The organism is Jannaschia marina (assembly GCF_013404595.1).
GTDB classification, from domain to species: Bacteria; Pseudomonadota; Alphaproteobacteria; order Rhodobacterales; family Rhodobacteraceae; genus Jannaschia; species Jannaschia marina.
The window spans coordinates 60001-105000 of record NZ_JABVAX010000009.1 but is presented as its reverse complement, the minus strand read 5'-3'; the positions used below and the strand labels follow the sequence as shown (position 1 = coordinate 105000).

Below are 45000 nucleotides of genomic sequence, written 5' to 3'. Positions count from 1 at the left end.
CACGTGCCGCCGTCGCATCTGGCGCGGTTCGCTGACGCCCACGGAATGGGCGATCACCTCGACTTCCTTGACGATCCCCTCCGCATAGCGCGCGACACGGCGCCATTTGTCCTCGACGACAAGGCCCTTCTGGAACCGCTTCTGATGCGTGGTGATGCCGGTCGGACAGGTGTTCTTGTTGCACTTGAGTGCCTGGATGCAGCCGAGGCTGAACATGAACCCCCGCGCCGAGGTCACGAAGTCTGCCCCCGCGGCCAGCGCCCAGGCGATGTCGCCCGGGTTCACGAGTTTGCCGCTTGCGACGAGCCGGATGCGGTCCTTCAGCCCCGCGGCATCGCGGAGACCGGAGACCATCGGCAGCGCCTCGCGGATCGACATGCCGACGAGGTCGATGAGCGGCATGGGCGCGGCCCCGGTCCCGCCCTCGCCGCCGTCGATAGTGATGAAGTCGGGCGCGCTCGCCACGCCCCGGCGGGCGATGGCCTCGAAGAGGTCGAGGAAGGGCTCTTCCGCACCGCCAACCGTCTTTATGCCGACAGGTTTGCCCGACACGTCGCGGATACGTGCGATCAGGTCGAGAAGCTCATCGGGCGTCGCCGCCTCGGCATGGCGGTTCGGCGAGATGCCGGCCTGACCCACCTTCAGCCCACGGATCGCGGCGATCTCCTCGTTGACCTTGGCCGCGGGCAGGATGCCGCCCTTGCCCGGCTTTGCCCCCTGCGCGAGCTTCAGCTCGAACATCCTGACCTGCGGATGGGCCGCCACCTCCCGCAGCTTCTCGTCCGACAGGTTCCCGTCCTCGTCGCGCACGCCGAACTTCGCCGTGCCGATCTGGAAGACGATGTCGCATCCGCCCTCGAGGTGATAGGGACTGAGCCCCCCTTCCCCGGTGTTCATCCAGATGCCGGCCTCCTTGCAGCCCCGGCTGAGTGCCTGGACGGCGGGCTTGGAGATCGCCCCGTAGGACATGCCCGAGAGGTTGAAGATCGAAGGGGCCACGTAGGGCTCGCGCGCGCCGGGGCCGATGACGAGCGGGTCGGTCTTGGCCGCCTGCTGATCGAGCGGTGGAAAGGCGGCGTTCACGAAGAGCGGCGTGCCAGGCACGTTGATATTGCGGGTGGACCCGAAGGCCACCGTGTTGCCCTTGCCGTCGCAGGCGCGCTTGACCCAATCGCGCTGCGCCCGGTTGAACGGAAGCTCCTCCCGGTCCATGGCGAAGAAATACTGGCGGAAGAACTCCCCCAACTCTGTGAAAAGATGCCGGAACCGGCCGATCACCGGATAGTTGCGCCGGATCGCGTCCTCGGTCTGCGTCCGGTCGACGACGAAGAAGACGAGCGCCAGCGCCACCCCCACCCCGATCGCGAAAACGAACCCAAGGGCCAGGAACTCGATCACCCAGGCCGTCCACTCCACCATGATCATCGCGCTCTCCTGCTGCTGCGCGGATCATCGGGCGGTAGGGCCTATCGCGCAAGTCGGAGCGAAGCCGATGACGGGCACGTGTTTCACCGGTGACGGGGGACGGGCGACCGTGGCGGCGGAGATGTCGACCATCGAGACGTCGCATTCGGCATTATGCGACCGAAGGACAACCACATCTTCGTTCGATCGGGCCGGACCAAAAAGAAGAAGGCCCGCCAGTTCGGCGGGCCCTCTTGCGTCAATGAACGACCGCATCCTCGGGCGGCTGCTTGTCGGAGGTCGAAACACGATCCCCGATCACGAGCCCGTCCGTCCCCGCGCTCACCGGGATCACGCTGTCGTCGCCGATCTCACCACCGAGCAGCATCTCGGCCAGCGGGTTCTGCAGCGCGCGCTGGATCACCCGCTTGAGGGGCCGCGCCCCGAAGACCGGATCATAGCCCTCGTCGGCAAGCCAGGACCGCGCCGCGTCATCGAGCTGCAGCGTGATCTTGCGACCTGCAAGACGCCGGGCAAGACGCGCGATCTGGATATCGACGATTCCGTCCATGTCCTCGCGGCCAAGGCGGTCGAAGATGATCGTCTCGTCCAGCCGGTTCAGGAACTCGGGCCGGAAATGCGCACGCACCGCGTCCATCACGTCCCGCTTGGCCTGGCTGGCGTCTGCCCCGTCGGGCAGTCGGCTCAGCGCCTGCGCCCCGAGGTTCGACGTCAGGATGATCAGCGTCTGCTTGAAGTCGACGGTCCGGCCCTGGCCATCGGTCAGAACGCCGTCGTCGAGCACCTGCAGAAGCACGTTGAACACGTCCGGATGCGCCTTTTCCACCTCGTCGAAGAGCACAACCTGGTAGGGCCTGCGCCGCACCGCCTCGGTCAGGACACCGCCCTCGTCGTAGCCGACATAGCCCGGCGGTGCGCCGATCAGGCGGGAGACGGCGTGCTTCTCCATGAACTCCGACATGTCGATGCGCACCATCGCGCCATCGTCATCGAAGAGGAACTCGGCCAGCGCCTTCGTCAGCTCCGTCTTGCCCACGCCGGTCGGCCCGAGCATCAGGAAGCTGCCCAGGGGCCGCGCCTCGTCGTTGAGGCCCGCGCGTGCACGGCGCACGGCGTTCGCCACGGCCGTCACCGCCTGCCGCTGTCCGACGACACGACGGCCGAGCTCGTCCTCCATCCGGAGGAGCTTCTCGCGCTCGCCTTCCAGCATCTTGGACACCGGCACGCCGGTCCAACGCTCGACCACGCTCGCGATCTGCTCGGGACGAACGGCCTCCTCGACCATCATCTCGTCCTCGCGGCTCTCGGCCTCGGCAAGCGCCTTCTCGAGCTCCGGGATCCGCCCGTATTGCAGCTCACCCGCACGGCCGAAGTTGCCCTCGCGCTTCGCGGTATCAAGCTCAACGCGCGCCTGATCCAGCTGCTCCTTGAGCGCGCGCGCCGTGTCGAGCTTGTCGCGCTCGGCCTGCCAGATCGCCGTCATCTCGGCCGACTGCTGCTGCAGGTCCGCAAGCTCCTTCTCGAGCTTCTCGAGCCGGTCCTTCGAGGCCGCGTCATCCTCGAGCCGGAGGGCCTCGACCTCGATCTGCTTCTGCAGGATGTCGCGGTCGAGCGCGTCGAGTTCCTCCGGCTTCGAGTCGACCTCCATGCGCAGCCGCGAAGCCGCCTCATCCACGAGGTCGATCGCCTTGTCGGGCAGGAAGCGGTCGGTGATGTAGCGGTTCGAGAGCGTCGCCGCGGCCACCAGCGCGCTGTCGCTGATGCGGACGCCATGGTGCAGCTCGTACTTCTCCTTGATGCCGCGCAGGATGCTGATGGTATCGGGCACCGTCGGCTCCTCGACGACGAGCGGCTGGAACCGCCGCGCGAGCGCCGCGTCCTTCTCGACGTACTTGCGATACTCGTCGAGCGTCGTCGCGCCGACGCAATGCAGCTCACCGCGCGCCAACGCCGGCTTGATGAGGTTCGCGGCGTCCATCGCACCGTCGGATTTGCCCGCGCCCACGAGTGTATGCATCTCGTCGATGAAGAGCACGATCTCGCCCGCCGCGGCGGTCACCTCCGAGAGCACGGCCTTCAGCCGCTCCTCGAATTCGCCGCGATATTTCGCACCGGCAATGAGCGCGCCCATGTCGAGCGCCATCAGCCGCTTGTCGCGCAGGCTCTCGGGCACGTCGCCATCGACGATTCGAAGGGCAAGCCCCTCGGCGATGGCCGTCTTGCCGACACCCGGCTCCCCGATCAGGACGGGGTTGTTCTTGGTGCGCCGCGACAGAACCTGCATCGCACGGCGGATTTCCTCGTCGCGGCCGATGATCGGGTCGATCTTGCCTTCGCGGGCCGCGGCCGTCAGATCCCGCGCGTATTTCGTCAGGGCCTCGTAGGTGTCCTCGGCGGAGGCGCTGTCGGCGGTACGCCCCTTGCGCACATCGTCGATCGCCGCATTGAGCGCCTGCGCGTTGACCGCACCGGCGTCGAGCGCGTCCTTCGCCTTCGACTTCACCATGGCAAGCGCCATCAGCACGCGCTCCACCGGGACGAAGCTGTCGCCCGCCTTCTTGGCGACCTTCTCGGCCTCGTCGAGCACGCGGGTCAATTCACGGCTCAGGTAAATCTGCCCCGCATCCCCGGACACCTGCGGCAGCTTCGCCACCGCGATATCGACTGCCTGCCGCACCCTCTCCGGCGCACCGCCGGCGGCGGTGATGAGGTTGGCGGCCATGCCCTGTTCATCATCCATGATCGCCTTGAGCAGATGCTCCGGCATCAGCTGCTGATGCCCCTCGCGCGCCGCGATCGTCTGGGCGGCCTGCAGGAAGCCGCGCGCGCGTTCCGTGAACTTCTCCACGTTCATGTCGTCTCTCCTTCGATAAGCACCCGGCGTGGCACCGCCCGACATCGGCACGGTCCCGTCTGGGCCTCTGTCTTCAGATGGGGAGCGACGGCGCGCGTCTCAAGGCTCGCCCCTTTGCGACCGGGACAAAAGCGAACCCCCGCGCCGGGGCACGGGGGTCGAAGTCTCGGCGGTTCGGGCGGCGTCAGGCGTAGACGCTTTCCTTCCCGAAATGCTTCGTCAGCATATAGTAGATCACGGCGCGATACTTGTTGCGCTCGGACTTGCCGTATTTTTCGATCACGGCATGGATCGCCTCGTCGAGCTTGGGCCCGTCCGACAGGCCCAGCTTCTTGATGAGGAAATTGTTCTTCACCGTCTCGAGCTCGCCCGGCTGGCTGGCGGCGACGGTCTCGCTGTCGGCGTTGTAGATCGACGGCCCGCAGCCGATGGTCACCTTGCGGAGCAGATCCATGTCCGGCTCCTCTCCCACCTTCGTGCGGATGGCGTCGGCGTACTTGCCGATCAACTCGTCACGTTTGCTCATCGAATCTCCCCCATTGGTCGCAGTTCGGACGCTCCTTGCGCCTCGGCCGGATGATTGCCGCACGGGCTGCGAAAATAAAGGAAAAGTTACCCGGCTGTCAGCGGCAGAGACCCCAGCCGCGGCTTTGCATGTGAAAATGGTCGGCGTGCAGCGCATTGTAATCCGGTCCAAGGACCGTGACGAACCAGGTGCAAGCCCCGTCCCGCGCCGCCTGCCAGAAGTCCGATACCGCGCCCGCGCCGCTCCAGCTCTCGCGCAGCTCCAGTCGGCGGCCGTCCGCAAGCGTCACGCCGCGCACGTCGATCGCCTCGCCCGTCGCATGGGTGCTGAGCCGTGTGGTACTGCCCCGGATGGGCCGGCAGTTGTAGCTACTCTGGTGATGGATACGGGCGATGCCACTGCCGAGATGCGTCTCGGCGGCAGGCGCGAGCACGTGGCGCTCCCACATGGCAAGGCGAAGGGCGACGGCGCAGGTCGTCTCGACAGGCACGAGATCCGCGTCGCCCACGCCGCGCAACGAAACGCGCGGGTCGATACCGCAAGCTCCCGCCCGGAGCGGCGGCATCGCCTCGAACCGCGCTCCGGTCCCGAGGGCAGACAGGCATGTCGCCTCGGAGGAGACGGCCCGCCGCAACTTCATGCCGGTGAGCCAGCTTTCAGGGGCCGCGACATCGAGCGGCTCCAGAGGATGCCACTCGGGCGGCAAGGGGCTGTCCGCGTCCATCAGAAGCCACCAGCCTGCCCAGCAGAGCGCGCCGACGAGGGCCAGCCGGACGAGAGAGCGGGCAAGGAAGCGCAGGGTGGATTTCATCCCTCTCCCCTGCCCCGCTACCCCGGAAAAGAAAAGGCCCCGCACGGGGCGGGGCCAATTCCTTCGATCGCTCGGACGGCGTGTCAGTAGCTGTCTTCGGTCTCCACCGGCATCGCCGTGTCGTCGCCGCCTTCGGTCATCGGATCCTCGACCGCGACCGGCTCACCCGAAACGGTGACATCCATCGGAAGCTCCTCGGCTTCGCCTTCGAAGGCAGCCATCGCCTCCAGCTCTTCCTGCGTCATGTTCGGCAGGACGAGACCGTCTTCCGAGTCGGTGAACTCGGTCAGCGGGATAGCGACGTCATGCTCGCCCAGACCAAGGAAGCCGCCCACGCCGACGACGGCATGCACTTCCTCGCCTTCGGAGACCAGGCTCTCGACTTCGCCCACGCTATCGCCCGTCTGGGCCATGACGTTCTTGCCCACGAGATCGCGGACGGCAGTGTCGGCGAAAGCACCATAGAGCGTGGTGTCGTCATCCGCCGTGTTCATCGTGTCGCCCGAGCCTTCGGCCACGTCCGTGTCGGTGCCATCGACAGGGGTCGTCGCATCGTTGTCCTCGGCCATGTCCGTGTCGTTGCCGTCGTCGGCCGGCAGCGTGGTATCTTCGCCATCGGCCAGATCGGTCTCGGCCTCCTCCGTCGCGAGCGGCGCGGCGGCATCGCCACCGTCTTCCGCAGTCTCGACATCCGAACCGTCGTCACCCACCGGCGCTTCGGTCGCTTCGACCTCCGCGTCGACGTCCTGAAGCAGCTTCGGATCCTCTGCCTCCTGCGCGAACGCAAGACCCGCGGTGAGAGCGGCGGCAGCAGTCGTCAGAAACAGCTTTTTCATCGTTTCATCCTCCATTTGGATTGTGAGGACGAAACATGGATCCCCGGCAGATCGTTCCCCGACCCCTGTCGGTGACGGCGGAAAACGGCTTAGCGGGAACCGGGCCGGTGACGGGTGCGTTCTGTCGCACCCGTCTAAAAACAGGTGATTTTAGTCTCTTATATCAAGAACTAAACCACCTGTCCGCCCGTCGGTCAGTAGCGATAGTGCTCCGGCTTGAACGGCCCCTCGACGGTCACGCCGATGTAATCCGCCTGCTCTTTCTTGAGCTCGGTCAGCTTGACGCCGATCCGGCCGAGGTGCAGCCGCGCGACCTTCTCGTCGAGGTGCTTCGGCAGGATGTAGACACCGGGCTTGTACTCCTCACCCTTCGTCCAGAGCTCGATCTGCGCCAGCACCTGATTAGTGAAGCTCGCCGACATTACGAAAGAGGGATGCCCCGTCGCGTTGCCAAGGTTGAGGAGCCGCCCCTCGGACAGCAGGATGATCCGGTTGCCCGAGGGCATTTCGATCATGTCGACCTGCTCCTTGACGCTCGTCCACTTGTGGTTCTTCAGGCTCGCGACCTGGATCTCGTTGTCGAAGTGGCCGATGTTGCCGACGATCGCCATGTCCTTCATCGCGCGCATGTGCTCGATGCGGATGACGTCCTTGTTGCCGGTTGTGGTGATGAAGATGTCGGCGCTGTCGACGACATCCTCCAGTACGACCACCTCGAAGCCGTCCATGGCCGCCTGCAGCGCGCAGATCGGATCGACCTCGGTCACCTTCACGCGCGCGCCTGCCCCGGCGAGCGAGGCGGCGGAGCCTTTGCCGACGTCGCCGTAGCCGCAGACGACGGCGACCTTGCCCGCCATCATCACATCGGTCGCGCGGCGGATGCCGTCGACGAGGCTCTCCTTGCAGCCGTACTTGTTGTCGAACTTCGACTTCGTGACCGAGTCGTTCACGTTGATCGCCGGGAACGGCAGCATGTCCTTGCGGAAGAGGTCATAGAGGCGATGCACGCCGGTCGTCGTCTCCTCCGAGACGCCCTTGATCGCGTCGCGGGTCCTGGTGAACCAACCGGGCGAGGCCTCCATGCGCTTCTTGATCTGCGCGTGGATCACCTCTTCCTCCTCGGAGGTTGGCACGCCCAGGTCGTCGCCCGCCTCGGCCCGCGCCCCGAGCAGCACGTAGAGCGTCGCATCGCCCCCGTCGTCGAGGATCATGTTCGCGCCCTCCGGGAACTGGAAGGACTTGTCGAGATAGTCCCAATGTTCCTCCAGCGTCTGACCCTTGACCGCAAAGACCGGCGTTCCGCCCTCGGCAATTGCCGCGGCGGCATGATCCTGCGTCGAGAAGATGTTGCAGGACGCCCAGCGCACGTCGGCCCCCAGCGCGTTCAGCGTCTCGATCAGGACGGCGGTCTGGATCGTCATGTGCAGCGAGCCGACGATGCGCGCGCCCTTCAGGGGTTTCGTGTCTCCGTATTCCTCCCGCAGGGCCATCAGGCCCGGCATCTCGGTTTCGGCGATGTCGAGCTCGCGGCGGCCATAGGCGGCCAGGCTGATATCCTTGACGGCGTAGTCGGTCATCTCTCGCGCTCCTGCGAATTGGGGTGAAGCGGACCTAGCAGCCGCACTCCGCGCGCACAACAACGGGAGAGAACACGCAGCCGCGACAGATTATTCGGTAAATAAACTCAAATAAATATCACCGCTCCAACGCACCCGGACTGGTATCGTACTGGAACAGTTTCGCATTTCGGGAGGACTATGATGCGCACCCTTATCCTGACCACTAGCCTCGCTCTGATGACCTCGCCCGCCTTCGCCGGATGGGCGCTCGACGGCGACAAATCCACCATGGGTTTCGTGACGATCAAGAACGGCGAGACCAGCGAGGCGCACAGCTTTTCCGGGCTCTCCGGCAGCGTGGCCGACGACGGCACCGCGGAGGTCTCCATTCCGCTCGCCTCCGTCGAGACCTTCATCGACATCCGCAACGAGCGGATGCGCGAATTTCTCTTCAAGGTCGCCGACTTTCCCGCCGCGACCGTGAGCGCGGCGATCGACATGGCCGCCTACGAGGATCTGGCAATCGGCGACCGGACGACGACGGAGATCGACGTCACCGTGGCGACGAACGGGACGGAGGCCGACTACTTCGGAGACATCTCCGTCACCCGGATCTCCGACACGATGGTCGAGGTCGCGACCACCCGCCCCTTCATCGCGGATGCGCGGGATTTCGACTACGAGGACGGCGTCGCGAAGCTTCGGGAACTCGCGAGCCTCGACTCGATTGCGCCCTCGGTGCCCGTCACCTTCAATCTGATCTTCACGAAATAGGCGGCACGGATACGAAGCCCACCGGGCGTGTCAGGAGCGCACGCCCGACATCTGCGGCAGGAGGTCTCCGGGTGTCCAGTCCGTCCCCGCCGCCATGATGCAGGACACGCCCTGCGCGTCGGTCATCAGGATCGTCCAGTTCCCGTCGGCCTCCGACACCCAGACCTCGAAGACCGTCTCCGCACTCTGCAGTCCACCGCCCGAGAAGGCCTCGCCGTAGTGCCCACTCAACCGTTCGACCACCATGTCGCGCGGCGCGCAATTGGCCTGGGTCTGGGCCAGGGCCGGCGCAGCAAGAAGCGTGGTCAGGAGGGCGAGAGGGAGCATCGGGCGCATATGGGGCAATCTCCGTTCGGCGACGGGACGGTCCCGCCGATGGGGATTGAACGCGCCCGCACAGGAATTGGTTGCATTGCCCGTCCCACCCGGTAGGACCGGAAGTCATGCCGCGCACCACCCCGCCTCCCCGCGCCTGGCAACGGATGCTCTCCGGTCGCCGCCTCGATCTGCTCGATCCGACGCCGATGGACATCGAGATCGAGGACATCGCCCACGGCCTTGCCTTCGTGGCCCGCTGGAACGGCCAGACCCGGGGCGACTGGCCCTACTCGGTGGCGGAGCACTCGCTTCTCGTGGTCGACATTCTCGCCCGGCTCGACCCGAGGGCCGGGCCCTCCTCTCTTCTGGCCGCGCTCCTGCACGATGCGCCCGAATACGTGATCGGTGACATGATCTCGCCCGTGAAAGCGGCCGTCGGCGCGGCCTATGGCGCGCTCGACGACAGGCTGCAGGCCGCGATCAATCTGCGCTTTGGCCTCGCCGCCGAGACACCCGCCGCGCTCAAGAAGCAGATCAAGCGGGCCGACCGCCTCTCCGCTTGGCTCGAAGCCACGCAGATCGCCGGCTTCGCACCCGCGGAGGCAGACCGCTTCTTCGGCAAGCCGCGCCCGGGCCTGCTCGATGGTTTCACGGTCACCCTGCGGCCGCCCGCCGACGTGCGCGCCGATTTTCTCGCCCGCCACGCCGCGCTCCTGCGGGCCTGTGACGGCGGGTGACCGCGCGTCGCCGCCCCTCCGGATGACCCCGGTCCATATCCGCCGCGCCGGCCCGCTCGATGCCGCTCCGCTGACCCGCCTGCTCGACGGCTTCGCTCAACCTGAGTTCCGCCCCGGCCCCGCGCTCGGGCCCGACGAGATCCGCGCGTGGATGGCCGCGCCGGCGATTTGGACGCTGGCCGACCGCGCGGGTGAGGTCGTCGGCCTGCAATGGGTGGAGCCGCACGCCGAGCATCCGCCGCAGGTCTGCGAAATCGCGACTTTCCTCGCACCAACTCCGGACGACATGGCGATCGGCACGCGCCTCTTCGAAGCGACGCGCATGGCGGCGCGCAAACTGGGCTTCACCCACATCCGCACGCGCATCCGCGCCACCAACGCGGGCGCGCTCATCTACTACCAGTCGCGGGGGTTCGAGCGGCTGACCCCGCGTGACGATCCGGCCTCGGGCCGCCCCCCTGTCCGCAACGTGGAAATGACCTACCGTCTGTGACGACAATCGACGGGGTGCCCATGCAGATCCTCTTGCTCTATGCCGCGACGCTGATCGTCTTCGCCGTACTCGACGCGATCATGCTGTCGAACGTGATGAAGCCGCTCTTCGAGAAACATCTCGGAGACCTCCTGCGCAGCCCGATCAACTTCGGGCCGGCGGCAGTCTTCTATCTCTTCTACATCGGCGGGATCCTCTACCTCGTCTCGCTCCCCGCGCTCCGCGACGGCAGCCTGCTCTCGGCGGCCATCGGGGGCGCTGTGCTCGGCGCGGTCGCCTACGGCACCTACGAGTTCACGAGCATGTCGATCATGCGCGGCTGGAGCTGGCAGATGGTGGCGCTCGACACGACATGGGGCGCGATCCTGACCAGCGTGTCGGCGACCGCCGGCGTCTGGGCGGTACGGACCTTCGGCTAGGTGCAGCCGCGACCCGCGCGGCCCTGTGCCCCTTCCCAGCCGACGAAGGTGCCGCGTTCGAAGACGAGGGTAAGCCCCGTGCGCGTCTCCATCCCCTGACGCCCGCTCGGGCAGGCGACGGCGCGCGGTGACGTGCCCTCCACCCGGGCCACGCTCTCCAGCGCGCCGGTCTGATCGCGACCGAAGCCGATCTCGCGCCCGCCCGACCCCTCGACCAGAAGGCCACCGGGGGCCGGCACGAGCGACAGGCCGGACAGGCCCGACGGAGCCGAGGCCGACACCGTCTGGCAGCCCGCAAGAACGAGCCCCGCGAAGACGGCGAGCGTCGCTCTCACCGCGGCGACCGTTTCGCGAGGATCCGCTGCAGCGTGCGACGATGCATGTTGAGCCGCCGGGCCGTCTCCGAGACGTTGCGGTCGCAGAGCTCGTAGACGCGCTGGATATGCTCCCAGCGGACACGGTCGGCGGACATCGGATTCTCCGGCGGCGGCGGCAGGTCGTCGCCCTTCGTCAGGAGCGCATTGGTGATGTCGTTCGCGTCCGCCGGCTTCGAAAGGTAGTCCGTCGCGCCGATCTTCACCGCTGCCACCGCCGTGGCGATCGCGCCATAGCCGGTCAGCACGACGATCCGCGCGTCCGGTCGCTTCTCCCGCAAGCGCTCGACGACGTCGAGACCATTGCCGTCCTCCAGCCGTAGATCCACCACCGCATAGGCCGAGGGGCGCGCGGTGGCCTTGGCGATCCCCTCGGCGACGGATTGCGCCGCTTCCACCTCGAAGCCACGCTTCGCCATCGCCCGTTCCAGCCGGCGCAGGAACGGTTCGTCGTCATCCACGAGCAGCAGCGTTGGATCGGGGCCGAGATCCGGTGCGTCGTCACTCATAATGCGTCTCCAAGAACCCTTGTCTCAGGGGAGATATGGGGCATTCTCGGACCGGTCAAACGCCGAGAGAGCCGCCAAGCCCATGACAACCGGCACAACCGATACGCTGCTTCCGCCCGAAAGCGGTGTCCCGCAGGTGCGTCTCAGCACACTCGTCAACCTGCGCTGGCTGGCGATTCTGGGGCAGTCCACGACCGTCCTCTTCGCAAGCCTCTTCCTCGATCTGCAATTCGAGCTGGGCCTCTGCGCAATGGTCATCGGCACCGGCGCGGTCGCCAACCTGATGATCGAGGCGTTCCGACCCGGCAACGCCCGCCTGTCGGAACGCTCGTCGATGACCTTCCTGCTCTTCGACCTGGTCCAGCTGACCGCGCTCCTGTTTCTGACGGGGGGTCTGAACAACCCCTTCGCGCTCCTTTACCTCGCGCCGGTCACGATCTCGGCGACGGCGCTGTCGCTGCGGGCGACCATGACGCTCGGGGCCATCGCCATCGCGCTCATCACCATGCTCGCCGGCTATCACCTGCCGCTGCGGCTGTCCGACGGGCAGATCCTGGCGCTGCCGCAGTTGCAACTCGTGGGGTTCTGGATCGCGCTCCTGATCGGGATGATCTTCCTCGCCGGCTTCGCCTTCCGCCTGACGCTCGAGACCGAGCGGATGTCGAACGCGCTCCTGGCCACCCAGACGGCGCTCGCGCGGGAGCAGAAGCTGCACGATCTGGGCGGCGTCGTCGCCGCGACCGCCCACGAGCTCGGCACGCCGCTGGCGACGATCAAGCTGGTCTCGGGCGAACTCGCCGACGAACTCGCCGGGAGTCCGGACCTGCGCGCCGACGCGGAGCTGATCCGCTCGCAGGCCGACCGTTGCCGCGACATCCTGCGCTCCATGGGACGCGCGGGCAAATCCGACCGGCAGACGCACAGCGCCCCGATGGAGGAGCTTCTGCGCGAGGCGGCGGACCCCCACGCCGATCGCGGCATCGAGATCCACTTCAGCTGGGACGCGCTCGACGGGGCCTCGGCGCGGATGCCCGCGATGGAACGCCGGCCCGAGACCATCCACGGTCTGCGCAACCTGATCCAGAACGCGGTGGACTTCGCAGAGGCCGAGGTCTGGATCGACGGACGGTGGTCGCAGGAGAGCCTGGTGCTGCGCATCATCGACGACGGCCCGGGCTACCCGCCCGAGGTACTCAACCGTCTGGGCGATCCCTTCCTGCGCAGCCGCCGGCGAAAGGGGTACATGGGCATGGGGCTCGGTCTCTTCATCGCGAAGACGCTCCTGGAGCGGACGGGGGCGACCCTCTCCTTCGCCAACGGAGCCCTGCCGGGTCGCACGCGGCCGCGGCACCGCAGCGGCGCCATCGCCGAGGCGGCCTGGCCGCGGCACACGATCGAGAGCGATCCGAAAGGCGGGCTCGGCGAGAACACGCAGATCCTGAGCTGACACGGGATCGCCCGGGAACCACCGTTTTCCGTTAACCCGCCGTTAACATTAGGCGACGCATGGTCAGGGCTTCCGAAGGAGAGGTCGCCCGATGCTCGACATCGCAGAGATTGTCGTTCCCGTGCTCGCGGGGTTCTTCATCGCGCTGTCCGCCCTCCTTGGCCTTCTGTGGTTCAACCAGCGCACGGGCCGGCTACGGCCCGTGGCCGACGCGGACATCCTCGGCGTCCCGCGCCGCTTCCGGTTCCGCAACGGGTATCTCATCGACCATTCGGACAACGTGGGTTTCTTCGTCCCCGAACCGGTCGACCGCCTCTCGGCCTGGGACGAACTGCTCGAGGCGCTGACCGACATCATTCCCGTGGCCGCCAACGCGATGCGCGCCCTCGACGAGACGGGTCAGCCGTTCCAGATCGACGGCACCTTCGCCGACGACACCCTTCACGTGATCGGACACCGCGACGGCCGCGACGTACAGATCAGCATCGCCACCTCGCGCCGGGCACAGGATGTGCTGCGTATCGACCGCGTCAGCCTCGACGCGATCAAGGCAGAGCAGGCCGCGCTCACCCACGCGACCGACACCAGTCCCGCGCTCAGCTGGGCGGTCGACGACCTCGGCCGCGTGGTCTGGGCCAATGCCGCCTATCGCGCGCTCGTGGCCCGATGCCGCGGCGAGGATGCGGCTCAGGGCTGGCCCCAACCGTCGCTCTTTCCCGACGGCGAGGGCGCGCGCGTGGGCCGGCATCGTCGCAAGTGCCGGGATCTGGCGGGCACGGAGCTGTGGTTCGACGTGACACTGGCCCCCCGCGACGACGACGGCCTCGGCCGCCGCCACGCGCTTGCGCTCGACGGGGTGATCGAGGCCGAGGAGTCCCTGCGCAGCTTCATCCAGACGCTGACGCGCAGCTTCGCCTATGTGCCGGTCGGCCTCGCCGTTTTCGACCGGGACGGCCAACTCGTCCTCTTCAACCCCGCGCTCATGGACATGACGGGCCTCGATGGCGCATGGCTCTCGCGCAAGCCCCGGCTGCCGGACGTGCTCGACGCGCTCCGCGACCGGCAGAAGATCCCCGAACCGCGCGACTACAAGACCTGGCGCGACAGCCTGTCGGCCGGTCCGGACAGCACCGCCGTCGGACCGCACGTGGAAACGTGGACACTGGCGAGCGGCGCAAGCTACCGCATGACCGCCCGACCGCAGGACAACGGGGCCACGACGCTTCTGCTGGAGGACATCAGCGCGGGCATCCTCGCCAGCCGCCAACAAAGACAGGACCGCGACCTCTTCCTGTCGCTCCTCGACGAGGCCGGGGAGGGCGTGGTCGCCTTCGACGCGGCGGGCACCAGGGTCGTCGACAACCTTGCCGGACGTCAGGCCTGGTCCGATGCCGGAGCGCCGGTGGCTTTACCCGATACGCTCGACGGGTGCCTCGCCTTCTGGCGGACGCTCTGCCGCCCCTCGCCGCTCTGGGGGGAAATACGCGATCTGCGACACGGCCCGCTCGACGGGCGCACCGCCTGGGCGGAAGAGCTGCGCCTGCTCGACGGGCGGCGCACCCACGTCCGCGTCCTGCCGCAGCCCGACGGGCGCATCGCGCTCACCTTCCGCGTCGCGAGCGGGGAGGCCGCCACCGAGGACGCGCCCGCGACGGTGCTCTCGGCCTGAGCGAAGGCCCTTGCCCGCCTCGGGCGGCCCGGTCTAACTGACGGCCCATGGCCGCCGATACCCTGACCCTCGTCCTGCCCGATCCCGCTGCGACGGATGCCTTCGCCCGGGCCCTGGCCCCCGCACTCGGCGCGGGCGACACGCTCCTGCTGCACGGCCCGGTCGGGGCCGGCAAGACGGCCTTCGCTCGCGCGCTCGTCACGGCGCTGCGCACGCGCGCCGGCCTGCCGCCCGAGGACGTGCCCTCGCCCACCTTCACGCTGGTGCAGACCTACGACGCCGGGGCCTTCGAGGTCTGGCACGCGGACCTCTACCGGCTCTCCGGTCCCGACGGCGTGCTCGAACTCGGCCTCGACGCGGCCATGGGCGACGCGCTCTGCCTGATCGAATGGCCCGACCGTCTCGGTGCCGACCGGCCTGCGAGCGCGATCGACCTGACCTTCGCCTATCCGCCCGACGGAGCCGATGGCCGCATCCTGACGCTCGCCGGCCCCGCGGCCGCACTCGACCGACTGCGCCCGGCGTTCATGGAAATCGCGACATGAACGGGGCACGGGCAACGGCGCTCGACGCCTTCCTGGCAACAGCGGGCTGGGGCGATGCGATGCGACTGCCGCTCAAGCAGGACGCCTCGCTCCGCCGCTACGAGCGCCTGACGCGCGGTACCGAGACCGCCATCGTCATGGACGCACCCCCCGAGATGGGCGAGGACACGCGCCCCTTCATCGCCATCGCCGACTGGCTCACCGCCCGGGGCTTCTCCGCGCCCCGCATCCTCGCCCGCGACCCCGAGGCCGGCTTTCTGCTTCTGGAAGATCTCGGCGACGACCTCCTCGCCACCCATGCCACGGCGATCCCGGCGGACGAGCCGGCGCTCTATGCCGCTTCCGCCGAACTTCTCGCGGCGCTGCACCGCGAGGCCCCGCCCGACGTGCCGAGCTATCCGGCGCAGATGGCCGCGCTGACCACGACGGTCTTCGACTGGTACGCGCCCGCGCACCGCGACCGGAAGCCCGACCTGCAGGCCGCGATGCAGGCCGCGATCGACGCCACGCTCACCGGGCCGCCCGTGATCGTGCATCGGGACTACCACGCGGAGAACCTGCTCTGGCTGCCCGAGCGCGCCGGCGTCGCACGGATCGGTCTGCTCGACTTCCAGGATGCGATGACAGGGCCGGCGGAGTACGATCTCGCCTCGCTGATCCACGATCCGCGCCGCCCGGTCACGCCCGCTGCCGTCACCGCAGCGACCGAGGCCTATCTCGCCGCCACGGCCACAGACCCGGAGACGCTGCACGCACGGCTCGCCGTCTGTTCCGTGCAACGCAGCCTGCGCATCATCGGGCGCGTCTTCACGCGGCTCTGTCTGCATTCGGGGCGGACCTCCTACCTGCGATTCATCCCGCCCACGTGGGTGGCCCTCGAACGGGAGCTGCAACATCCCGCCCTGGCCGACGTCCGCGCCGTCCTCAACGGCCTGTTGCCGGTGCCCGACGCGGGCTGGCTCGCCGCGACCGAGGCGCGGGCCGGACGCTTCGCCGGGCGCGAGCACGCGGGGCGGGAATGATCGCCTGCATGGTCTTCGCCGCGGGTCGCGGCACCCGGATGCGCCCTCTCACCGATGACCGGCCGAAGGCGATGGTGGAGGTCGCGGGTCGCCCGCTCATCGACCACGCGCTCGAACAAGTGGCCGGGCCCGGCCCGACGGTCGTCAACACGCATCATTTCGCCGAGCAGCTCGAACGCCACCTCGCGGGAACCGATGTGACGGTCCTGCGCGAGACGCCGACGCTTCTCGAAACCGGCGGTGGCCTGCGCAACGCGCTACCGCATCTGGGCGACGGGCCGGTCCTGACGATGAACGGCGATGCCTGCTGGACGGGGCCTCGCGCGCGCGACACGCTCGAAGCGGCGTGGCAGCCGGAGCGCATGGACGGTCTCCTCCTTCTGGTGCCGCAACCGCAGGGGGCGATCCAGGCCGGCGTGCGCTTCGCGCTCGATGCCGAAGGGCGGCTGCGGGTGGCACCGGACGGCTATGTGAACACCGGCGCGGGCATCGTGAAACCCGACGGCCTGCGCGACGATCCGCGTGAGGTCTTCTCCCTCCGCGACCTCTGGTTCGACATGATGGACCGTGGCCGTCTCTTCGGCGTCGTCCACACGGGCGGCTGGGCCGATGTCGGCACGCCGGGAGGGATCGCAGAGGCCGAAGCCATGCTGCAGGCCGAGGGGTGATCCGGGGTCTTCACGCCGAGCCGCTGGGCGTCGACTTCTCGTCGAGCTTCGCCGCCGGGCTGCGCGCGCGTCTCGCCGGTATGCCGCCCGAATCCATGGCGCGCGTGACGCTCCTCGTCAACACCACGCGCATGGCCCGGCGGATCGAGGCCGCGCTCGCCGCCGACGGCGCGACGCTCCTGCCGCGCATCGGCCTCGTCACCGACATCGCGCCGCTCCTGCCGCCCGGTGACATGCCCACGGCCGAGGTCTCGCCCCTCGCCCTGCGCCTGAAGCTGACGCGCCTCGTGGCGGAGCTCCTGACCCACAGCCCCGACCTCGCCCCGGCAAGCGCCGCCTTCGACCTCGCCTCGAGCCTCGCAACGCTCCTCGCCGAGATCGAAGAGGAGGCGATGGACCCGGAGCGATTGGAAACCATCGACACCGGGCACCTGTCGGAGCACTGGCAGCGCACGCTGACCTTCCTGCGCATCGCCACCGGCTGGGCCGCGGCCGATGGGCGGATGACACCCGCCGGCGCGCAGGCGCTCGGTCTCGCCCGGCTCATCGCGCACTGGCAGGCGAGCCCCCCGCAAGACCCGGTCATCATCGCGGGCTCCACCGCGTCCCGCGCGCCGACGCGCGCCCTGATCGCCGCGACGCTCGCCCTGCCGCAGGGGGCCGTCGTCCTGCCGGGCGTCGACCGCGATATGCCGGATGCGGCCTGGGACGCGCTGACCGAGGGTGACGGCCATCAGGATCATCCGCAGTACCGCCACGCCGCCCTGATGCGGGACCTGGGGCAATCGCGGCCCAACGTGCCCCGCTGGGGCGATCACGCGCCCGCCGTGCCCGCCCGCAACGCGCTTCTGTCGCTCGCGCTGCGCCCCGCTCCGGTGACCGATGCCTGGCGAACCGAAGGGCCGACGCTCACCGACGTCGACACGGCCTGCTCCGGCGTCACGCTCCTCGCCGCGCCGTCCCCGGGGGCCGAGGCCGCCGCCATCGCCACCGGCCTCCGTGCCGCCCTGTCCGAGGGCCGGACCGCCGCGCTCATCACGCCCGACCGAACGCTCTCCCGTCAGGTCGCCGCGCAGCTCGATCGCTGGGCCGTCATCCCTGACGATTCCGCGGGCAAACCCCTCAACCAGAGTGCGGTCGGTCGCCTTCTGCTGCTGACAGCCGAGATGCGGGGCCGGCCGGTCGAAGCGGAGGCCCTGGCGATCCTGCTCAAGCACCCGCTCACCCATTCCGGCGACGCGCGGATGGAGCACCTGAAGCGCGCCCGCGCCCTCGAGACCGGGCTCTTGCGCGACGGGCCCTGCCCCTTCCCCGACCGCGCCGCCGTCGCCCGGTGGCACGCCGACGGCGATGCGCCGCCCGATGCCTGGACCGGCTGGCTCTCCGATCTTCTCGACGCGCTGCCCACGGCCCCCGCGGACGCGCCGCTTGCCGCGCATCTCGACGACCACATTGCCCTGGTCGAGCAGGTCGCAAGGGGCGGCGGCACCGATACCGGCAAGCTCTGGTCGGACGAGGCCGGACGCCGGGCGCGCGCGGTCCTCGACGGGCTGGCGGCGGCCGCGGAGGAGCGCGGCGAGACGACGATCGGCGCGGGCGACTACGCCCGGATGCTCGGCACGCTCCTGCAGGGAGAGGAAGTGCGCGACCCCTACTCGCCGCATCCCAGCGTGATGATCTGGGGTGCGTTGGAGGCGCGGGTGCGCACCGCCGACCTCGTGATCCTCGGGGGGCTGACCGATGACGTCTGGCCGGGCCAGCCCACCCCCGACCCCTGGCTCAACCGTCAGATGCGCCGCGCGCTCGGGCTGCGGCTGCCCGACCGCTCGATCGGGCTCTCGGCGCACGATTTCCAGCAGGCCGCCGCCGGACGCGAGATCTGGCTGTCGCACGCGACGCGTACCGCGGAGGCCGAGACGGTGCCCTCTCGCTGGCTCAACCGGCTGACGAACCTTCTCGGCGGGATCGGTCCGGCGGGCGAGAGGGCCCTTCACGATATGAAGGCGCGGGGCCAGCACTGGCTCGACCTCGCCAAGACGCTCGATGCGCCCCCCGCAGCCATCGAGCGCGCCCCGCGTCCCGCGCCGCGCCTTCCGCCGACCGTGCGCCTCGACCGGCTGTCGGTCACCGGCGTCGAGATGCTGATCCGTGACCCCTATGCCGTCTACGCCCGCCAGATCCTGGGGCTGGAGCCCCTGAACCCGCTGCGGCAGGGCCCGGATGCGCGGGTGCGCGGCTCCGCTCTCCACGACGCGATGGAGCAGTTCGCGCGCGCCATACCCGGCGACCTGCCCGAGGATGCCGACGCCCGCCTGCGCGCCGCTCTCGAGGAGACGCTGGCGGCCGAGGCCCCCTGGCCCGGGGCGCGGCGGCTCTGGCTCGGCAAGTTCGAGCGCGTCCTGCCCGCGTTCCTCGAGGCCGAGGCGGCGCGCCGCGACGCCGGCCGGCCGGGTACCGTGGAGACGAAAGGCCGCCTCGATTTCGAACAGCCGCCCTTCACCCTGACCGCCCGCGCCGACCGGATCGACGACCGGGGCACAGGCGTCGCGATCTTCGATTACAAGACCGGCACGCCGCCCACCGAGAAGGCCCAGCTCTACTTCGCCAAGCAACTGCTGCTGACGGCGGTCATGGTCGAGGCCGGGGCCTTCCCGGATGTGGCCCAGCGACAGGTCGACCACGTCGCCTACATCCAGGTCGGCGCGCAGACGAAGGAGGTCGCGCCCAAGGGCTTCGGTCTCGACCTCGTCGCGCGGACGCGGTCGGACCTGCTCGCCCTGATCGAACGCTATCAGGCCGGCGCGCCCTTCATCGCCCGCCTCGCACCCGATTTCCTGACCTTCGCCAGCCCCTACGATCAGCTCTCGCGCTTCGGAGAATGGGACGACACGACCCCCGCGACCCCGATCCGCCTGGGGGACGCATGAGCGAGTTCCGACCCGACGCCGCCACCCGCGCACAGATCGACGCGGCCGACCCCCGCGGCTCGGTCTGGCTCGCTGCGAACGCCGGGTCGGGCAAGACGCGGGTGCTCACCGACCGTGTCGCCTGGCTCCTCCTCGAAGGGACGGAGCCGGAGCGTATCCTCTGCCTCACCTACACCAAGGCCGCGGCGGGCGAGATGCAGAACCGGCTGTTCCGCCGTCTGGGCGAATGGTCGATGCTCCCGGATGCGGACCTGCGGGATCAGATCACCCGCCTCGGGGCCGCGCGCGGCACGATCGACCCCGATAAGCTGCGCCGCGCACGCACGCTCTTCGCCCGCGCGATCGAGACGCCCGGCGGCCTCAAGATCCAGACGATCCACGCCTTCTGTGCGGCGCTCCTGCGGCGCTTCCCGCTCGAAGCGGGCGTGTCGCCCAACTTCTCCGAGATGGACGAGACCGCCGCCGCCCGTCTCCACGCCGAGGTCTTCGACGAGATGGCGGCCGACCCGATGCATCGCGCGGCCGTGGATGGCATCGCCCGTTACATGAGCGACGGGGAACCGTCGGGCTTCCTCGCCGCGGTCGCGAGCCATTCGGACGCCTTCGCCGCCGCACGCACGCGCGATGACCTGCGCGCCGCACTCGGGATCGCAGACCAGACGCCCGAAGCGGTGCGCGCCGAGATCCCGGGGCCGGCGGACATCGACCTGCTCGAAGCGGTGCGCGACGGGACGAAGGGCCTCGGCGGCACGACGATGACCAAGCTCCACGCCGATCTGTCACAGGTGATCCTCGCCGCGCAGGAGGATCGCTTCGACCTGCTGACGCCGGTGATGCTGACGCAGGCGATGGCTCCGCGTTCGATCCGCTGGACGAAGGACGCGAAGGAGACCTTCCCCGAGGATGTCTTCGAGGACTGGGCCGCGCTCGCCGCCCGTCTCTCGGACGCCCATGCCCGGATCAACGCCTTCGACGCGCTCGATCAGACCGCCGCGCTCCATGCCTTCGCGCCGGCTTTCGTCGCCGAGGTCGAGGCCCGCAAACGGGCGCGCGGCTGGCTCACCTTCGACGATCAGATCGACGGCGCGCGCCGGCTCCTCTCGACGTCGCCGATGGCGCAATGGGTGCTTTTCAAGCTCGACGGCGGCATCGACCACATCCTCGTCGACGAGGCGCAGGACACGTCGCCCGCGCAATGGGCCGTCATCACCCGCCTCGCCGCCGAGTTCGGTGCCGGTGCCGGCGCGCGACTCGACGTGCGGCGCACGCTCTTCGTGGTCGGCGACCGCAAGCAGTCGATCTACGCGTTCCAGGGCGCGGACCTCGATGCCTTCGAGCGGATGCGCACGACCTTCGCCGAGATGCTGGGCGCGGGCGGGCCGGAGCTGCGCGACCACGCCCTGCGCCACTCCTTCCGGTCCTCCCCGGTCATCCTCGACCTCGTGGACGCGGTTTTCGAGGCGGGCGGCGGCGTGGGCGAGGCTCCAGAGCACATCGCCTTCCACGCCGACATGCCCGGCCGCGTCGACCTCTGGCCGCCGATCGTGCAGGAGACGGCCGACCTGTCGGACCGGCAGTGGTACGACCCGATCGACCGACCGGCGGCGAACGACGCCAATGTCGAACTCGCCCGCCACGTCGCGCGGCAGATCCGCGAACTGATCGACAGCGGCACGCCCATCGGGCGGGGCGGCGCGCGGCGGCCGGTGCGGGCGGGCGACATCCTGATCCTGTTACAGCGGCGCAAGGCGCTGTTTCACCACATCGTCCGCGAGTGCAAGGCGCTCGACCTCGACCTTGCCGGCGCCGACCGTCTTGCGCTCCTCGACGACATGGCGGTGCGCGACCTGATCGCCTTGCTGACCTGGGCCGCGACGCCGGGCGACGATCTTTCGCTCGCCACCGTACTGCGTTCCCCGCTCGCGTCGGTGAGCGAGGACGACCTCTTCGCCTTGGCGCACGGGCGGGGCAAGCGGCCGCTCTGGGACGTGCTGCGCGACGACGGGCGCGACCCGGAAGCGACCGCGATTCTCGCCGACGTGCTGCGCATCGCCGACATCCTGCGGCCCTACGAAGTGCTGCAACGGATCCTCGTGCGCCACGGCGGGCGGCGGCGGCTCCGCGCGCGGCTCGGGGACGAGGTCGAGGAGGCGATCGACGCGCTACTGGCACAGGCCCTGACCTACGAGCAGCTGGAGACGCCGAGCCTCACCGGCTTCCTCGGCTGGCTCGCCTCGGCGGACGTCGACGTGAAGCGGCAGGCCGGGACGGGCACGATACGGGTGATGTCGGTGCATGGCTCGAAGGGGCTCGAGGCCCCGGTCGTCATCCTGCCCGAGACGATGAAACGCCGCCCGCGGGCCATCACCGGCGTCGAACGCCTGGACGACGGAACCGCGGTCTGGATGCCGAGGGCCGCTGCCCGACCGCCGGCGATCGCGGCACATATCGAAGCCGCGCAGGCGGCGGAAACGGCGGAGCGCGACCGGTTGCTCTACGTGGCGATGACGCGGGCCGAGTCGCTCCTGATCGTGGGGGCAGCCGGCGACGTGGGCGAGGCTCCGGAAGACAGCTGGTACACGCGGATCAGGGCCGCGATGGAGGCGCGTGGAGCCCTTCCACAAACGTTCGAAGCGGGCGAGGGCCTGCGGCTGGAGGCCGGTGACTGGACACCCGTCGCAGGTAAGGCGGACGACAGCACCACTGAGACGCGCGCCCGTCCCGAATGGGTCACCCGACCCGTTTCCGCGCCCGCAAAAGTCGCGAACCGGATCGCGCCGTCGGCGCTGCCGGGAGCGAAGGCGCTGGCAGGCGAGGTCGGGGGCGAGACCGGGGCGGCACTGGCGTGGGGGACCGCGGTGCATGCGTTGCTCGAATATCTGCCCCTGCTACCACGCGCGGATTGGGCGGCGCGCGCGGAGGCGATCGTCGCGGCTGAGACCGATCCGGGGGCGGTCGATACGGCCGCGTGCCTGGCCGAGGCGATGCGCGTCCTCGATGCGCCCGACCTCGCGACGGTCTTCGCCGAGGGCACGCTTGCGGAGGTACCCTTCGCCCTGCCCGGCACGACCGAGCGGCCCGCGATCTTCGGGACGATGGACCGGGTGATCGTGATGGGTGACACGGTGACGGTGATCGACTTCAAGACGAACACGGTGTTGCCCGCGACGCCGGCGGAGGTGCCCGACGGCCTTTTGCGGCAGATGGCGGCATATCGACTGGCCGCGCAGGCAATCTGGCCGGAACACACTGTAAAGATGAGGATTATCTGGACGAAAGGCCCGCTTCTCATGGAGCTTCCGCACGATTTCGTGACGGACCTCGGGCCGGCCATTGACCCGGTGGGGTTGCCTGCATAGCTTCGGGCGACCGCGCAGCGCGCATCCGAAATCCGGGAGACACCCATGGCCACCATCGCCGCAACCGACGCCACCTTCGACGAAGTCGTCAAGCAGTCCGACGTGCCCGTCGTCGTCGATTTCTGGGCCGAATGGTGCGGCCCCTGCAAGCAGATCGGACCCGCGCTCGAAGAGCTTTCGGCCGAGTACGAGGGCAAGGTGAAGATCGTGAAGGTCAATGTCGACGAAAACCCGGCGAGCCCGGCCGCGATGGGTGTGCGGGGCATTCCGGCGCTCTTCATGTTCAAGGGCGGCGAGGCTGTGGACCAGAAGATCGGGGCGGCACCGAAGGCCGCGCTGAAGGACTGGATCGAAGGCGCCGTCTGATCGAATTGGGCGTTTTGTACGAAACTCCCGACCCCGTTTGAACGTTTTGTACGAAAGACCCGGCCGTCCACGGCCGGGTCTTTTCGTGCGTGTCGACGGCTATGGTGCACGAAAAAACCCCCGGGCGCGTGGCCCGGGGGTCTGCTTTGCGCGACCTCGAGGGAGATCAGCCGCGCGAGAACTCGGGATAGGCCTCCATGCCGAGCTCCGATGTGTCGAGGCCGTTGATCTCGGCCTCTTCGGAGACCCGGATGCCACCCAGCATCTTCAGGATCAGCCAGAGCACGAGCGAGGCGATGAAGACGAAGGCACCGATGGCGATGAAGCCGAGGAGCTGCCTCCCGAAGGAAGCACCGTCGGTATAGACCGGCACCACCATCGTCCCCCAGAAGCCCGCGATCAGGTGGACCGGGATCGCGCCGACCACGTCGTCGATCTTCATGCGGTCGAGCGCCGGGACGGCGAAGACCACGATGACGCCGCCGATGGCCCCGATCCAGAGCGAGCCGAAGAGGCTCGGGTCGAGCGGGCCAGCAGTGATCGACACGAGACCGGCCAGCGCACCGTTGAGGACCATGGTGAGGTCGACCTTCTTGTAGAGGATCTGCGTCAGGATCAGCGCGGCGACCGCACCGGCCGCGGCGGCCATATTGGTGTTGGCGAAGATGATCGAGACGTTGTTCGCGCTCGCCTCGGCACCGAGAGCAAGCTCTGAGCCGCCGTTGAAGCCGAACCAGCCCATCCAGAGGATGAACGTGCCGAGCGTGGCCAGCGCCAGGTTGGAGCCGGGCATCGGGACAACGCGCCCGTCCTTGGCGTATTTGCCGATCCGCGGCCCGAGGATGATGGCACCGGCCAGGGCGGCGAAGCCACCGGCGGCGTGCACGAGGGTCGAACCCGCGAAGTCGGAGAAGCCCGCTTCCGAGAGCCAACCGCCACCCCACTGCCACGAGGCTTCGATCGGGTAGATGATGCCGGTGAGCACGATGACGAAGATCAGGAAGGGCCAGAGCTTGATGCGCTCGGCCAGCGTGCCCGAAACGATCGACGCGGTGGTGGCGCAGAACATCAGCTGGAAGAAGAAGTCCGAGGCGACCGAATAGCCGGTGGCGAGATCGGGCTCGACGTTCACCGGGTAGGGCGAGAAGAGCGGCCCGAGATAGCCCTCGATGAGCCAGCCACCGTCACCGGGATACATCAGCTTATAGCCGATCAGCCAGAACATGATCGAGGCGAGCGAGAAGAGCGCGATGTTCTTGGTCAGCTGCGTAGTCACGTTCTTCGACCGCACGAGGCCGGCTTCGAGCATGGCGAAACCCGCGGCCATCCAGAAGACGAGGAAGCCGCCGATCAGGAAGAGAAGCGTGTTGAAGATAAAGGCGTTGTCGACCGCGGCCGGGGCCTCGGCGTCCTGGGCGAAACCCAGGCTCGGCAACGCGACGGCAAGGGCCGTCATCGCGCCGGTCGCGGCAAGAGAAGTGCGGAGTTTCATGTGTTTCTATCCCCTGTGATTCGTTCAGATCGCGTCGTCGTTCAGCTCGCCGGTGCGGACGCGCACGGCCTGCTGGACGTCGAGGACGAAGATCTTGCCGTCGCCGATCTTGTCGGTCTTGGCGGTGGTGGCGATGGTCTCGACGACCTGGTCGGCCATGGCGGCGGGCACCACGATCTCCAGCTTGACCTTGGGCACGAAGTTCACCGCGTATTCGGCTCCGCGGTAGATCTCGGTGTGGCCCGACTGGGAGCCGAAGCCCTTGATCTCGGTCACCATCATGCCGCGCACGCCGAGGGTGGTCAGCGCCTCGCGCACCTCCTCGAGCTTGAATGGCTTGATTGCTGCAATGATGAGTTTCACGTCATTCCCCTTCCGAAGCGGCCCAGAGATGGCCGGACAGGGGCAGATCACGGAGCCGTGCCTTCGCGCGCAACGTGCGGCACGCCCGTCGGACGGCCGGTGACGCCGCTTTGCGCCTTTTTGCGCTTAATTTGGAGGCACTGCCTATAATTTGAGCAAACACGAAATGCTGCAAATGCATCTCAATGCCGGGTTCGGGGTGCACAAGCGACTCGCCGCACCGTATATCTGCCTCTCAAAGCCCACCAAGGGATGAGCAGACATGGCAAGGTCTCCCCGCAAGCCTTTGACCGCCGACAGGCGGCGGACGCCCCCGAAGCGCAAGCCCGCGCCCCGCAAGCGCCGGGCCACCCCCACGCGCAAGGCGAGGCGCGGTCCGCTCAGCTGGCTTCTGTGGCCCGTGAAGGTGCTCCTGCGAGTCTTCTGGGCGCTCAGCTGGCGCGGGGCGGTCGTCGTCGCGCTCATCCTCGCGGCGGCCACGGGCTACAACTACGTCAACCTGCCCGAGATGGCGTCGCTCGCCGACGGGCGCGCGCGCGGCTCGGTCACACTGCAAGACCGGGAGGGCCGCACCTTCGCCTGGCGCGGCGACAACTTCGGCGGGCTCGTCACGCTCGAAGGGGTCTCGCCGCATCTGGCCAACGCCGTCGTCGCCTCCGAGGACAAGCGCTACTACCGCCATCTCGGCGTCAGCCCGCGCGGCATCGTCGGCGCGATGCGCACCAACATCCGCGCCGGGCGCGGCCCCTTCTCGGGCTCCGGCGGCTCGACCATCACGCAGCAGGTCGCGAAGCTGCTTTGCCTCGGACAGGACTGGGATCCGTCGCTCGGCATGACCGAGGCCGAGTTCGAGGCCGACTGCCGCCGCGGCTCGGTCTGGCGGAAGATCAAGGAGATCCCCTATGCTTTCGCGCTGGAGGCGAAGTTCACGAAGGAAGAGATCCTGGCGATCTACCTCAACCGCGCCTACCTCGGCGCGGGCGCGCGGGGCTTCGCGGCGGCGAGCCAGCGCTACTTCGGCAAATCGGTGGCCCGGCTGAACGCGCAGGAGGCGGCGATGCTCTCGGGCCTCCTGCCCGCGCCGAGCTACTACGCGCCGACGAACAATCTGGAGCGCGCGCAGGATCGGGCCGCGACGGTGCTGCGCCTGATGCGCGACCAGGGCTTCCTGACCAGCGCGGAATTCACCCAGGCGGTCGAGAACCCGGCCACGCTCTCGCCGGCCGCGCGGCAGGACACGGGCGGATACTTCGCCGACTGGGTCATGTCGGACGGCCCCGACTTCCTGACCGGAGAGACGACCGAGGACGTGATCGCGCGCACGACGCTCGACCAGCGCATCCAGGGAGCCGCCGAACAAGCCCTCCAGGTCGTCTTCGACACGAAGGTGCGCGAGGGCTCGGAAGCACAGGCGGCCATCGTCGTGATGAGCGCCGACGGTGCCGTGCGCGCCATGGTCGGCGGCCGCAACACCCGCGGCGGCGGGCAATTCAACCGCGCGGTCCAGGCCGTGCGCCAGACCGGGTCGAGCTTCAAGCCCTTCGTCTACGCCGCCGCGCTGGACCTCGGCATCCGCTTCGACGACCGGGTGGTCGACGCGCCCCTGACGATGAACATCCCCGGCTCCGGCACCTGGTCGCCCGAAAACTACACCCGGCAATACTATGGCGAGGTGACGCTGACCGAGTCGCTGGCGCGGTCGCTCAACACCTCGACGGTGCGCCTCTCGGAGCACGTGGGTCGCGACGTCGTGCGCAAGGTGGCGACCGAATTCGGCATCGACAGCGACCTGGCCGACGGCCCGGCGCTCGCCCTTGGCGTCAGCGAATCGACCCTTCTGGAGATGACGGGTGCCTATGCCGGGATCCTGAACGGCGGAACGAGCGTCACGCCCTACGGCCTGACCTCGCTGTCGCTGCGCGGCGACGAGGCCCCGCTCCTCGACCACGAGAGCGGGCTCGGCGAGCGGGTGATCCAGACCGAGGCCGCGCGGCAACTCGTCTACATGATGCACCGCGGAGTCGAGGCCGGCACCGGCACGCGCGCCAAGCTGCCCGACGGCCGCCCGGCCGCGGGCAAGACGGGCACCACGCAGGAGGCGCGCGACGCCTGGTTCATCGGCTTCACCGGAGATTACGTCGCCGGGGTCTGGATGGGCTACGACGACAATTCGCCGCTCACCGGCGTCACCGGCGGCGGATTGCCGGCGGAGATCTGGCGCGAGACGATGGTGCGCGTCCATGACGGGCTGCCGGTCAAGGCGCTGCCGATGATCGACGCCGCGCGCGAAGCCCGACCGGCTCCGCAGCCCGCGCCCCAGCCGCAGACCGTCCAGCGCCAGCCGCAGCGCGAGCCCGATATCGCGGAGCGGATCCTGATGGACGTGCTGGGCGGAATCTTCCGCCGCAACTGAGACGAAACTTCGTGGCCGATGCGAAACTCCGCCGACAGGCGGTTTGTTTGGGGTTTCCCAAGGGTTGCAAGACGCCGGTTCGAGTGGTGTTCTGACGCGATCGCCTTTCAGACGACTGTATTGGACCTTCGATGAGTTCTCCCAAATCGCCATTCGGCCATAGCGGCGCGCGGGAAGTGCGCGACATCCGCACGAAATCGAACCACCTGATCCTCATGGTCTTCGTGTTTTCGGCCGTCGTGAACGCGCTGATGCTGACCGGCCCGATCTACATGTTGCAGGTCTACGACCGTGTCCTCGGCTCCCGGTCGGAGGAGACGCTGATCGCGCTGTCGGTCCTCGTGACCTTCCTCTTCCTGATGATGGGCGTGCTCGACTACGTGCGCGGCCGGGTGATGGCGCGGGTGGGCGCGCGCTTCCAGTCGGACCTCGACGGGAGAGTGTTTTCGGCGCATCTGCGGCAGGCGGCCGCGACACCGGGCGGCGCGGGCGGGCGCAACCCCCTGCGCGACCTGGAAGCCGTGCAGCGGCTTCTGTCGTCTCCCGTCTTCCTCGCGTTGATGGACGTGCCGTGGACGCCGCTATTCGTGGCGGCGATCTTCATCCTGCATCCCTTCCTCGGCTACCTCGCGATCGGCGGTGGCTCGGTGCTCGTCCTCCTCGCCATCATCAACCAGGTCTCGGTGCGGGTGCCGATGGCCGAGAACAGCCGGGCCGCCGCGCGGGCGGAAGTGACCGCGCAGCAACTCGCCTCCGAGGCGGAGCTCGTGCAGTCGCTCGGGATGCGCGGCGCGGCCTTCGCGCGCTGGATGAAGGCCCGGGGCGTCTCTCTGGCGCAGGCGGTGACGTTCTCGGACAAGTCGGGCTTCTTCACCGTGACGACGAAGACCCTGCGTCTCTTCCTTCAATCGGCGATGCTGGGCCTCGGGGCCTATCTCGTGCTTCAGAACGAGCTGACCGCGGGGGCCATGATCGCGGGGTCGATCCTGCTTGGCCGGGCGCTCGCGCCGATCGAGATGATGATCGGACAGTGGCAGCTGGTCGACGCCGCGCGCAAGGGACGCGAGACCGTGATCGACCTTCTGGACAAGATCCCGCCCGAGGGGCAGCGCACGCCCCTGCCCCGTCCGCGCGCCCTTCTGGTGGGCGAGAACGTGACCATCATACCGCCGGGCGCCACTCAGGCATCGCTGCGCGCCGTGTCCTTCGTTCTGCAGCCGGGTCAGGCAATGGGGGTGATCGGGCCGTCGGGCGCGGGCAAGACCTCGCTCGCCAAGGCGATCACCGGGGCCTGGGTGCCGGCGGGCGGCAAGATGCGGCTCGATAACGCGACGCTCGACCAATACGACCCCGACGTTCTCGGCAGCTACATCGGCTATCTGCCGCAGTCGGTGACGCTCTTCGACGGAACGATCGCCGAGAACATCGCCCGCCTGCAGCCCGACGCCGACCCCGCGCAGATCGTCGAGGCCGCGCGCAAGGCGGCGGCGCATGAGATGATCCTCGAACAGCCCGCAGGCTACGACACGCCGGTCTCGACGGTGGGCGGCCGGCTCTCGGGCGGGCAGATCCAGCGGATCGGCCTCGCGCGTGCGATGTTCGGCGATCCGCTCGTACTCGTTCTGGACGAACCGAACTCGAACCTCGACAACGAGGGATCGATCGCGCTCAATCAGGCGATCAAGGGGATGAAGGCGGAAGGCAAGTCGGTGATCATCATCGCGCACCGGCCCTCGGCCATCCAGGAATGCGAGATGCTGCTGATGCTCAAGGACGGGGTCCGGCAGGCCTTCGGACCGCGCGAGGAGGTGCTGCAGGCCATGGTGCGCAACCACGCGGAAATCAGCGGGTCGGGCCCGGCCCGGCCGGGAGGCGTGACATGAGCAAACTTCCCGCCGCCCCCGCGTCGACCACGCCCGGCCCCGTCGTGTCGAACCCGGCACCGCCCAAGACGTCGGCCTGGTCGGTGCGCCGACCGATGGGCCTCGGCCTCCTCGGGCTTCTGATCCTGTTCGGGGGCTTCGGCACCTGGGCGGTCACGGCCAATATCTCGGGCGCGATCATCTCGACGGGACGCGTCGCGGTCGAGAGCAACCGGCAGGTCGTGCAGCACCCCGACGGCGGAGTGGTCACCGAGATCCTCGTGCGCGAGGGCGACCGTGTGGACGCGGGCGACGTGCTGATCCGGCTCGACCCGATCTCGCTGCGCTCGCAGTCCGACATCCTGCGCGATCAGCTCTACGAGATCGGTGCCCGCGCCGCCCGCCTCGCCGCCGAACGCGACGACGAGGACACGCTCGACTTTCCCCCCGAGCTTCTGGCCGAGGCGGCGCGCGCGCCCTCGGTCGCCGAGATGGTGCAGGGCCAGCAGAACCTCTTCGAGGCGCGCCGCGCGTCGAGTGCGCGCGAGGTCGAGCAGCTGGAGCGCCGCAAGGACCAGATCGCATCGCAGGTCACCGGGATCGGCGCGCAATCCGAGGCGCTGGAGCTGCAGCTGGGGTTCATCCGCGAGGAACTCGACGCGCAGCGGAGCCTGCTCGACCGCGGGCTGGCGCAGGCCCCGCGCGTCCTGGCCCTGCAACGGGAGGAGGCCGCGCTGCTGGGGCGGGTCGGCGAGTTCGAGGCCTCGGTGGCCGAACTCGAGGGCCGCGCGACGGAGATCGAGTTGGAGATTCTGAAACTCGGCACGCAAATGCGCGAGACCGCGATCACCGAGCTGCGCGACCTGTCGTTCCGGCAGATCGAACTGGCCGAACAGTACCGCGCGATCCGCGAGCAGATGTCGCGCCTCGACGTGACGGCTCCGGTGGATGGCGTCGTCTACGACATGCAGGTCTTCGCCGAACGTTCCGTGATCCGGCCGGCCGATCCGGTGCTCTTCCTCGTGCCGCAGGACCGGCCGCTCGTGATCCAGACGCAGGTCGATCCGATCCACATCGACCAGGTCTATCCCGGGCAGCCCGTGACGCTGCGACTGCCGACCTTCGACGCGCGCACCACGCCCGAACTCTTCGGCGAGATCATCCGCGTCTCTCCCGACGCCTTCACCGACGAAGGAACGGGCACGACCTACTATCAGGCCGAGGTCTTGCCGAACGAGGGCGAGGTGGATCGTCTGGGCGATCAGCCGCTCCTGCCGGGGATGCCGGTGGAGGCCTACCTGCGCACCGAGGACCGGACGCCGCTCGGCTATCTGGTGAAGCCGCTGACGGATTACTTCAACCGCGCGCTGCGCGAAGGGTAGGATCGCAACTGCGCGGTTGCGCATCGGCGTATGGGCATCGGGGTTCTTTTCATCCTCGGCGGGGCGTGCCAGCTTCGCCGGGATCAGACCGGAGGAGCCCCATGTCCATCACCGATCGCCTGGCCGAGCTCGGCGTCACCCTGCCCGACGCCCCCGCCCCGGCCGCGAACTACGTGCCCGCGGTGCGCTCGGGCGACCTTCTGTTCGTGTCGGGGCAGATTTCCAGCGGGCCGGACGGCCTCATCACCGGGCGGCTCGGCGACGACATGGACGTCGAAGCGGGGGCCGCGGCGGCGCGGGCCTGCGCGATCAGCCTGCTGGCGCAGGTCAAGGCCGCGACCGGCGACATCGAGGCGCTGGAGCAGGTCGTCAAGCTGACCGGTTTCGTGAACTGCACGCCCGACTTCGGCGATCAGCCCAAGGTCATCAACGGAGCCTCGGACTTCCTCGTCGAAGCCCTGGGCGACCGGGGGCGGCATTCGCGCTCGGCCGTGGGCGCGATCCTGCCCTTCGGCGTGGCGGTCGAGATCGAGGGAATCTTCCGCGTCCGATGATGGGCCCGGCACTTCCCCCCGCCTTCCTGAAGGGACACATCGCGCATCGCGGCCTGCACGGACCGGGCGTGCCCGAGAACTCGCTCGCGGCCTATGCGGCGGCGGTCGAGATCGGTGTGGGCATCGAACTCGATATCCAGCCGTCCGCCGACGGCGCGGCGATGACGTTTCACGACGATGTCCTCGACCGGCTGACGGGCGAGGCGGGGCCGGTGGCCGAACGGGACGCGAAGGCATTGGCGGGCATCGCGCTCACAGGCGGGACGGGGGGCATCCCGCGCCTCGGGGAGGCGCTCGACCTCGTCGCCGGGCGCGTACCGCTCCTGATCGAGGTGAAGGATCAGGACGGCGCGATGGGCCCGAACGTCGGCCCACTCGAAGATGCCGTGATCGCGGCGCTCGACGGTTATGCGGGCGATGTGGCGGTGATGTCGTTCAACCCCCATTCCGTCGCCTGCTTCCGTGACCGCGCGCCGCATCTGCCCCGCGGCCTCGTGACGGCGCGCTTCGACGCCAAGCACTGGCCCGGCCTGCCGGAAGCAACGCGCGCAAGGCTGCGCGGCATCCCCGACTTCGAGCCCCTCGGGTGCAGCTTCATCAGCCATCAGGGCAACGCCCTCGACATGGCCCGGGTGCTGGAACTGAAGGCCGCGGGAGCCGCAATCCTGTGCTGGACGATCCGGACCAGGGAGCAGGAGCGGATCGTGCGGCAAATCGCGGATGCGGTGACCTTCGAAAGCTACTTGCCCTGACGCCGCCGGGCCCCAACTGACCCCCATGACCGCGACCGAGATCGAACTGCACGTCCTGCCCAGCCTGTCGGAGATCGACCCCGCCGTCTGGGACGCCTGCGCCTGCCCGGAGGCGGAAGACGGCGGGCCGCCGAACGACCCCTTCACCACCCATCGCTTCCTCTCGGCGCTCGAACGCTCGGGCAGCGTCGGACCGGGAACCGGGTGGCATCCCCAGTATCTGACGGCGCGCGCGGGCGGCGAGGTGATCGCCTGCGCGCCGCTCTACGCCAAGGGGCACAGTCAGGGCGAATACATCTTCGATCACAACTGGGCCCATGCCTACGAGCGCGCAGGCGGCGACTACTACCCGAAGCTGCAGCTCGCGGTGCCCTTCACGCCGGCCACGGGACGGCGCTTCCTGCTCCGGCCCGGGCATGAAGAACTTGGATTCCAGGCGCTGGTGCAGGGTGCGGTTCAGCTGACCGAGCGAAACGGCCTGTCGTCGCTGCATGTCACCTTCTGCACGGGGGACGAGCGCGGGGCCGGCGTGGAGCTTGGCCTCATGGAACGGTCAAGCCAGCAATATCACTGGTTCAACGACGGCTACGGCAGTTTCGACGACTTCCTCTCCGCCCTGTCCTCGCGCAAGCGCAAGGTCATCCGGCGGGAGCGCAGGGTCGCGCAGGACTTCGGCGGGACGATCCGCGCCTATACGGGCGACGATCTGCGCCCCGACCACTGGGAGGCCTTCTGGCGCTTCTATCAGGACACGGGCGCGCGCAAGTGGGGCAGCCCCTACCTGACCCGCGACTTCTTCGATCTGGTGCAGGCGGAGATGCGCGACGACGTGCTTCTCGTGCTGGCCGAACGCGACGGGGTGCCGGTGGCGGGCGCGCTCAACTTCATCGGGCGCGACGTGCTCTACGGGCGCTACTGGGGCGCGGTGGAGCATCACCCGATGCTGCATTTCGAGCTTTGCTACTATCAGGCGATCGACCACGCCATCGCGCGCGGCCAAAGCCGGGTCGAGGCGGGCGCGCAGGGTGACCACAAGCTGGCGCGCGGCTACCTGCCGGTCACCTGCCACAGCCTCCACCACGTCCCGAACGAGGGGTTCCGGCGGGCGATCGCGCAGTTCCTCGAGGCCGAAGCCCGTGCGGTGGAGGAGGACATCGAAGTTCTCACGGCCTACGGTCCGTTCAGAAACACGCAGATGGAGGAACAGGAATGACCGAAATCCCCGACGGCTGGGCCCGACACGGCGAGCAAATCCGCCGCAGCTTCGAATTCGCGAACTTTTCCGAAGCCTGGGCGTTCATGTCCCGGGTCGCGCTTCTGGCGGAAGCTGCGGACCATCATCCCGACTGGCGCAATGTCTGGAACCTTGTGGAAATCACCCTGACGACGCATGACGCCGAGGGGCTGACGCCGAAGGATCTGGCGCTGGCACAGAAGATCAACGATGTGATGTGAAAGAGTAATGGACTGGATCAACGAACTGCTCTCCACCGAGGTCTATGCGGGACGCTCGGTCGGGGATTTCATCTCGCTCGAATTCCTGGTGGGAATTTTCGGCAACCTTCTCTCGGCGATCCTCGTCCTCTTCGTGGGTTTCGTCATCGCGGGCTGGGTCTCCCGGCGCATCCGGGGCCTTGCCGAACGGCACAAGCGCCTCGACGAGACGCTCTTCGACTTTTTGTCGAACATCGTGCGCTACGTCATCATCGGCCTGTCGTTCCTGATCGTGCTCAACACCTTCGGGATCCAGACGACCTCGCTCGTCGCCGTCATCGGTGCCGCCGGTCTGGCCGTCGGCCTCGCGCTTCAGGGCACGCTCTCGAACGTCGCCGCGGGCGTGATGCTGATCTTCTTCCGGCCGATCAAGCTGGGCGATTTCGTCACCATCAACGGCGAGAGCGGGACGGTGAAGGCGATCAACCTCAACTACACCGAGCTTGCGTCGATCGGGAACGTGCAGATCATCATCCCCAATTCCGAGGTCTGGGGGAACACGATCACCAACTACTCGGCCTATGACACGCGGCAGGCGGAGTGGGTGTTCGGCGTCGGATACTCCGCCGATCTCGACACGGTCGAGCGGGTGATCCGCGAGACGATCACGAGCGACGCACGCTTCCTGTCCGAGCCCGAGCCGACGATCAAGGTGACCGAGCTCGGGGCTTCCAGCGTGGACTTCCTCGTGCGCGCCTGGGTGCCGCGGGCGGAGTTCTTCGGCTACTGGAAGGACATGAACCGCGAGGTGAAACTCGCCCTTGACCGCGCGGGCGTGGAAATCCCCTTCCCGAACCGCACGGTGCACCTTGTGAAGGACGAGTAGGCCGGGACGGTGTCATACCCGGGCCTGACCCGGGTCTCTTCTCAGAAATGCAGGAGATCCTCGGGTCGAGCCCGAGGATGACGAGCACTGGAACCGGCCCGTTCGCTCCGCCGTCATGGTCGGGCTTGACCCGACCATCTCCCGGGCGCGCTGTAAACGGGGCGCGATCGCCGCTAAACGCCGCCCGCTCGCTGAACCATACCGAACAGATCCCGCGGATCGTCGGGATCGGCCAGCATGTCGAGGTCGGTGAAGAACCCCGTCTCCCGCGCCGCCGCGTGGATGTGGCAAAGCGCGCTGAAGTCCTCGGTCGCGAAGCCCACGCTGTCGAAGAGCGTGATCTGGTTTTCCGAGCGTCGCCCCGGCTCCTGCCCGGAGAAGACGCGCCAGAGCTCGGTCACCGGATGGTCGGGGTCGAGCTGCTGGATCTCGCCCTCCACCCGCGTCTGCGGGGGGTATTCCACGAAGATGTCGGAACGCAGGAGGATGTCGCTGTGTAGCTCCGTTTTGCCCGGGCAGTCGCCGCCGATCGCGTTCAGGTGCACGCCCGCGCCGACCATGTTGTCGGTCAGGATCGTCGCCATCTGCTTGTCGGCGGTGCAGGTCGTGATGATCTGCGCGCCCGCGATGGCCTCCTCGGCGGTGGCACATGGCACGATACGCAGGCCTGTGCCGGCGAGATTGCGCGCGGCCTTCTCCGTTGCCGTCCTGTCGATATCGTAGAGGCGGACCTCCTCGATGCCGAGCAGGTGGTGGAACGCGAGGCTCTGGAATTCGCATTGCGCGCCGCTGCCGATCACGGCCATGACCCGCGCGTCCTTCGGGGCGAGATACTTCGCCGCCGTCACCGACATGGCCGCCGTGCGCAGCGCCGTCAGGATCGTCATCTCCGAGACGAGGATCGGATAGCCCGTCGCCACGTCGGCCAGCACGCCGAAGGCTACGACCGTCTGCTGCCCCGTGCGCACGTTCTTCGGGTGACAGTTGACGAACTTGAAGCCGTAGCGGTCGCCGTCGGACGTCGGCATGAGCTCGATCACGCCGTCGGGCGAATGGGCCGGGATGCGGGGCGTCTTGTCGAAGCTCTCCCATCGCAGGAAGTCGGCCTCGATGCGGTCGGCGATGGCGGCGATGGTCTCGGCCACGCCCGCGCGATTGACGATCCGCATCATGTCGTCGACCGACACGAACGGCACCATGGCCATGCGAGAGGGGGCAAGGGTGCCCGAAGTCTGAGTCATGTCGTTCATGTCCAGCGGCTCCGTGTGGGGCGGTCGAGCACGGCCTTCCCGAAGAGGGAGGCGACGAAATCCACCATCAGGCGGGCCGTCTTGCCGCGATCGTCCATGAAGGGGTTCAGCTCGGCGATGTCGAGCGAGGTCACGAGGCCCGAATCGTGCAGGTATTCCATGACCAGATGCGCCTCCCGGAAGGTCGCGCCGCCGGGCACGGTGGTTCCCACGGCGGGGGCGATGTCGGGCTCCAGGAAGTCGACGTCGAAACTGACGTGGAGGTCACCACCCGCCGCTTCGACCTTCTGCAGGAAGGTGCGCAGGGGGGCTGCGATCCCGTGTTCGTCAATGGCGCGCATGTCGGCCACCTGGATGTCGGTGCGCGCGAGCGCCGCCTTCTCGGCCGGATCGACCGAGCGCAGGCCGATCATGCAGATGTTCGCCGGATCGACCTTCGCAGGCAGCTCCGGGAACTGCGGCGTGAACTCCGAGAGACCGGTGAAATAGGCCACGGGCGTGCCGTGGAGGTTGCCCGTCTCCGTGGTCTCGAAGTCATGGATGTCGCTGTGCGCGTCGAGCCAGAGCACGAAGAGCGGGCGGCCCGCGCTCTGGGCGCGCTTCGCCATGGCGGGCACGGTGCCTGCCGCCATGAGGTGATCGCCGCCCATGAAGATCGGCGTGGTCTCGGGGCCGAGATCGCCCGCGGCCTGCAACGCGCGCACCCAGCCCGCGCAGAGGTCGAGATCGCGGATCGCCGGGTTCGCCGGCGCGGGCACGGTGACGGCCTCGGGCGTGACGTCGCCCGCATCGACGACGGTATGACCGAGGTCCGCGAGCGCCCTGTCGAGCCCGGCGGTGCGGAGCGCGTCGGGACCCATCAGGCAACCGCGACGCCAGGCCCCGGTCTGAACCGGCGCGCCGATGAGGGTGATCTGTCGGGTCATGGAGCCTCCGTTTTCGATTGCAGGTAGAAGATCATTCTCGCCCCGGCGCGAGAAGATGGCTAAGTGATCGAAACGGGCGATTGATCGCCCGTTTTGGGCAAAAAGGGTGAGCAATATGGACCATACGGATCACCGCCTGCTGGCGCTGCTGTCGCGCGACGGACGGGCCAGCGTCTCGACCCTGGCCGCGACCCTCGGGGTGACGCGGGCCACCGTGCGCGCCCGCATGACGCGGCTGCGCGAGGCGGGGGAACTGCTGGGCTTTCGCGCCGTGCTGAAGTCCGACCTGGCCGACCGGCCCGTGCGCGGCATCATCCTGATCGAGATCGAGGGCACCGGGGCCGACCGCGTCCTGCGCACGATCGCCAAGATGCCCGAGGTGGAGGCCGTCCATTCGACCCATGGTCGCTGGGATCTCGTGGCCGAACTCGGAGCGGACACGCTCGAGACGCTCGACGTGACGCTCAACCGGATCCGCCGGATCGACGGCATCTCGCGCTCGGAGACGAACCTCTATCTCTCGACCCGCCGCGGCTGACCCTTCTTCGCTTCGAAAATACTCCGCGGGGGTCCGGGGGCGCGACGCCCCCGGCGGCTTCGGATCAGAGCTCCGCCAGGAGCGACTCACCGGCCGAGGTCTCGCAGACGCCCGGGCTCTCCTCGACGTGCAGCGCCTTGACGGTGCCGTCCTCCACAAGCATCGCATAGCGTTTCGACCGCCCGATGAGGCCCGCGGGCGGCGCGGTGAAATCCATGCCGATGGCCTTGGTGAAGGATCCGTCCGCATCGGCCAGCATGTGAAGCCCCGCCTCGGCCGCGCCCGTCGCCTCGCCCCAGGCCTTCATCACGAAGGGGTCGTTGACCGAGACGCAGACGATCGTATCCACGCCCTTCGCCGCGAAGTCGCCCTTGGTGCGGATGAAGCTCGGCACGTGGGCCGAGGAACAGGTGGGCGTATAGGCCCCTGGCACGGCGAAGAGCGCGATGGTCTTGCCGGCCCCGATCTCCTTCAGGGAAACCGTCTCGGGGCCCTCGGCCCCCAGGCGGATCAGGTCGGCATCGGGCAGGGTGTCACCGGTGGAAAGGGCCATGTCGCGTCCTCGCGTTTGAAGTTCAACGCGCAGAGATATAGCTCTGCGGCGAACACGCTACCAGTGAGGACCGCAATGGATCACATCGCCGTCATCGGGGCCGGGCAGGCCGGGGCCACGCTGGTCGAGACGCTGCGCAAGCAGGGGTATGCCGGCCGGTTGACGCTCTGGGGCGCGGAGGACGCGCTCCCCTATCAGCGCCCGCCGCTCTCCAAAGCCTATCTCTTGGGCGAGATGGAGCGCGAGCGACTGCAGCTGCGGCCCCGATCCTTCTATGACACGCAGAATGTGGAGCTGCGTCTCGGCACGCGGATCGACGCGCTCGACCCGGCCGCGATGACGCTCACGCACGCGGATGGCACGGAAGTCTTCGACGCCGCCGTCCTCGCGACCGGTTCCACCCCGAACACCCTGCCCGACCGCTGCACCGGCGGGCTGCCCGGCACCCACGTGATCCGGACCCTTGCCGACATCGACCGGTTGCGGCCCGAGATGGTGGCCGGCAAGCGGATGCTCGTGGTCGGTGGCGGCTACATCGGGCTCGAGGCGGCCGCGGTTGCCCGCAAGATCGGGCTCGAGGTTGTGCTGGTGGAACTGAACGTCCGCCTGCTGGGCCGGGTCGCCTGCAAGCCGACGGCCGACTGGTTCCGTGCGCTGCACCGTGAGCACGGCGTCGATATCCGCGAGGGCGTCGGGCTCGACACGCTGCTGGGCGATGGCCGGATCGAGGGCGCGCGGCTGACCGACGGCACGGAGCTGCCGGTCGACCTCGTGATCGCCGGGATCGGCGCGCGGCCCGAGACCACGCTGGCCGACGCCGCGGGCCTGACGATCGACGACGGCATCGCGGTCGACGCGCGGGGCCGCACCTCCGCGCCCGGCATCTGGGCCGCCGGAGACTGCGCCTCATTCCCGGTGGGCGACGCGCGCGCGCGGCTCGAGTCGGTGCCGAACGCGATCGACATGGCCGAGGTCGTCGCCCGCAACCTTATGGGCGCGGAGGAGGACTACGTGCCGCGGCCCTGGTTCTGGTCCGACCAATACGACGTGAAGCTTCAGATCGCTGGGCTGAACGCAGGCTTCGACGATATCGTCGTGCGCGACGGCGACGGCCGCTCGCACTGGTACTTCGCGGGCGACAGGCTCCTGGCGGTCGACGCGATGAACGACGCGCGGGCCTACATGGTGGGCAAGCGGCTCATCGAGGCCCGCCGTTCGCCCGACAAGGCGGCGGTGGCGGATGGCACCGCCCCGGTCAAGAGCCTGATGTGAGCCACGCTCGGTGAGGATCGTCGGGGGTATCTGGCGCGGGCGGCGGCTGGCGGCCCTCGGCAAGGGCGATGCGGGCGCGCACCTGCGCCCTACGACCGATCGGGTGCGCGAAAGCATCTTCAACCTCCTGACGAACGGCGGCTACGCGGATGACCTCGACGGGGCGCGCGTCCTCGACGTCTTCGCGGGCACCGGCGCGCTCGGGCTGGAGGCGCTGAGCCGTGGAGCCGCCGCGGCCACCTTCATCGAGCAGGGGCGCAAGTCGCTCGCGCTCCTGCGCGAGAACATCGACCTTCTGGGCGCGGAGGCTCGCATCCTTGCCCGCGACGCCCGCCGAGCCGGCCCGGGCACGGCACACGATCTGGTTTTCCTCGACCCACCCTATGGCAAGGGTCTCGGCGAAGCGGCCATCGCAGCCCTGCAGGCGAACGGCTGGATCGCGCCGGATGCGCTTCTCGTCTGGGAAGAGAGCAGCCCGCCCCGGCTCGACGGGCTGACGCTCGAGGATCAGCGGCGCTACGGCGACACGCTCGTCACCCTGGCCCGCGCATGAAACGGGGCGACCGCGGCCGCCCCATCTTCCTGCCGGCAATACTCCGGGGAGCGCGAGGGGCTGGCCCCTCGCCTCACTCCCGCGCCATCGCGGCGCGAACGTCTGCCACGAGGCCCGCGCCGTCGAAACCGCGCTCCGTCATCTCGACGATCCAGGCTTCGGTGACCTCGGCTCCGAGCGCCTCGATCTCGGCGGTGACCTCGGCCGAGAGCGTGGTGATCGGATTGTCCGTCGTCTCGCCCACCTGCGCCTCGGCCTCGTCGTCGCCCCGGTCGTGCGCGCGTCCGATCCATTCGGCGGCCATGGCCCCGGAGTTGGCGTCGATCACCGCCTTCAGATCGTCGGGCAGGCCCTCGTAGACGTCCTTGTTTATCGCCCAAAGGAAATAGAGATTGTAGAGCGAATTGTCGCCCGCGACGTCCGTGTGCGTCCCGGTCAGCTCGTCGAGTTTAAGCGGCGGCACCTGCTCCCACGGGACGACGCCGCCTTCGATGACCCCCTTGGCCAGCGACTCCGGGAAGGCCGGCAGGGGCATGCCCACGGGGTTCGCGCCGAGTTTCTCGAGAAGGAGCGTCGCCGGGCGCGACGGGCCGCGTAGATTGAGCCCCTCGAAATCGGCGAGCGTCTCGATCGGGTCACCCGTCTTGTGGATGATCCCGCGCCCGTGCAGGTGTGCGGCGATGACATGCACGTCCTCGAAGTCGTCGAGGAGATGCTTTTCGGTGAATTCCCATGCCCCGACCGAGGAAACGGCAGCCGACTTCGGCGTCATGAACGGCAGTTCCAGCGCCTCGAGCTCGGGGAAACGGCCGGGCTGATAACCGGGAATGACCCAGCCGCCGTCGATGGCCCCGTCGGCGATCAGGTCGTACTGGTTCACCGGCGAGCCGCCGAGCTGCATGAAGGGGTAGAGCTCCACCTTGATGCGGCCGTTCGACTGCTCCTCGATGGCCTCGGCCCAGGGCTGCATGAAGTACTTCGGATTGGCCGAATTCGGGTTCACGAAGTGCTGGAACCGCAGCGTGACCTCCTGCGCGGCGGCGGGGGCCGCGAGAACCAGAGTGACGGAAAGAGTGCGAAGGATGGACATAACAAGTCCCCCAGATATTGCGTCAGGGTTGCTTACCTACCACCACGGAAGCCCCCTGCCAAGCGAATAATTGAGAATGACTCGCAAATTTCGCCGTTTGGGCGAGCGATCTCTATGTAATTTTATACCTCCCAAACCCAGAGAGTGAATCTATATTCAATTCAAAATGTTATTAGGTCTTCGCAATGTCTGTTCCGTCCGCCCTCTACATGCATGATGAAGCAGCCGCGTTCGCGCACATCGAAGATATGCTTTGGACGGATTGTCCGGTCTGCCCGCATTGTGGTGTCGTGGATCGCGCTTACCGCCTGGAGTTGGAGTTCCCCCTCGACGGTACGTCTCATAGGCGCGTTGCGTGCTGTGTAGCCTTGGGAAGAATGGGTTCTGACGGGCTGTCGTCGCGTCGGTCAGTCAGCGTGAATTTTGCCAATAGCAGACCCGCGCCGGCACCCTGCGCATCATCGTGCTTCGTGAGGCGTTACCAAAAATCAAGGATATGTTGGGTGGCAGTAAACCCGCAAATTCCAACGCCCGCCGACTGTCCAGTTTTCTGGGACCACTTCATGGAGTTGGTTGCGGGAGTAGGATTTGAACCTACGACCTTCAGGTTATGAGCCTGACGAGCTACCGAGCTGCTCCATCCCGCGACACTTTTTGCGCTACCGCCCGGAGGGGCTGCTTGAGCGCTGTGTTTTGCGCTCCCGCCCGGAGGGTGGTTTGAGCGCGGTGTCTTGTCATCGTTTTTCGAGAGATATCGGGTGTGTTTGTTAGGTTTGGCGGTGACCTACTCTCCCACGCCTTAAGACGCAGTACCATCGGCGCTACAGCACTTAACGGCCGGGTTCGGGATGGGACCGGGTGTTTTGCTTGCGCTATGACCACCAAACCGAACAAACACACCCACCGGCCTCGCAAAGCGAGGTCCGGAGTGGGATGAGCGTCCTTCGAAGAAGGGCGCGGTCCCACCCGCTGGCCGCTTTACGCGCCGGGATGTCACATCGGTTTCCAAGCCAAGCATCTGAGTGTGGTGTGTATGCTCTTGATCTTGCATGGCGTGCGCCTCGCGGGCACGCCGGAGCCAGTCTGCTACTGGATCAAATCAAGCCTATCGGACAATTAGTACCGGTCAACTGAACGCATTGCTGCGCTTACATCTCCGGCCTATCGACGTGGTGGTCTGCCACGGTCCTCAGGGATACCTTGTTTTGAGGGGGGCTTCCCGCTTAGATGCCTTCAGCGGTTATCCTGTCCGATCATAGCTACCCAGCATTGCCATTGGCATGACAACTGGTCCACCAGTGGATCGTTCACCCCGGTCCTCTCGTACTAGGGGCAACTCCTCTCAAGTATCCTACACCCACGGAAGATAGGGACCGAACTGTCTCACGACGTTCTAAACCCAGCTCACGTACCTCTTTAAACGGCGAACAGCCGTACCCTTGGGACCTGCTCCAGCCCCAGGATGAGATGAGCCGACATCGAGGTGCCAAACGATGCCGTCGATATGGACTCTTGGGCATCATCAGCCTGTTATCCCCGGCGTACCTTTTATCCGTTGAGCGATGGCCCTCCCACTTGGGACCACCGGATCACTATGGCCGTCTTTCGACTCTGCTCGACTTGTCAGTCTCGCAGTCAGGCTGGCTTCTGCCATTGCACTCAACGAGCGATGTCCGACCGCTCTGAGCCAACCTTCGCGCGCCTCCGTTACTCTTTAGGAGGCGACCGCCCCAGTCAAACTACCCGCCACAGAGGGTCCCGGATCCGGATGACGGACCGCGGTTAGATATCAAGCGAGGCAAGGGTGGTATCTCAAGGAAGGCTCCACGCAAACTGGCGTTCACGCTTCGAAGCCTACCACCTATCCTGCACATGCCTGGCCTGATACCAGTCTGAAGCTGTAGTAAAGGTGCACGGGGTCTTTCCGTCTAACCGCGGGTAACCTGCATCTTGACAGGTAATTCAATTTCGCTGAGTCGATGTTGGAGACAGCGGGGAAGTCGTTACGCCATTCGTGCAGGTCGGAACTTACCCGACAAGGAATTTCGCTACCTTAGGACCGTTATAGTTACGGCCGCCGTTTACCTGGGCTTCAATTCAGAGCTTGCACTCCTCCTTTTAACCTTCAGGCACCGGGCAGGCGTCAGACCCTATACGTCGTCTTGCGACTTCGCAGAGCCCTGTGTTTTTAGTAAACAGTCGCCACCCCCTGGTTTGTGCCCCCAGCCCCTAGTTGCCTAGGAACCGGGCCTCCTTCTCGCGAACTTACGGAGGTATTTTGCCGAGTTCCTTCAACATCGTTCTCTCAAGCGCCTTGGTATTCTCTACCAGTCCACCTGTGTCGGTTTCGGGTACGATCTCATGTGAGGCTATTTCCAGGAACCGCTCAGCTGCCCATCCAATCCGATAAGGATGAACAACACCTGCGATCCGTCACTTCTCACTGGCCCGGGAATATTAACCCGGTTCCCATCGACTACGCCTTTCGGCCTCGCCTTAGGGGTCGGCTTACCCTGCTCAGATTAGCTTTAAGCAGGAACCCTTGGACTTTCGGCGACAGGGTCTCTCACCCTGTTTGTCGCTACTCATGTCATCATTCTCGCTAGTGATCTCTCCACCCGATGGCTCACGCCCGGGCTTCATCGAAAGCTCCACGCTTCCAGGGCACCCCGAGAGGTGCCAAAGAAGCAAAGAGCTATGTCACACTACGCTCCGCTACCATGCACTATGTGCATCCTCGGCTTCGGCTCATGGCTTGAGCCCCGTTACATCTTCGCCGCAGGACAACTTGTTTAGACCAGTGAGCTGTTACGCTATCTTTAAAGGATGGCTGCTTCTAAGCCAACCTCCTGGTTGTTTTGGTCGTCCCACCTGCTTTCCCACTTAGCCATGAATTAGGGGCCTTAGCCGGAGGTCAGGGTTGTTTCCCTCTTCACGACGGACGTTAGCATTCGCCGTGTGTCTGCCATCTAGTACTCCCGGGTATTCGGAGTTTGGTTAGGATCAGTAAGCCTGTGGGGCCCCATTACCCATCCAGTGCTCTACCCCCCGGGGTATTCGGATGACGCTCTACCTAAATAGATTTCGCGGAGAACCAGCTATCTCCGAGTTTGATTGGCCTTTCACCCCTAGGCACAACTCATCCCGACCTTTTTCAACAGGTGTGGGTTCGGTCCTCCAGTTGGTGTTACCCAACCTTCAACCTGGTCATGCCTAGATCACTCGGTTTCGGGTCTGATCCCACGAACTAAAACGCCCTATTAAGACTCGCTTTCGCTGCGCCTACACCTATCGGCTTAAGCTTGCTCGTAAGACCAAGTCGATGACCCATTATACAAAAGGTACGCGGTCAGGCCTCAAGGGCCCTCCCACTGCTTGTAGGCGTCCGGTTTCAGGTACTGTTTCACTCCCCTCGTCGGGGTGCTTTTCACCTTTCCCTCACGGTACTGGTTCGCTATCGGTCAGCAAGGAGTACTTAGCCTTCGAAGGTGGTCCTCCGATCTTCAGACAGGATTTCACGTGTCCCGCCCTACTTAATACGTCCCTCAAAGCTTCTCATACGGGGCTGTCACCCACTCTGGCGGACCTTCCCAGGTCCTTCTGATCACTTATCAGGCTCGGCTGGTCCCCGTTCGCTCGCCGCTACTAGGGGAGTATCAATTGATTTCCTTTCCTCCGGGTACTTAGATGTTTCAGTTCCCCGGGTTTGCTTTCTAAACCCTATGTATTCAGGTCAAGAATACCTGGTTACGCACCCTGATAACGATCGAAGATCATATCAGAACACGTTCAGGTGGGTTGCCCCATTCGGAGATCCCTGGATCAAAGCCTATTCTCGGCTCCCCAGAGCTTATCGCAGAGTATCACGTCCTTCATCGCCTCTTGCTGCCAAGGCATCCACCAAACGCCCTTCTCGCGCTTGATTTGATCCAGAAGAAGACTGGCTCGCGCCGGATCTTCCTCTCAAGGCCTCGCCCCTACCTTGCGGGGCAAGACGGACCAAAAGCATACTTTCCAACTCCACCCCTCCTGGTTCGTGAAG

38 protein-coding genes, 1 tRNA gene, 2 rRNA genes and 1 pseudogene (1 of these 42 only partly in view) are annotated in these 45000 nt (G+C 67.4%); 24 read left to right on the top strand and 18 right to left on the bottom strand.

What is annotated here, in order from left to right; genetic code table 11:
- The 6 genes from HSX43_RS14700 to ahcY all read right to left on the bottom strand — a co-directional run.
- Positions 1-1425, bottom strand: the 5' portion of a protein-coding gene (locus tag HSX43_RS14700; RefSeq protein WP_179380895.1) for an FMN-binding glutamate synthase family protein. 87 nt of this gene lie to the left of the window's left edge; only the first 1425 of its 1512 coding nucleotides appear in the window; the start codon lies at positions 1423-1425; its stop codon lies beyond the left edge, outside the window.
- A 238-nt stretch (positions 1426-1663) separates the two neighbouring features.
- Positions 1664-4279 (bottom strand): ATP-dependent chaperone ClpB, encoded by a 2616-nt coding sequence (gene clpB, locus HSX43_RS14695; RefSeq protein WP_179380894.1) that lies wholly within the window; start codon positions 4277-4279, stop codon positions 1664-1666.
- Positions 4280-4463: 184 nt separating this feature from the next.
- Positions 4464-4805 (bottom strand): DUF2853 family protein, encoded by a 342-nt coding sequence (locus HSX43_RS14690; protein WP_179380893.1) that lies wholly within the window; start codon positions 4803-4805, stop codon positions 4464-4466.
- Positions 4806-4902: 97 nt separating this feature from the next.
- A complete protein-coding gene (locus HSX43_RS14685) occupies positions 4903-5616 on the bottom strand; it encodes an extensin-like domain-containing protein (protein WP_179380892.1) in 714 nt (237 codons plus the stop codon).
- Between the two features lie 83 nt (positions 5617-5699).
- Positions 5700-6452 (bottom strand): PRC-barrel domain-containing protein, encoded by a 753-nt coding sequence (locus HSX43_RS14680; RefSeq protein ID WP_179380891.1) that lies wholly within the window; start codon positions 6450-6452, stop codon positions 5700-5702.
- Between the two features lie 194 nt (positions 6453-6646).
- Positions 6647-8029, bottom strand: a complete 1383-nt coding sequence (gene ahcY / locus HSX43_RS14675; protein WP_179380890.1) for an adenosylhomocysteinase — start codon at positions 8027-8029, stop codon at positions 6647-6649.
- Positions 8030-8212: 183 nt separating this feature from the next.
- Between ahcY and HSX43_RS14670 the strand changes: the two genes are divergently transcribed.
- A complete protein-coding gene (locus tag HSX43_RS14670) occupies positions 8213-8785 on the top strand; it encodes a YceI family protein (RefSeq protein WP_179380889.1) in 573 nt (190 codons plus the stop codon).
- Positions 8786-8815: 30 nt separating this feature from the next.
- Here the strand turns inward: HSX43_RS14670 and HSX43_RS14665 are convergent, their stop codons facing one another.
- Complete coding sequence (locus HSX43_RS14665) at positions 8816-9121, bottom strand: hypothetical protein (RefSeq protein WP_235962671.1); 306 nt, start codon at positions 9119-9121, stop codon at positions 8816-8818.
- Between the two features lie 107 nt (positions 9122-9228).
- On the opposite strand from HSX43_RS14665, the gene HSX43_RS14660 reads away from it, so the two are divergent.
- From HSX43_RS14660 to HSX43_RS14650, 3 genes are read left to right on the top strand one after another with little or no spacing between them, the layout of a single operon-like run.
- On the top strand, positions 9229-9840 hold the full coding sequence (locus HSX43_RS14660; RefSeq protein WP_179380888.1) for an HD domain-containing protein: 612 nt from the start codon (positions 9229-9231) through the stop codon (positions 9838-9840).
- A 22-nt stretch (positions 9841-9862) separates the two neighbouring features.
- Entirely contained in the window at positions 9863-10333 is a 471-nt protein-coding gene (locus HSX43_RS14655) for a GNAT family N-acetyltransferase (RefSeq protein WP_179380887.1), read from the top strand.
- 20 nt (positions 10334-10353) lie between these two features.
- A complete protein-coding gene (locus HSX43_RS14650) occupies positions 10354-10752 on the top strand; it encodes a DUF2177 family protein (RefSeq protein WP_179380886.1) in 399 nt (132 codons plus the stop codon).
- Here HSX43_RS14650 and HSX43_RS14645 read toward each other — a convergent pair.
- Entirely contained in the window at positions 10749-11087 is a 339-nt protein-coding gene (locus HSX43_RS14645) for a hypothetical protein (RefSeq protein WP_179380885.1), read from the bottom strand. The two genes, HSX43_RS14650 and HSX43_RS14645, sit on opposite strands and share 4 nt — an antisense overlap.
- The gene (locus HSX43_RS14640) at positions 11084-11635 is read right to left on the bottom strand and encodes an ActR/PrrA/RegA family redox response regulator transcription factor (protein ID WP_179380884.1); all 552 of its coding nucleotides are present in this window, start codon (positions 11633-11635) and stop codon (positions 11084-11086) included. The genes HSX43_RS14645 and HSX43_RS14640 overlap by 4 nt, the downstream gene beginning before the upstream one ends.
- An 82-nt stretch (positions 11636-11717) precedes the next feature.
- On the opposite strand from HSX43_RS14640, the gene regB reads away from it, so the two are divergent.
- The 8 genes from regB (at position 11718) to trxA (ending at position 23638) form a co-directional block, all read left to right on the top strand.
- The gene (gene regB, locus HSX43_RS14635) at positions 11718-13082 is read left to right on the top strand and encodes a sensor histidine kinase RegB (RefSeq protein WP_179380883.1); all 1365 of its coding nucleotides are present in this window, start codon (positions 11718-11720) and stop codon (positions 13080-13082) included.
- 91 nt (positions 13083-13173) lie between these two features.
- Positions 13174-14751, top strand: a complete 1578-nt coding sequence (locus HSX43_RS14630; protein WP_179380882.1) for a PAS domain-containing protein — start codon at positions 13174-13176, stop codon at positions 14749-14751.
- Positions 14752-14798: 47 nt separating this feature from the next.
- Positions 14799-15296, top strand: a complete 498-nt coding sequence (gene tsaE / locus HSX43_RS14625) for a tRNA (adenosine(37)-N6)-threonylcarbamoyltransferase complex ATPase subunit type 1 TsaE (protein ID WP_179380881.1) — start codon at positions 14799-14801, stop codon at positions 15294-15296.
- Positions 15293-16318, top strand: a complete 1026-nt coding sequence (locus HSX43_RS14620; RefSeq protein ID WP_179380880.1) for an aminoglycoside phosphotransferase family protein — start codon at positions 15293-15295, stop codon at positions 16316-16318. The genes tsaE and HSX43_RS14620 overlap by 4 nt, the downstream gene beginning before the upstream one ends.
- Positions 16315-16986: a nucleotidyltransferase family protein gene (locus tag HSX43_RS14615; RefSeq protein WP_235962670.1), complete on the top strand. Its 672-nt coding sequence runs from the start codon at positions 16315-16317 to the stop codon at positions 16984-16986. The genes HSX43_RS14620 and HSX43_RS14615 overlap by 4 nt, the downstream gene beginning before the upstream one ends.
- Entirely contained in the window at positions 16983-19913 is a 2931-nt protein-coding gene (addB, locus tag HSX43_RS14610; RefSeq protein WP_179380879.1) for a double-strand break repair protein AddB, read from the top strand. The genes HSX43_RS14615 and addB overlap by 4 nt, the downstream gene beginning before the upstream one ends.
- Complete coding sequence (gene addA / locus HSX43_RS14605) at positions 19910-23272, top strand: double-strand break repair helicase AddA (protein ID WP_179380878.1); 3363 nt, start codon at positions 19910-19912, stop codon at positions 23270-23272. Before addB ends, addA begins: the two co-directional genes overlap by 4 nt.
- Before the next feature lie 45 nt (positions 23273-23317).
- Positions 23318-23638: a thioredoxin gene (trxA, locus tag HSX43_RS14600; RefSeq protein ID WP_179380877.1), complete on the top strand. Its 321-nt coding sequence runs from the start codon at positions 23318-23320 to the stop codon at positions 23636-23638.
- A gap of 166 nt (positions 23639-23804) precedes the next feature.
- On the opposite strand, the gene HSX43_RS14595 is transcribed toward trxA, so the two are convergent.
- Together HSX43_RS14595 and HSX43_RS14590 are read right to left on the bottom strand one after the other, a co-directional pair.
- On the bottom strand, positions 23805-25130 hold the full coding sequence (locus HSX43_RS14595) for an ammonium transporter (protein ID WP_179380876.1): 1326 nt from the start codon (positions 25128-25130) through the stop codon (positions 23805-23807).
- Between the two features lie 24 nt (positions 25131-25154).
- The gene (locus HSX43_RS14590; RefSeq protein ID WP_179380875.1) at positions 25155-25493 is read right to left on the bottom strand and encodes a P-II family nitrogen regulator; all 339 of its coding nucleotides are present in this window, start codon (positions 25491-25493) and stop codon (positions 25155-25157) included.
- A 262-nt stretch (positions 25494-25755) separates the two neighbouring features.
- Here HSX43_RS14590 and HSX43_RS14585 point away from each other — a divergent pair, with 262 nt between their 5' ends.
- The 8 genes from HSX43_RS14585 to HSX43_RS14550 all read left to right on the top strand — a co-directional run bounded on the left by HSX43_RS14585 (position 25756) and on the right by HSX43_RS14550 (position 34776).
- Positions 25756-27906 (top strand): transglycosylase domain-containing protein, encoded by a 2151-nt coding sequence (locus tag HSX43_RS14585; protein WP_179380874.1) that lies wholly within the window; start codon positions 25756-25758, stop codon positions 27904-27906.
- 131 nt (positions 27907-28037) lie between these two features.
- A complete protein-coding gene (locus HSX43_RS14580) occupies positions 28038-29789 on the top strand; it encodes a type I secretion system permease/ATPase (RefSeq protein ID WP_179380873.1) in 1752 nt (583 codons plus the stop codon).
- Positions 29790-29884: 95 nt separating this feature from the next.
- A complete protein-coding gene (locus tag HSX43_RS14575) occupies positions 29885-31150 on the top strand; it encodes an HlyD family type I secretion periplasmic adaptor subunit (protein ID WP_235962673.1) in 1266 nt (421 codons plus the stop codon).
- Between the two features lie 101 nt (positions 31151-31251).
- The gene (locus HSX43_RS14570) at positions 31252-31704 is read left to right on the top strand and encodes a RidA family protein (RefSeq protein ID WP_179380871.1); all 453 of its coding nucleotides are present in this window, start codon (positions 31252-31254) and stop codon (positions 31702-31704) included.
- A complete protein-coding gene (locus HSX43_RS14565) occupies positions 31704-32456 on the top strand; it encodes a glycerophosphodiester phosphodiesterase family protein (protein WP_179380870.1) in 753 nt (250 codons plus the stop codon). The genes HSX43_RS14570 and HSX43_RS14565 overlap by 1 nt, the downstream gene beginning before the upstream one ends.
- Before the next feature lie 25 nt (positions 32457-32481).
- Positions 32482-33669, top strand: coding sequence for a GNAT family N-acetyltransferase (locus HSX43_RS14560; RefSeq protein WP_179380869.1), 1188 nt, complete (start codon positions 32482-32484; stop codon positions 33667-33669).
- The gene (locus HSX43_RS14555; RefSeq protein ID WP_179380868.1) at positions 33666-33911 is read left to right on the top strand and encodes a 4a-hydroxytetrahydrobiopterin dehydratase; all 246 of its coding nucleotides are present in this window, start codon (positions 33666-33668) and stop codon (positions 33909-33911) included. Before HSX43_RS14560 ends, HSX43_RS14555 begins: the two co-directional genes overlap by 4 nt.
- A 7-nt stretch (positions 33912-33918) precedes the next feature.
- On the top strand, positions 33919-34776 hold the full coding sequence (locus HSX43_RS14550) for a mechanosensitive ion channel family protein (RefSeq protein ID WP_179380867.1): 858 nt from the start codon (positions 33919-33921) through the stop codon (positions 34774-34776).
- A gap of 173 nt (positions 34777-34949) precedes the next feature.
- Here the strand turns inward: HSX43_RS14550 and HSX43_RS14545 are convergent, their stop codons facing one another.
- Both HSX43_RS14545 and rocF read right to left on the bottom strand, forming a co-directional pair.
- Positions 34950-36026 (bottom strand): ornithine cyclodeaminase, encoded by a 1077-nt coding sequence (locus HSX43_RS14545; protein ID WP_328795411.1) that lies wholly within the window; start codon positions 36024-36026, stop codon positions 34950-34952.
- Complete coding sequence (gene rocF, locus HSX43_RS14540; RefSeq protein ID WP_179380866.1) at positions 36023-36952, bottom strand: arginase; 930 nt, start codon at positions 36950-36952, stop codon at positions 36023-36025. The genes HSX43_RS14545 and rocF overlap by 4 nt, the downstream gene beginning before the upstream one ends.
- A 115-nt stretch (positions 36953-37067) precedes the next feature.
- Here rocF and HSX43_RS14535 point away from each other — a divergent pair, with 115 nt between their 5' ends.
- Positions 37068-37490 (top strand): Lrp/AsnC family transcriptional regulator, encoded by a 423-nt coding sequence (locus HSX43_RS14535; RefSeq protein ID WP_179380865.1) that lies wholly within the window; start codon positions 37068-37070, stop codon positions 37488-37490.
- A gap of 64 nt (positions 37491-37554) precedes the next feature.
- Here HSX43_RS14535 and HSX43_RS14530 read toward each other — a convergent pair whose 3' ends face one another.
- Entirely contained in the window at positions 37555-38043 is a 489-nt protein-coding gene (locus HSX43_RS14530; RefSeq protein WP_179380864.1) for a peroxiredoxin, read from the bottom strand.
- Between the two features lie 75 nt (positions 38044-38118).
- On the opposite strand from HSX43_RS14530, the gene HSX43_RS14525 reads away from it, so the two are divergent.
- Together HSX43_RS14525 and rsmD are read left to right on the top strand one after the other, a co-directional pair.
- Complete coding sequence (locus HSX43_RS14525) at positions 38119-39315, top strand: NAD(P)/FAD-dependent oxidoreductase (RefSeq protein WP_179380863.1); 1197 nt, start codon at positions 38119-38121, stop codon at positions 39313-39315.
- Positions 39316-39325: 10 nt separating this feature from the next.
- Entirely contained in the window at positions 39326-39868 is a 543-nt protein-coding gene (gene rsmD, locus HSX43_RS14520; protein WP_179380862.1) for a 16S rRNA (guanine(966)-N(2))-methyltransferase RsmD, read from the top strand.
- A gap of 73 nt (positions 39869-39941) precedes the next feature.
- Here rsmD and HSX43_RS14515 read toward each other — a convergent pair whose 3' ends face one another.
- Entirely contained in the window at positions 39942-40958 is a 1017-nt protein-coding gene (locus HSX43_RS14515) for a TRAP transporter substrate-binding protein (RefSeq protein ID WP_179380861.1), read from the bottom strand.
- 185 nt (positions 40959-41143) lie between these two features.
- Between HSX43_RS14515 and HSX43_RS20070 the strand changes: the two are divergent.
- Positions 41144-41272 (top strand): annotated as a pseudogene (locus tag HSX43_RS20070) (transposase); the annotation flags it as partial.
- 256 nt (positions 41273-41528) lie between these two features.
- Here HSX43_RS20070 and HSX43_RS14505 read toward each other — a convergent pair.
- The 3 genes from HSX43_RS14505 to HSX43_RS14495 all read right to left on the bottom strand — a co-directional run bounded on the left by HSX43_RS14505 (position 41529) and on the right by HSX43_RS14495 (position 44883).
- Positions 41529-41605 (bottom strand) — tRNA-Met (locus HSX43_RS14505).
- 124 nt (positions 41606-41729) lie between these two features.
- Positions 41730-41844: ribosomal RNA gene (rrf, locus tag HSX43_RS14500) — 5S ribosomal RNA — on the bottom strand.
- A 209-nt stretch (positions 41845-42053) separates the two neighbouring features.
- A 23S ribosomal RNA gene (locus tag HSX43_RS14495) occupies positions 42054-44883 on the bottom strand.
- Positions 44884-45000: the final 117 nt, after the last annotated feature.

Excerpts from the sequence above, each read along its gene's own strand:
- clpB (WP_179380894.1), bottom strand. The coding sequence starts at position 4,279 with ATGAACGTGGAGAAGTTCACGGAACGCGCGCGCGGCTTCCTGCAGGCC.
- HSX43_RS14690 (WP_179380893.1), bottom strand. The coding sequence starts at position 4,805 with ATGAGCAAACGTGACGAGTTGATCGGCAAGTACGCCGACGCCATCCGC.
- HSX43_RS14685 (WP_179380892.1), bottom strand. The coding sequence starts at position 5,616 with ATGAAATCCACCCTGCGCTTCCTTGCCCGCTCTCTCGTCCGGCTGGCC.
- HSX43_RS14680 (WP_179380891.1), bottom strand. The coding sequence starts at position 6,452 with ATGAAAAAGCTGTTTCTGACGACTGCTGCCGCCGCTCTCACCGCGGGT.
- ahcY (WP_179380890.1), bottom strand. The coding sequence starts at position 8,029 with ATGACCGACTACGCCGTCAAGGATATCAGCCTGGCCGCCTATGGCCGC.
- HSX43_RS14670 (WP_179380889.1), top strand. The coding sequence starts at position 8,213 with ATGCGCACCCTTATCCTGACCACTAGCCTCGCTCTGATGACCTCGCCC.
- HSX43_RS14665 (WP_235962671.1), bottom strand. The coding sequence starts at position 9,121 with ATGCGCCCGATGCTCCCTCTCGCCCTCCTGACCACGCTTCTTGCTGCG.
- HSX43_RS14660 (WP_179380888.1), top strand. The coding sequence starts at position 9,229 with ATGCCGCGCACCACCCCGCCTCCCCGCGCCTGGCAACGGATGCTCTCC.
- HSX43_RS14655 (WP_179380887.1), top strand. The coding sequence starts at position 9,863 with ATGACCCCGGTCCATATCCGCCGCGCCGGCCCGCTCGATGCCGCTCCG.
- HSX43_RS14650 (WP_179380886.1), top strand. The coding sequence starts at position 10,354 with ATGCAGATCCTCTTGCTCTATGCCGCGACGCTGATCGTCTTCGCCGTA.
- HSX43_RS14640 (WP_179380884.1), bottom strand. The coding sequence starts at position 11,635 with ATGAGTGACGACGCACCGGATCTCGGCCCCGATCCAACGCTGCTGCTC.
- regB (WP_179380883.1), top strand. The coding sequence starts at position 11,718 with ATGACAACCGGCACAACCGATACGCTGCTTCCGCCCGAAAGCGGTGTC.
- HSX43_RS14630 (WP_179380882.1), top strand. The coding sequence starts at position 13,174 with ATGCTCGACATCGCAGAGATTGTCGTTCCCGTGCTCGCGGGGTTCTTC.
- tsaE (WP_179380881.1), top strand. The coding sequence starts at position 14,799 with ATGGCCGCCGATACCCTGACCCTCGTCCTGCCCGATCCCGCTGCGACG.
- HSX43_RS14620 (WP_179380880.1), top strand. The coding sequence starts at position 15,293 with ATGAACGGGGCACGGGCAACGGCGCTCGACGCCTTCCTGGCAACAGCG.
- HSX43_RS14615 (WP_235962670.1), top strand. The coding sequence starts at position 16,315 with ATGATCGCCTGCATGGTCTTCGCCGCGGGTCGCGGCACCCGGATGCGC.
- addA (WP_179380878.1), top strand. The coding sequence starts at position 19,910 with ATGAGCGAGTTCCGACCCGACGCCGCCACCCGCGCACAGATCGACGCG.
- trxA (WP_179380877.1), top strand. The coding sequence starts at position 23,318 with ATGGCCACCATCGCCGCAACCGACGCCACCTTCGACGAAGTCGTCAAG.
- HSX43_RS14595 (WP_179380876.1), bottom strand. The coding sequence starts at position 25,130 with ATGAAACTCCGCACTTCTCTTGCCGCGACCGGCGCGATGACGGCCCTT.
- HSX43_RS14585 (WP_179380874.1), top strand. The coding sequence starts at position 25,756 with ATGGCAAGGTCTCCCCGCAAGCCTTTGACCGCCGACAGGCGGCGGACG.
- HSX43_RS14580 (WP_179380873.1), top strand. The coding sequence starts at position 28,038 with ATGAGTTCTCCCAAATCGCCATTCGGCCATAGCGGCGCGCGGGAAGTG.
- HSX43_RS14575 (WP_235962673.1), top strand. The coding sequence starts at position 29,885 with ATGGGCCTCGGCCTCCTCGGGCTTCTGATCCTGTTCGGGGGCTTCGGC.
- HSX43_RS14570 (WP_179380871.1), top strand. The coding sequence starts at position 31,252 with ATGTCCATCACCGATCGCCTGGCCGAGCTCGGCGTCACCCTGCCCGAC.
- HSX43_RS14565 (WP_179380870.1), top strand. The coding sequence starts at position 31,704 with ATGGGCCCGGCACTTCCCCCCGCCTTCCTGAAGGGACACATCGCGCAT.
- HSX43_RS14560 (WP_179380869.1), top strand. The coding sequence starts at position 32,482 with ATGACCGCGACCGAGATCGAACTGCACGTCCTGCCCAGCCTGTCGGAG.
- HSX43_RS14555 (WP_179380868.1), top strand. The coding sequence starts at position 33,666 with ATGACCGAAATCCCCGACGGCTGGGCCCGACACGGCGAGCAAATCCGC.
- HSX43_RS14550 (WP_179380867.1), top strand. The coding sequence starts at position 33,919 with ATGGACTGGATCAACGAACTGCTCTCCACCGAGGTCTATGCGGGACGC.
- HSX43_RS14545 (WP_328795411.1), bottom strand. The coding sequence starts at position 36,026 with ATGAACGACATGACTCAGACTTCGGGCACCCTTGCCCCCTCTCGCATG.
- rocF (WP_179380866.1), bottom strand. The coding sequence starts at position 36,952 with ATGACCCGACAGATCACCCTCATCGGCGCGCCGGTTCAGACCGGGGCC.
- HSX43_RS14535 (WP_179380865.1), top strand. The coding sequence starts at position 37,068 with ATGGACCATACGGATCACCGCCTGCTGGCGCTGCTGTCGCGCGACGGA.
- HSX43_RS14530 (WP_179380864.1), bottom strand. The coding sequence starts at position 38,043 with ATGGCCCTTTCCACCGGTGACACCCTGCCCGATGCCGACCTGATCCGC.
- HSX43_RS14525 (WP_179380863.1), top strand. The coding sequence starts at position 38,119 with ATGGATCACATCGCCGTCATCGGGGCCGGGCAGGCCGGGGCCACGCTG.
- HSX43_RS14515 (WP_179380861.1), bottom strand. The coding sequence starts at position 40,958 with ATGTCCATCCTTCGCACTCTTTCCGTCACTCTGGTTCTCGCGGCCCCC.